Annotated in this window: 38 protein-coding genes and 2 pseudogenes (2 of these 40 running past the window's edge); 11 read left to right on the forward strand and 29 right to left on the reverse strand. The window is 68.4% G+C overall.

What is annotated here, in order from left to right:
• The 5 genes in view from ACTJLD_RS12515 to ACTJLD_RS12535 are tightly spaced (at most 49 nt apart) and all read left to right on the forward strand, a layout consistent with a single transcriptional unit that may run on beyond the window.
• On the forward strand, window positions 1-1012 hold the 3' portion of the coding sequence (locus tag ACTJLD_RS12515; protein WP_440658890.1) for an aromatic ring-hydroxylating dioxygenase subunit alpha. 326 nt of this gene lie to the left of the window's left edge; 1012 of the gene's 1338 nt are visible here — the last part of the coding sequence; its start codon lies off the left edge, out of view; it ends in the stop codon at window positions 1010-1012.
• Window positions 1012-1548 carry an aromatic-ring-hydroxylating dioxygenase subunit beta gene (locus tag ACTJLD_RS12520; RefSeq protein WP_059694795.1) on the forward strand — a complete coding sequence of 179 codons (537 nt, stop codon included), beginning with the start codon at window positions 1012-1014 and terminating at the stop codon, window positions 1546-1548. The genes ACTJLD_RS12515 and ACTJLD_RS12520 overlap by 1 nt, the downstream gene beginning before the upstream one ends.
• Window positions 1545-2183: a cysteine hydrolase family protein gene (locus ACTJLD_RS12525; protein ID WP_440658892.1), complete on the forward strand. Its 639-nt coding sequence runs from the start codon at window positions 1545-1547 to the stop codon at window positions 2181-2183. The genes ACTJLD_RS12520 and ACTJLD_RS12525 overlap by 4 nt, the downstream gene beginning before the upstream one ends.
• Window positions 2180-3028 carry an SDR family oxidoreductase gene (locus ACTJLD_RS12530; protein ID WP_440658893.1) on the forward strand — a complete coding sequence of 283 codons (849 nt, stop codon included), beginning with the start codon at window positions 2180-2182 and terminating at the stop codon, window positions 3026-3028. Before ACTJLD_RS12525 ends, ACTJLD_RS12530 begins: the two co-directional genes overlap by 4 nt.
• A gap of 49 nt (window positions 3029-3077) precedes the next feature.
• Window positions 3078-4343 (forward strand): dienelactone hydrolase family protein, encoded by a 1266-nt coding sequence (locus ACTJLD_RS12535; RefSeq protein WP_060359066.1) that lies wholly within the window; start codon window positions 3078-3080, stop codon window positions 4341-4343.
• Window positions 4344-5092: 749 nt separating this feature from the next.
• Here the strand turns inward: ACTJLD_RS12535 and ACTJLD_RS12540 are convergent.
• Together ACTJLD_RS12540 and ACTJLD_RS12545 are read right to left on the reverse strand one after the other, a co-directional pair.
• The gene (locus tag ACTJLD_RS12540; protein WP_059694787.1) at window positions 5093-5782 is read right to left on the reverse strand and encodes a hypothetical protein; all 690 of its coding nucleotides are present in this window, start codon (window positions 5780-5782) and stop codon (window positions 5093-5095) included.
• On the reverse strand, window positions 5779-6720 hold the full coding sequence (locus tag ACTJLD_RS12545) for a hypothetical protein (RefSeq protein ID WP_060371983.1): 942 nt from the start codon (window positions 6718-6720) through the stop codon (window positions 5779-5781). Before ACTJLD_RS12545 ends, ACTJLD_RS12540 begins: the two co-directional genes overlap by 4 nt.
• A gap of 127 nt (window positions 6721-6847) precedes the next feature.
• On the opposite strand from ACTJLD_RS12545, the pseudogene ACTJLD_RS12550 reads away from it, so the two are divergent.
• Window positions 6848-7036 (forward strand): annotated as a pseudogene (locus ACTJLD_RS12550) (IS5/IS1182 family transposase); the annotation flags it as partial.
• A gap of 30 nt (window positions 7037-7066) precedes the next feature.
• Here ACTJLD_RS12550 and arsN2 read toward each other — a convergent pair.
• From arsN2 to ACTJLD_RS12650, 20 genes are all read right to left on the reverse strand, one after another.
• Window positions 7067-7501, reverse strand: a complete 435-nt coding sequence (gene arsN2 / locus ACTJLD_RS12555) for an arsenic resistance N-acetyltransferase ArsN2 (protein WP_226253392.1) — start codon at window positions 7499-7501, stop codon at window positions 7067-7069.
• 343 nt (window positions 7502-7844) lie between these two features.
• Window positions 7845-8591 (reverse strand): winged helix-turn-helix domain-containing protein, encoded by a 747-nt coding sequence (locus ACTJLD_RS12560; protein ID WP_440658895.1) that lies wholly within the window; start codon window positions 8589-8591, stop codon window positions 7845-7847.
• A 117-nt stretch (window positions 8592-8708) separates the two neighbouring features.
• Window positions 8709-9446 carry a TenA family transcriptional regulator gene (locus tag ACTJLD_RS12565; protein ID WP_059694781.1) on the reverse strand — a complete coding sequence of 246 codons (738 nt, stop codon included), beginning with the start codon at window positions 9444-9446 and terminating at the stop codon, window positions 8709-8711.
• A 20-nt stretch (window positions 9447-9466) separates the two neighbouring features.
• Window positions 9467-11866, reverse strand: coding sequence for a putative bifunctional diguanylate cyclase/phosphodiesterase (locus ACTJLD_RS12570; RefSeq protein ID WP_440658896.1), 2400 nt, complete (start codon window positions 11864-11866; stop codon window positions 9467-9469).
• Between the two features lie 162 nt (window positions 11867-12028).
• Window positions 12029-12805 carry a Crp/Fnr family transcriptional regulator gene (locus ACTJLD_RS12575; RefSeq protein ID WP_059694777.1) on the reverse strand — a complete coding sequence of 259 codons (777 nt, stop codon included), beginning with the start codon at window positions 12803-12805 and terminating at the stop codon, window positions 12029-12031.
• 431 nt (window positions 12806-13236) lie between these two features.
• Complete coding sequence (locus ACTJLD_RS12580; protein ID WP_440658897.1) at window positions 13237-14247, reverse strand: lipase secretion chaperone; 1011 nt, start codon at window positions 14245-14247, stop codon at window positions 13237-13239.
• Window positions 14248-14265: 18 nt separating this feature from the next.
• Window positions 14266-15372, reverse strand: coding sequence for an esterase/lipase family protein (locus tag ACTJLD_RS12585; protein WP_440658898.1), 1107 nt, complete (start codon window positions 15370-15372; stop codon window positions 14266-14268).
• On the reverse strand, window positions 15365-15781 hold the full coding sequence (locus tag ACTJLD_RS12590; protein ID WP_060359071.1) for a DUF4345 domain-containing protein: 417 nt from the start codon (window positions 15779-15781) through the stop codon (window positions 15365-15367). The genes ACTJLD_RS12585 and ACTJLD_RS12590 overlap by 8 nt, the downstream gene beginning before the upstream one ends.
• A 16-nt stretch (window positions 15782-15797) precedes the next feature.
• Window positions 15798-17123: a hypothetical protein gene (locus tag ACTJLD_RS12595; RefSeq protein ID WP_440658899.1), complete on the reverse strand. Its 1326-nt coding sequence runs from the start codon at window positions 17121-17123 to the stop codon at window positions 15798-15800.
• A complete protein-coding gene (locus ACTJLD_RS12600; protein WP_034190065.1) occupies window positions 17120-17899 on the reverse strand; it encodes an outer membrane lipoprotein-sorting protein in 780 nt (259 codons plus the stop codon). Before ACTJLD_RS12600 ends, ACTJLD_RS12595 begins: the two co-directional genes overlap by 4 nt.
• Before the next feature lie 52 nt (window positions 17900-17951).
• Entirely contained in the window at window positions 17952-19358 is a 1407-nt protein-coding gene (locus ACTJLD_RS12605; protein ID WP_124544170.1) for an ABC transporter permease, read from the reverse strand.
• A complete protein-coding gene (locus tag ACTJLD_RS12610) occupies window positions 19358-20074 on the reverse strand; it encodes an ABC transporter ATP-binding protein (RefSeq protein WP_440658900.1) in 717 nt (238 codons plus the stop codon). The genes ACTJLD_RS12605 and ACTJLD_RS12610 overlap by 1 nt, the downstream gene beginning before the upstream one ends.
• A complete protein-coding gene (locus tag ACTJLD_RS12615; protein WP_060319457.1) occupies window positions 20071-21471 on the reverse strand; it encodes a flavin-containing monooxygenase in 1401 nt (466 codons plus the stop codon). Before ACTJLD_RS12615 ends, ACTJLD_RS12610 begins: the two co-directional genes overlap by 4 nt.
• Before the next feature lie 20 nt (window positions 21472-21491).
• Entirely contained in the window at window positions 21492-25511 is a 4020-nt protein-coding gene (locus tag ACTJLD_RS12620; RefSeq protein WP_440658902.1) for a cytochrome P450, read from the reverse strand.
• Entirely contained in the window at window positions 25508-31489 is a 5982-nt protein-coding gene (locus ACTJLD_RS12625) for an SDR family oxidoreductase (RefSeq protein ID WP_440658903.1), read from the reverse strand. Before ACTJLD_RS12625 ends, ACTJLD_RS12620 begins: the two co-directional genes overlap by 4 nt.
• Window positions 31490-31564: 75 nt before the next feature.
• Complete coding sequence (locus ACTJLD_RS12630; RefSeq protein ID WP_440658905.1) at window positions 31565-33178, reverse strand: acyltransferase domain-containing protein; 1614 nt, start codon at window positions 33176-33178, stop codon at window positions 31565-31567.
• A complete protein-coding gene (locus ACTJLD_RS12635) occupies window positions 33160-34584 on the reverse strand; it encodes a TolC family protein (protein ID WP_440658907.1) in 1425 nt (474 codons plus the stop codon). Before ACTJLD_RS12635 ends, ACTJLD_RS12630 begins: the two co-directional genes overlap by 19 nt.
• Window positions 34585-34587: 3 nt before the next feature.
• Window positions 34588-36810 (reverse strand): peptidase domain-containing ABC transporter, encoded by a 2223-nt coding sequence (locus ACTJLD_RS12640; protein ID WP_440658908.1) that lies wholly within the window; start codon window positions 36808-36810, stop codon window positions 34588-34590.
• A gap of 11 nt (window positions 36811-36821) precedes the next feature.
• Window positions 36822-38093 (reverse strand): HlyD family secretion protein, encoded by a 1272-nt coding sequence (locus tag ACTJLD_RS12645; RefSeq protein ID WP_059697765.1) that lies wholly within the window; start codon window positions 38091-38093, stop codon window positions 36822-36824.
• A 179-nt stretch (window positions 38094-38272) separates the two neighbouring features.
• Complete coding sequence (locus ACTJLD_RS12650) at window positions 38273-38515, reverse strand: hypothetical protein (RefSeq protein ID WP_059522764.1); 243 nt, start codon at window positions 38513-38515, stop codon at window positions 38273-38275.
• 698 nt (window positions 38516-39213) lie between these two features.
• Between ACTJLD_RS12650 and ACTJLD_RS12655 the strand changes: the two are divergent.
• Window positions 39214-39447, forward strand: a pseudogene (locus ACTJLD_RS12655) (transposase); the annotation flags it as partial.
• 203 nt (window positions 39448-39650) lie between these two features.
• Here the strand turns inward: ACTJLD_RS12655 and ACTJLD_RS12660 are convergent.
• The 6 genes from ACTJLD_RS12660 to ACTJLD_RS12685 form a co-directional block, all read right to left on the reverse strand.
• Window positions 39651-43916 carry a WGR and DUF4132 domain-containing protein gene (locus ACTJLD_RS12660; RefSeq protein WP_440658910.1) on the reverse strand — a complete coding sequence of 1422 codons (4266 nt, stop codon included), beginning with the start codon at window positions 43914-43916 and terminating at the stop codon, window positions 39651-39653.
• Window positions 43917-44084: 168 nt separating this feature from the next.
• The gene (locus ACTJLD_RS12665; RefSeq protein ID WP_440658912.1) at window positions 44085-46322 is read right to left on the reverse strand and encodes an SWIM zinc finger family protein; all 2238 of its coding nucleotides are present in this window, start codon (window positions 46320-46322) and stop codon (window positions 44085-44087) included.
• A complete protein-coding gene (locus tag ACTJLD_RS12670; protein ID WP_322072372.1) occupies window positions 46319-47443 on the reverse strand; it encodes a vWA domain-containing protein in 1125 nt (374 codons plus the stop codon). The genes ACTJLD_RS12665 and ACTJLD_RS12670 overlap by 4 nt, the downstream gene beginning before the upstream one ends.
• Window positions 47444-47543: 100 nt before the next feature.
• Window positions 47544-50030: a DUF5682 family protein gene (locus ACTJLD_RS12675; protein ID WP_440658913.1), complete on the reverse strand. Its 2487-nt coding sequence runs from the start codon at window positions 50028-50030 to the stop codon at window positions 47544-47546.
• A 150-nt stretch (window positions 50031-50180) separates the two neighbouring features.
• Entirely contained in the window at window positions 50181-51287 is a 1107-nt protein-coding gene (locus ACTJLD_RS12680) for an ATP-binding protein (protein WP_021158777.1), read from the reverse strand.
• 539 nt (window positions 51288-51826) lie between these two features.
• On the reverse strand, window positions 51827-52801 hold the full coding sequence (locus ACTJLD_RS12685; protein ID WP_027791628.1) for an NAD(P)H-dependent flavin oxidoreductase: 975 nt from the start codon (window positions 52799-52801) through the stop codon (window positions 51827-51829).
• 336 nt (window positions 52802-53137) lie between these two features.
• On the opposite strand from ACTJLD_RS12685, the gene ACTJLD_RS12690 reads away from it, so the two are divergent.
• The 4 genes from ACTJLD_RS12690 (at window position 53138) to pal (ending at window position 57253) form a co-directional block, all read left to right on the forward strand.
• Window positions 53138-54130 carry a GlxA family transcriptional regulator gene (locus ACTJLD_RS12690; RefSeq protein ID WP_321840088.1) on the forward strand — a complete coding sequence of 331 codons (993 nt, stop codon included), beginning with the start codon at window positions 53138-53140 and terminating at the stop codon, window positions 54128-54130.
• Window positions 54131-54316: 186 nt separating this feature from the next.
• On the forward strand, window positions 54317-54895 hold the full coding sequence (locus tag ACTJLD_RS12695; protein ID WP_440658914.1) for a hypothetical protein: 579 nt from the start codon (window positions 54317-54319) through the stop codon (window positions 54893-54895).
• Window positions 54896-55174: 279 nt separating this feature from the next.
• The gene (locus tag ACTJLD_RS12700; protein ID WP_124532069.1) at window positions 55175-56371 is read left to right on the forward strand and encodes a porin; all 1197 of its coding nucleotides are present in this window, start codon (window positions 55175-55177) and stop codon (window positions 56369-56371) included.
• 390 nt (window positions 56372-56761) lie between these two features.
• On the forward strand, window positions 56762-57253 hold the full coding sequence (gene pal, locus ACTJLD_RS12705) for a peptidoglycan-associated lipoprotein Pal (protein WP_027791632.1): 492 nt from the start codon (window positions 56762-56764) through the stop codon (window positions 57251-57253).
• A 142-nt stretch (window positions 57254-57395) separates the two neighbouring features.
• Here pal and ACTJLD_RS12710 read toward each other — a convergent pair whose 3' ends face one another.
• Window positions 57396-57671, reverse strand: the 3' portion of a protein-coding gene (locus tag ACTJLD_RS12710) for a hypothetical protein (protein ID WP_060195696.1). 189 nt of this gene lie beyond the right edge of the window; 276 of the gene's 465 nt are visible here — the last part of the coding sequence; its start codon lies beyond the right edge, outside the window — the gene reads right to left on this strand; the stop codon is at window positions 57396-57398.

Below are 57671 nucleotides of genomic sequence, written 5' to 3' on the forward strand. Positions count from 1 at the left end.
GTTCAGGCACGACGGCACGCACCTGTCTGCGCCGCTGCGCAACGGCCTGCAGAACACCTGCTTCGACCCGAAGCATCCGGATTTCTCGATGCGCCGCGTCGCGCGCGTGGACAGCTATCGCGGCTTCGTATTCGCCAGCCAGAGCAACGATGGCCCGGATCTGCGGACCTTCCTGAACGGCGTCGTGTCGTCGATCGACAACCTGTGCGACCGCTCCCCGGTCGGCGAGGTCGAAGTCACGGGGGGTGTGTTCCGCGTTCTGCAGCGCTCGAACTGGAAGGTGTTCTACGAGAACCTGCATGACACGATGCATGCGCCGGTCACCCACGAATCGTCGGTGGTGTCGGCCCGCGCGCAGGCCGCGGAGATGGGCGCGATGCCGTTCGAGCTGCTCATCATGGACGGGAACGGCGAGCCGTACGAATTCTGGGAAAAACTGGAATTGCGCGCGTACGCATACGGCCACGGCTACATGGAAGGTATTTTCGACCCGGCGGCTGCCGAACGCGATTCGGTGTCGAGCGCGCATTTCGCGGTGCTCGCGGAGGTTTACGGCGAAGAACGCGCACGCGGGATTCTCGGCATGAACCGCCACAATACCGTGATCTACGGCAGCGGTTCCCCGCATACGGTGTTTCAGCAGTTCCGCGTGATTCGTCCGATTGCGGTGGACCGGACGCTGGTCGAAATCCAGCTGTTTCGCCTGAAAGGCGCGCCCGATGCCGTGTTCGACCGGGCGTTGACCTACGCGAACGTGATCAATTCGCCGTCGTCGAACGTGATGCCCGACGACGTCGAAGTTTACGCGCGCTGCCAGGAAGGCAACCAGACCCGCGGCGGCGAGTGGGTGAGCATGCATCGCTACGCGGGCACGGATCGCGCGACGGACGACGGCTTCGTGTCGATCAACGGCACCAGCGAATTGCCGATGCGCAACCAGTTCGCCGCGTGGAAACGCTTCATGGTCGACGAGGCCGCCCCAACGGCGCGCACGCGCGAAGGAGACGCCTGATGCTGCACGATCCGGCTTTCGATCTGTCGACCGTCGTGGTCGACGCCCCTGCCCTCGCCTTCGACGCCGCGCTGCACGCGCAGGCGGCACAGTTTCTGTTTCGCGAGGCGCGGCTGCTCGACACGCGCGCATTCGACGCTTGGCTCGACACGTGGACGCCCGACGGGATGTACTGGCTGCCGCACGAGCCGGGCCAAGCCAATCCGCGCGACCATATCTCGCTCTTCTGGGAGGATGCGACGCTGCGCGAAGTGCGCGCGGCCCGCGTGACGAACCGGCGCAACTGGTCGCAGCAGCCGTCGACGCGCACCGCGCGCGTCGTCGGCAACGTGATCGTCGACGGCCGCGATGCGGCCGGCCGGCTGGTGGTCCACTCGACACAGATCGTCAACGAATGGCGGATCGGGCAGCGCACGCTCGCCGGGCTCGTCACGCACAAGCTCGATACGAGCGGCCCGGACTGGAAGATCTATCTGAAGCGCGTCGATCTCATCAACTCGACCGATGCGCTCGCGAACCTGGAGGTATTCGTGTGAACGCCGCATCGCTGCCGATACCGCTTGCGCGCACCGCCGTGATCGCGCTGCATTACCAGAACGACGTGCTCGATCCGCGCGGCAAGATTCGCGTCGGCTTCGACGCGGACCAGCCCGGCCGCGCGGCGGTGCTCGACGCGGCCCGCGCGCTGATCGCCGGCGCGCGCGGGCTCGGCTTGCCGATCGCGCATGTCCGCATCGCCTTCCGCGAGGATTACGCGGACTTGCCGCGCAATGCGCCGATTTTCGTGCGCACGGCCGAGCTTGGTGCGTTGCGCGACGGCAGCTGGGGCGCGCAGTTTTACCCGACGCTCGAACCCGATCCGGCGCGCGCGCTCGACCATGTCATCCATCATCAATGTACGAGCGGCTTCATCGGTACGCCGCTGGAACGGATCCTCGCCGCGCACGACGTGCGTCACCTGATCGTCGCAGGCGTCGCCACGCATTCGACCGTTGAAATGACTGTCCGCCATGCCGCCGATCTCGGCTATCGCGTGACCGTCGCGGCTGATGCCTGCGCGTGCGCGGATCGTCGACAGCACGATGCATCGATAGAGTCGATGCGCTTGATCGCGGGCATTTCCAGTGTGGCCGAGTTGTTCAGCTGCGCGCCGCAAACGGAGGGCGCATGAACGTTTCGCCTTCTCCCGAATCGTCCTCGCAGACGAGTCCGGCCAGCACGCACGCGCGTCTCGCGGGCAAGGTCGCGATCGTCACCGGCGCGACGCAGGGGCTCGGCGCCGACATTGCGCGCGCCCTCGCGAACGAAGGCGTTGGCGTGTTGATCGCCGGGCTCGATGTCGATGCGGGACACGCGCTGGCCGCTTCGATCGGCGCATCGGCGCGCTTCGCACGCACCGACGTCACCGACGACGCACAACTCGACAGCGCGATCGCGACCGCCCTTACCGTCTTCGGCGGCCTCGACATCGTCGTGAACAATGCGTGCAGCTACGACGACGCAGGCCTCGCGTCGACGCGCGAACAATGGTCGCGCCTGCTCGACGTCAATCTCGTGTCGGCGGCGATCCTGGCACAGAAAGCCGCGCCGCATCTGCGGCGACGCGGCGTGATCGTCAACCTCGGCAGCGTGGGCGGCAAGTTCGGCGCGGCCGGGCGCGCACTGTATCCGGCGTCGAAGGCAGCGTTGCTGCAACTGACGCGCAACCTCGCCGTGGATCTGGCGCCGCGCGACCTGCGGGCAATCAGCGTATCGCCGGCCTGGACGTGGTCGCCATCGCTGGAACAGCTCGCGGGCGGGTCGGTCGATGTCGCGGACCGCGTCGGCCGGCCGCTGCACGTCCTGGGCCGCGTCGGTCGCGGTGACGAGATCGGGCGCATCGTCGCGTTTCTCTGCTCGGACGATGCATCGTGGCTCACCGGCATCGACGTACCCGTCGACGGCGGTTTTTCTATCCTGGGGCCGGATCAGGGTCGCTCGCCGCGCGAATGGTTCGAGCGGCACGCAGCGCAGTAGCGAACCGTTCGGCTCGCATTCCTCCCCCCACTCCATCGGGACTTCATCCATGACGAAGCACATCAGAATAGTTCGGGGCGACACGGCGTTCGACGCCTATCTCGCACTGCCGGAAGCCGGCCGTGGCCCGGTCATCGTATTGCTGCAAGAAATATTCGGCGTGAACGCCGAGATCCGCGAAGTGGCGGATCTCTATGCGGCCGAGGGCTATGTCGTCATTGCACCGGACCTGTTCCACCCGTTCGGCTCGAACATCGAACTCGGTTACGGCGAAGCCGACCATGCCAAAGCATTCGACTATTACACGCGCCTCGATGTGGCCGGCGCCGTCGACGATATCCGCGCGACCGTTGCCCATGCGCGCACGTTGCCCGAATCGACCGGCCGGGTCGGCGTGCTCGGCTTCTGTCTCGGCGGCAAGCTCGCCTGGCTCGCCGCGGCCCAGGGCGACGTCGATTGTGCGGTCGGCTATTACGGCGTCGGCATCGAGCAGTCGCTCGAACTGGCCGAGCGCATCGCGTGCCCGCTCGCGCTGCATTTCGGCGCCGACGATCCGCTCAATCCGCCCGAGACCGTGACGGCGATACGCGCGGCGCTGGACGGCAAGCCGAACGCGAAGCTTTACGTCTACGAGGGCGCCGGCCACGCATTCAGCCGTAACGGCCCGACCTTCGTCAAGGCGGCGGCGATGTCCGCGCATACGCGCAGCCTCGCGGTGTTTCGCAAGGTGCTCGGCCCCGACTACGACCTGGGTGCACTCGCCGATCACCACTTCCATCTGGAGTTCGCCGCGCGCGATCCCGAGGAGACGATGCGGACGATGGTGCCCGAGCCGTACGTGAATCACGTGCCGACCATGACGGGCGGCACCGGGTACACGGAACTGAAGCGCTTCTACACGCACCATTTCGTCCACAACAATCCGGCTGACATGGCGATGGCGCCGATCTCTCGCGTGGTCGGCGTCGATCGCATGGTGGACGAATTCATCCTGACGTTTACGCACGACCGGGAGATCGACTGGTTGCTGCCCGGCGTCGCACCGACCGGCAAGCGTGTGGAGATTCCGATGGTTGTCGTCGTCGCATTCCGCGGGCCCAAGCTCTACAACGAACACATCTACTGGGACCAGGCGAGCGTGCTCGTGCAGCTCGGGTTGCTCGATCCACACGGGTTACCGGTCGCCGGCGTCGACGTCGCACGCAAGCTGCGCGACGAGACGTTGCCGTCGAATACGCTGATGGCACGCTGGCGCGAGAGCGAACCGGCCCGATCCGGGTATGACATTGTTATCGGAAAGAAGCACCGCGTCTGAACATCCATGGGCAGGCCCTCGCCAACGCCGAACAAGACCTGACCTGCCCTGGAATTTTCAGCCCGATCGAAGCTCGAGAAAATGGCTCCCGCATACCGCCAAGGACGGCGGTGCACCTGGAAAACGGATTCGGTCATGGCTTCCGTACAACGGAGCGCCCTATGGGAAGCATGCTCACAGGAGCCTTCACGTAAAGCGCAGCAACGCGCCAATGCGCGAAGCATTTTTGTAATTTGCAAGTAATGCAATCGTAATTATCGCGTCACTCGCCATCGGCAAGCTTGCGGGCTTCTTTGTGAGGGAGGCTCAAGCATGTCGAATACCAAGAATCCAATGATCAACCCACTGGCCGAGGCCATGCCCCCGCAGCCTGAGCGCCGCCGCTGCCTGCCGGCAAAAGCGCATGGCTACGCTGGCCGCTCGACCGCACGCCGAACTGCGCAAGTGCGGCGCTTGCCATGCCAATGATCAAACGTCCCGATCCTTCAATGGGACGTCGCTAGCTGCCTTATCGTGAGCAGTGCTCTGCGCAACCTCTCCGAATGCTCAGCATATGGCGCGAGTTGTGCCGAGGGGCGTCGCTGATGGATCGCACACGATGGAGTGGCGTTCGTTGCCCGGCCCTCTTACGGACAGGCTCCGCATGTGGGAATGCAATGCCCTCCGCCGACAAATCCCGCTATCGCTTGCCTGACGGGCAACATGCCCGCTTAAGTGAGTTGGTTGTTCCTTTGCTCCCCGGACCCGAGTTACGGACGCACTTCCCGAAATGCCTGCTTTTGAGGATCCCACGCGAATGCGGCCCCCACACACGCGCCGTTTTCGACCGTTACCCCCGCCACGCTCAACTCCGGCGCAGGTCCGTCCTTTTTCACCTTCACCGTATCGATGCCCCAATCGCACAACGCACCATGAGCGGGGGTCAGCGCCTGGACGAGATCGCCGGTTTTCTTGTCCCGCACCTCGATCACGCGATCGAGCGTGGCGATCGATGGAATGACGAAATACCAGCGATCCGTGGATGCCGCCTGAAGTATCGGAACCGGCTCGGCGCCGTATGCGCTGTAGGCGACGAGGTTCAAATGGATGGGCAGTTTCTGTCCGGTGCGGTAACTGACCCAGGTGCCATCGTACGACTTGGGCGGATTGATATCGCTCGGCAGTGCGAGCCGGGCGGCCGGCAGCCCGTCGGCGTCGAGCTCATCGATGTGGGTGTCCCCCGACGTATGGGAGATCGTGGGCTTGAGCCGGATGGGGGTGCGGTGCCGGTCGTAGAAATAGACCCCCGTGGTCACGGTATTGACGAGGGACAGGTACAACGTAACGGGTTGCTTTCCAATGGTCCCTTGAAACAGGGAAGCGGCTTGGGCGGCCGGTGCGCCGAGTCCCGACAAGGTCAGGCCCGACAATGCCACGACGGCTTTAAGGTGCTTGATCATCGGTTCATTGGCCCCTGGGTGCTGCCGGTAAATGTCAGTGTCCCGGGCGACGTGAACCGGTAGTGGTTCCAGGTCGCGACACGGTTGCGATAGTCGATGTTGGACTCCTGCCGGACGTCGATCCGGCCGTGGGGCAGGAACCAGGGCGTTCCATCCTCTTCCAGCTTGTCGAGCGGCGTGAAGTCGCGAAACTGGCCGTTCAGAAACAGGAAGTAGCTCCGGCTGCCCGTGGAGCGATTGCCGCTGCCGTCGATAGCGAGCCGGGATGCACGGAAGTCCGTATGCCCGTCTCCGTTGTAATCGTCGAACTCCAGCGTGTCGGTGTAGTTGAAGTCCAGCTGCAGGTGATCCAGTGTCTGAATCTTGCTGCCACTGGCGCGATCGTAGACATCGATTCGATCCACCAGGCCGCCAAATTCGCCACGAGCCTTGTGCGCGTGTACGCGGAACAGATACGGACCACTTTTCCCGACCTGCAGCAGATCGCCATCGTAGGCCACGGCGGCATAGCCGCTCCCGAACATGGCCGTCTGCTTGAACTGGAACGCGGTGCGGACCCGGCTTCTCAGGTCCACCCAGTCTCCGGCCAGCTTATGATCCGTCCAGCGGAAAGAACGCAGCATCAACATCGCGAACGGCTGACCCTTCGCATCAGTTACGTCAATCGACAGATCGGGAGCCGCCTCCGGACTATCCGCCAGCGGCGTTTCCTCCAGGGGCAACAGCAGGCCGCCGTTCTGTTCGAATACGTAGCCGCTCAGGCTGGGGCCGTGATTGTCGAGACGCAGGATCAGTTGTACAGCCTGACCGCCAATGATGCCTTCCTGTACCTGGGTGTCTGTCGCCTGAGCGAATGCGGTGGAGGCCAACCACGGAGCAATGGAAAGCGTCAGTCCGGCAGCCCATTCGGTAATTTTTGTCATCGATACGAGGGACATTCAGAAATCATTCTGGTTTGAAGACGTCGTCAAGGTGGCCTGACTCAAACAAATCGGTCTCCCGGAAGCGAGACGCGATTCACACACCGCGCAGGATGCAGCGATTTTTACACAGGGCGTCGTTATTCGATCGCTTCATGGCAGCGGTCCGGGCAAATTCAGCTGGGTAGTGGAACGGACTCACTCGTGGCTCCACAACTTCCGGCGTCTGCGCATTCGGTTCGATCGCCGAGCCGACATTCACGAAGCGTTCTTGAAATGTAGCTGCGCTCTCGTCTGCTGGAACATTTTGAGGCGCACGGCGCAACCTGCTTGATCTAACCTATTACAGCAAAAGCGGCATGTGTCACAGGTGCTTGCACATGCAAACGGCACTAGCTGGACAAAGTTCGGCGAACTCTCTGCTTCCTTTGACCACTGTCGGAACCTCATTCCGGTGAACTGTCGTATATCCCGCACCCTGAAAAAACTCCGTCGCAGAGTTTGTCAGCAGCCACAGCGATGAGACACCCGTCGCTCTCGCCCTCTTCTCCATTTTCTCGACCAGTTCTTGGCCTAGTCCGCGAGAGCGACCGTCACCGGCAACAACGAGCGACCGTAGCAACGCATTGCTCCCAAATCGCTCAAGTCCTACCACTCCCACGAGACCCGGGCCAACCGCTACGAGAAAATCGTCCAGGAGCGGAGCGGTAACGTCAGCGATCGGCAGTTGGTTCTCCTCGAGCAGCTTTCTAATCGAATCGAGGTCGTTTGGTTGCGCTTCACGAATATTCATCTTCATGTCCTTATCGATTCAGGCAACCAAAAGTAACAGCTTGCCGGAAAAGTAAGTGGTTCCCCCGCCGGGTTTTGAACTGGCCTCCAAGAAGAGGGGCTGACCTGGGGCTCCACCCGCCTTGAACACGGAAATCCTGACACCCCCGAGCCGACCTCGCCTATACCGTACTCGATACTGTAGGCCATGTATTCATGCGAAGAGCGCATGCGGTCGGTCAATCTGCACTTGAAACGCGGGAAGCGCATCAAGCCGACCATTCGCCCGTTGGGCTACCCAGCGAAGCATTCTCTCAAGGCGTGGTGTGACGAATTCGAAAAGAATGGCGATCTGCAGGGCCGCACACGGCTCAAGCATGCCGGGACCCATCCACATCGTCCGCCAGCGCGCCGAGCGGCACGAAAATGTAGCCCTTCCCGCGCACGGTACGGATGTAGCGATAATCGCCGACCGCCTGCTCGACCAGGTTGCGCAGCCGGAAGATCAGCACGTCGAGCCCGCGCTCGGAGCGCCCGGCCACGCTCAGCCCCAGGAGCGCGAGAATCTCCGCACGCGACAGGACGCGCATCGGCTGCGAGATGAACAGTGCGAGCAGCGCGAATTCGCTGGCACGCAGCCCGAGGTCCTGTCCCGCGCGGGTGGCGCGCCGCGTGATGAAATTCACCTCGATGTCGCCAAATGCGTACGATTCGGGGTTCACCGGCTCGCGCACCGGCGCGGGACGGTTCGGCGCGTAGCGACGCACCGCGCTGCGCACGCGTGCGATCAGTTCCATCGGGTCGAACGGCTCCACCAGATAGTCATCCGCGCCGATTTCGAGCGCAACGACCTTGTCGACCACCTGCGCGTCGCGGCTGATCACGATCACCGGCATGTCGTGACCGGCGCGCCGCAGCGCACCGAGCGCCATGTAAAACGTCGTGGCCGGCCGTTCGACCCGCATCACGATCAGGGTGGGCGGCGTGGCCGTCACGTGCGCCAGCAGCCGCGACGCATCGTCGAGCGCCGACGTGGCGATCTGGCAGCCGCGCAGGAGCGCGCGGATCCGGTCACGCATGCGCGGATCGGGCTCTACGACGAGAACGTGGGTGGCCATGGAAAATCGTCCAGCACGACGGCCCGCACGGCGAATCGCGACGTCACGCCGGCCCGCCTTCCGGCCGCAACGGCCGGGTGCGGCCTGCACGAACCCGCGAGCGCGCGGCGCAAACGACTACACATGCATGCAGCAATCGAGACTCGTCAGGAAATAGCTCAGGCTCTTGCGGATCGACGTCTCGACGTCCCGCACGTCGCGGGCCGCGGGCGACTGGCCGAGCAGCGTCGCGACGATGTCGAGCGCCTCCCACGGATGCCGGTCGTCGTAGTCGGCATGCAGTTTGAGCCAGCGCATCGCGCGATGCCGCACGGCCGGGTCGAACTGCTGTTCATACGGCGATGCGCACAGCAACGCACTCCACTCGCCGGTCACGCCTTCGATCGCGTAGTTGGTCGCGGCGATGCTCGGCGCGAGCGCGTCGGTGCTGCTGCTTTTCCAGCACCAGTGGCTCAGCGCGAATCCGGCCAGCGGCGCATCGCCGTGCAGCAGCATGTCGGTCGTCACGCCCGATTCCGCAGCCCAGTTGGCCCAGTGATCGACGTGGTTCTGCTCGACGCGGATATTGCGGATCAGATAGCGCCGCGCCTTCTCTTCGCCGCGCGACCGATAGGCAGCGGTCTTCACCAGGTTCATCGCCATGTACTCCGGAAACTGGCTGACCACCGCCCAGCCGGTCACGAAGAACGCGCGCAGTTGCGACGCGCGCAGCGTCCCGCCGCTCATCGCCGCGAACACCGGATGCGCACGGACACGCGCCTTCAGCTCGTCGGTCGCGCCGACCACGTCGCGCAGCCAGGCCGGATAGCTCGCCAGGTCCATCAGGTCGCCGGTCAGTTCAAATGGAGCACTCATGCGTTCGTTCCTCGCTTGGTTCAATGGAATCCCCCTTCCTGCCAGGGCGCGGGGCGGCTGAAGTAATAGCCCTGGCAATAGTCGACGCCCAGCGCGCGAAGCATCTCGGCCGTCGCCGCGTCCTCGACGTGCTCGGCGACGGTGCGGTACTGCATCACGTGTGCGATGTCGTTGATGGCGGACGCGATGCCGCGCTTGATGCTGTCGGACGTCATGGTCGCCACGAGGCCGCCGTCGATCTTCAGGTAGTCGATCGGCAACTGGCGCAGATACGAGAACGACGACATGCCGGCGCCGAAGTCGTCGAGCGCGAAGCGGCAGCCGAGGTCGCGCAGCTCGTACATGAAACGCGACGCGACCTCCAGGTTGCGGACCGCGCTCGTCTCCGTGATTTCGAAGCACAGCAGCGCCGGGTCCAGCCCCGACGCCGACAGCTCGGCGATCGCGAATTCCACGAAGCGCTCGTCGGTGATCGACATCGCCGACAGGTTCACGTTGTATTCGACGTACTGGCGTTGCTCGAGCCGCGCGAGCCGCCGGATCACGTTACGCACGACCCAGCGGTCGATCATCGTCATGTGGCCGTAGCGCTCGGCGGCCGGCAGAAAGACCGGCGAGATCAGCTTGCCGTCGGCGTCCGGGATGCGCAGCAGGATCTCCGCGCGCTCCTGCGCGCCGTGCGCCGGCTGGATCGGCACGATCCGTTGCGCATACAACTGGAACGAATTCGTTTCGAGCGCCGTCTTCACGCGGCGGCTCCACTGCATGTGATATGCCTGGCGTCCCGAGTTCATGTCGCGCGAATCGGCGACATGCACGCGGTTGCGGCCGCGGTCCTTCGCGATGTAACACGCGATGTCGGCCAGCTGCATCGCCTTCTCGACGCTCTCGGGCCGACAGGCGAGATCCAGCACGCCGATGCTCACGCTGATCTTGAACGGCTCGCCTTCCCACAGGAACGTGAAATCCTCGAGACACGCCCGGATGCGCTCCGCCTTGCCGTCGTCCGGCACGCCGTTGCGGCCGGCCGGCAGCAGGATGCCGAATTCGTCGCCGCCCAGCCGGCCGAACACGTCGTCGTCATCGAGACAGCGCGCGAACACCGTGGTCGCGTCGCGCAGCAGCGCATCGCCGGCTGCGTGCCCGCACACGTCGTTGACTTCCTTGAACCCGTCCAGGTCGAGAACCATCAACGTCCCGCCACCACGGTGCGTCAGCGCGTCGCCCAGGCGCTGCTCGAACGCCGTGCGATTGATCAGGCCGGTCAGCGCGTCGTGCGACGCCTGCCAGGTCAGCTTCTCGATCAACTGGTGTTCGCGCGTCATGTCGCGCAGGATCAGCACGTAGCCGACGCAGCGGCCCGCGGCGTTGTCCATTCTCGACAGCGACGCGCGCACCGACACCGCCGAGCCGCACACGCGGATCAGGTCGAGATCGCGGGTGAACGTGTGATCGCCGCTGTTGCTGAGCGACGCGAGCAGCTTGATCGACATGCCGGTCGACGTATCGATCAGGTCGAGCACGTCGTTGATCGGCTTGCCGACGCTGAGGCGCGACGGCGCGCCGAGCAGCTGCTCGGCCGCCGGATTGACGGTCTCGATGCTGCGCGTGAGGCCGATCGTGACGATCGCGTCGGCCACCGAGCGCAGCGCCGCTTCCGCGAACGCCTGGCTACGGTCCAGCTCGGTCTGCATCGACGCCTGCTGGCGCTGCGCGCGGCTCGCCCAACGCACCGACAGCAGGAGGATCAGCAGCGAGGCCACGACGTACGACAGGAACAGCTGGATGACGGCCGAACGGAATTCGGCGCTCAGTTCGTCGGAGAAGCGCTTCGGCAGCGGCTCGATGTGTGAGTTGAAGTCCCAGATCGCGCGGTTCAGGCGACTCGTGCGCCGGACGTCGCCCGCCTGCACGGAATCGCGCAACGCGTTGGCGATCGCGCGCAGGTTGACCAGCTGCCGGTCCGCGTCCTCCCAGTATTGCAACGCTGCGTTCAGGCGCGCGAAGCTGCTCAGGATCGGATAGAACCATACCACCGCCACCGCATCGACAGGATTGATGCCCGCCTCGATCAGCGCCTGGCGCGCCACGCGGTGGTCCGGCGGCACGCTGATCATCGCGCGGCGGGCAACGCCGAGAAACGTGAGGGTGCGGTCAACCGCCAGGTAATCGTCGAACAGTTTTTCGTCGCCGGTCTGTCCGTAGCGGGACAGCAGGATGATCTCGTCCTTCTGCGCCTTCGACCAGCTGCTTTCGCCGCCGACGTACACGCGCAGCGACATGATCACGATCAGGCTGACGGCGACGAACCCGGCCAGCGCGACGATCACGACGACGATCGGCAGGATGCCGAGCGCCGGACTCCATGGCCACACGTGAAACGAGCTGCGCTGACTCTGGAGCTTCGAAATGTTTTCCATACCCGATTGACTGCTTTTCTGATTCTTCTCGATGCCGCCGGCCAGCCGCGTCGCGACGCGTCTTGCGTTCGGACCTCTCCCCTTCCATGCGCGCGACGCGCCGGCGCTCATTCAGCGGCGGCGGCACGCCGGTGCCGGCCGCGCGGCAGGATGCGCCTGCAACTAGGTCGTCCGGACGCGTCGCGACAACCCGACGCCGGCCTCGGTACCGGCATCGATCGCGAGAATGCGGCACGTTTCGTCGCGGATGACCCGATGGCAGTCGCAGCCCTGCCCCGCGAGACGGGCGAGATCCGTCAGCACGATGGCGCCGCGATGCTGATGGATCACGCCAAGCTCATGGAGCTGTCGCGCGGTATCGGTGATGGTCTCGCGGCGCACGCCGAGCATCTGGCCCAGCATGCCGTGCGTGACCGGGATTTCGATGCTGCGCGAGCGCTCGTAGGCAATCAGCAGCCAGCGGCTCACTTGATGCCGCATCACGTGATGGCGGCTGCAGAACATGACCTGCGACGCCTGGGCCAGCACCAGCTGCATCCGCACGAAGACCTGCCGCCTGATCGCCGGCGATGCGTCGCACGCGTCGGCGAAACGGCGCGCATACAGCCGATACGCGAATCCGCCGTGATAGACGACGACGCGGCGCTGCGTCGTGCTGCCGATGACGTCGTCGCACACGATGCCTTCGCGGCCGATTTCCGTCACGCCGAGCGTCGTCTTGCTGCCTGTCGTGTATTGGAGGGAAATACCCGCCGTCACCGGAAAATAAACGGCCTCCAGATTCTCGCCGGCATCGCACAGCACCTGGCCGGTCTTGAGATTCGAAAGCATCAAATGAGGCGCCAATTCCGCACGGCTAATTCCGTCGAGCGCAGCCAGGAATTGATTGGCACCAAGCGCATGCGGCAACTCGATGACATTGTCGGCCTGATGTATCACGGTGCACCTCGTACGTTGTATTCCTGCCCCTCGGCCACCGAATCTTCATGCAGCGTTGAAACGAACCGGTTTTCCGGTTTTGCCGTTTTCCTTACGGTCTAATTGGACAAAAAGATATCACGCAGCCCCGTCGTGCGCGCCACTCCGGCTTTGTTACATGAAGTAATTTGACAGTTTCAGGCGTTACTCCGAGATATTTGCATGGTCAATCAATTATCGGCGATTTAAATATTGCCCTTGCAAAGGTGCCGTCCCGGTGAATCATTGAAAATTACGAATAGCGGCCAATTCGACGGAATTCAGTTAATCCTGAAAATAAAAATCATTCCTCCATCGAAATAATGCGGACTGAGTGACATATCCCACACTTCTCCAATGGCGAACGTGGAATATCCATGACGGCGCTTGCCGGGGATGTCGGCGCCGGGCGGCTATCGCGCGCGCTGGCGAGCGGTGATGTCCGCGCGGTCCCCGCCCAGCGACGCGGCACGCAATGCGTCCGCCGGATCCGGAAAATCGCGCTGCAGCAATTGCGCGAGCTGGGCATCACGCGCATCGGGCGCAAGCTGCTGCGCGACGAGCCGCTCGCGTTCGGCCTCATAGTCGCGATAGCGCGCCTGCCACGCATCGTCGTCCTGCCGCTGCCGCACGACGCGCGCGGCGACGTCGGCGCCGAGCTGCGCACGCAGCGCATCGGGTGTCGCGCGACGCGCGTCGAGCCGTGCAACCGCCGCGACCGCCTCGCGCTGCCGCGCGAGCTGCTCGTGCGCGTCGCGCATGTCCGGCGGCAGCGCCTGGTCGAGCGCCGCAAGGCGTTCACGCTTCTGCGCATCGCTCAATGCCGGATCGCGCGCAATCCGGATCCGGTCGAGGTCGTCATGCTGCTGCCGGAACGCGTCGGCGAAGAACGGTGTGCTCCAATCGCCGAGCCAGCGGCTCGCGAGTGCCGCCCGTCGTTCGAGCTCGCCCGCGATCGCATCCGGATCGATACGCGTGCCGGGCTGCACGGTGCCCGGCTGCGCATCGAGCGCGGCGAGACACGCGCGATAGCGCGGCCACAGGTCGAGCGCTTCGCGCTGGGCCGGCGCGCCGATCGGCTGCGCGGCGACCTCCCGCGCGACCAGCGCGTCGAGCGCGGCCGGCGTCAGGTCGTGCTGCGCGAGCAGGAAGTAATCGAAGAAATCCCGAACCGCCCGTCGTTTCGCGAGACGCCCGTCCGGACCGACCGGCAGGCGCGGCGCGCGCGACCCCGCCAGCGACGCGGGCGGCGCGACGTCGGAGGACGCAGGCACGGGCCGTGGCACCGCCGCGTCGGGCACCACGGCGCGCGCGGCAGGCAGCGCGACGGCCTGCGTCGACGCCGCCGGCCGCTCGAGCGCATGCCATACCGCCGCGGCCGCGAGCGTGCCGACGGCGCCATGGAGCGCGACGCGAGACAGCATCGTCCGGACCGTCATCGCTCAAACACCCTGCAGCTTCAGCCGGTTCGCATGCACGCGCAGCGCGGCGACCGGATCTTCCGCGTACGCGCCGCGGATGCCGAGCAACTGATTGATCGCGTCGAAGTGATTCCAGTGGTAACGCGTCGAGATCACCGTGCCGAACATCGAACTGCAGGTCGACGTGAAGCCATCGTTCGGCCCCGCACCGGCCAGCGCCATCACGTTGCCGGCGGTCAGGAACACGAGCGTCGACGGATCCAGCAGGTTCGCCGGATCGATGACCGGAATCACGCTGGTGTCGGCAGCGCCCGTCACGATGCCGAGCAGCGACACCGGCTGGTATGCGGCGCCGCTCCACGAATACAGCAGATGCACGTTGCCGCCGATCGTCTCGACGGGCGCGCCGGTGCGACAGGCACCGGCGCCGAGGCCCGGGCTCGGGAACAACTGGTTGAACCGCGTGGTTCGCGCCGTGCCGAGCGCATCGAGCGCGGCGATCGCATCCTGGTTCGTGTTGTGCGTGTCGCTGGTCAAGACGCCGAACAGGTTCAGGAGCGCGCCGAACACCGGCGTCGAGATGCCCGTCGGGTCGAGCTTCAGCGCGGCGAGCACGAAGTCGGCGAACTGCGAGCCGCGGTGCGGCGTCGCGATCGTCGTGACCGACGCGACGAGCGCGGGCGCGACCGATGCGACGTAGCGCGACGTCAGCCCGCCCTGGCTGTGCCCGATCAGGTTCACCTTGGCCGCGCCCGTGACCGCCAGCACCTGCTTCACGTAGGCGAGCAGTTGCTCGCCGCGCCCGTTCGGGCCGAGGTCGCTCTGGAACCCCGACAGGTCGGCGACGTAAACCGTCGCGCCATGCCGCTGCAGGTCGGCCTGCATCCCGTACCAGTACGGCACCACGCCGAAATAGTCGTCGGTGCCGGTCAGGCCGTGCACGAGGATGATCGGGTAGCGGGTCGCCGCGTAGTCGTCGAGCGCGGCGCCGGCCGCCGTCTGCGCGCCGGCCGCGGGTGCGGCCAGGCCGACGCAGGCGAGCAGCGCGGCACCGGCCAGGAGGCGCGCGCACGCGCGCCAAAGGCGTCGCACCGGCGCGGCGCGTCTCGCGATATCGATGTCATGCATGCGCGTTCCCCAAGGTTGCGTGCGCGGCCACGCGCCGCTGCCACGCGATGAACAACGGCGCGCCGACGACTTCGAGCACCGTGAAGCCGACGAACGGCGGCCACGGCAGCCCGAGCGTCGCGAGCGAAATCAGCCGTCCGATGCCGCCGAGAAAGATCATCGTCCACAGCGTCGCGAACAGCCGTCCCTGGCGCTCGATCCCCGGGATCACCGAGAACGCCGCGAGGCCGAGCCCGAGCCAGACGCCCGCGTAGAAGCGCAGGTTGCCGTCCAGCGTCGCGTCGGCCGGCAGCGCGATGCCGAGCGACGCGTACAACGGATCGTGGATGCCCATCATGCCGAGTACCCCGGTGATCGACGGGACCAGCGCAAGCACGGCGGTCGCCGCCTGAAGCGCGCGTTTGCTCATTCGAACTCTCCTTGCTTCATCGATAGAAAATGCCCAGCACCTGCACGCTGGCCGACTCCGGCATCGCACCGAAGCGGCTCCACGACGGGCCGCCCTGATGCAGCCACTGCAGCGCAATGTCGAACCGGTCGAAGCGCCGCCGCAGCTCGAGCCAGTATTGCCGGCCGCCGCCGAGATCGGCCTGCACGAAACCCGACAGATCCAGACGGCGCACACCGATATTGCGCCATGTCGCCATCAGGAACACGCCGTGACGGGTTTGGAGCTCCTGCGCGGCGATCGACGTCTGCACCGCGCTGCCCCAGGCCGCCGGGTTCGCGCGCTGCAGCGCGCGCCATTGCGACGCGTCCGCGCCGCCGCCGTTGCTCTGGAGTTCGGCACTCAGCGACAGGTCGATCGGCAGCGTCCAGGTCGCGCCCACCGACGAACTCGTGCGAAACGCGCTGTCGCCGGCCGCGCCGGTCGCGCGTGCGATCAGCGAGCGCCGGTAGCCGCCCGCCCATTCGACGTAGGCGACCACCGAGTTGCCGAGCAGCACGCTCAGGTTCTGGCCGAACTGCGGCGCCTGCCCGCTTTCGCCGTAGACGATCCATTGCGGCTGGATCGTCGCGGCGAGCCGCTGGCTCGCGACGAGCATCCAGCGATCGACGCCGTTGGTGCGCTGCAGGTCGGACGATGCGGCCGGATCGCCCGGCAGGCTGCGGCGCTCGAGCCGCGGCGACAGCAGCGCCGCGAGCGAGCCCGTGTCCCACACCTGCTGCGCGCGCAGCGCGACCGTACCGAGCCGGTTCGTGTGGCGGCTGTCCGGATCGGGCGGCACGTCGAGGCTCACCGCGCCCGCGCGAAAGAAGTCGGTCGGGTTGTAGCCGATCGCCGCGCCGAGCCGCTCGTTGACGCGCCCCGCGTCGACGACGAACGTCGGCGCCGCGCGCCAGCTCGCGTACGCCTCCTTCACGAGCGTCACGTCGCGCGACGACGTACGCGACGTCCCGAGCGGATCGAAGCGGTCGAAGCGCATCGAGAAGTGCGCGGCGAACGTCGGCGTCAGCCACTGCCCGTACTCGAATTCGACCGATAGCTGGTTGCGCCCGGCGTGCGCGCCGTCGCGATAGCGGCTCGCGCGCAACGCGTCCTGCACGTCGAGCTTCCACGGCTTCGCGGTATCGGCCGGCGCCGCGGCGGACCGGTCGGCGAGATCGAGCGCCGCGGCATCGGCCGCATCCACGCCGCCCGCACCGCCTGCACCGCCCGTCGCCTCCGCGCCGGCCGCCGCCGCACGCGCGAGCGCCGGCAGCAGCATGAACGCGAGCGCCGCGACCCGGCATCGACGCCGCACCGTCATTGCGCCTGGAAGCGGGACAGGTAGTCGCGCTGCAGCCATGCATCGGGAATGTCGCGCCACGCGTAGTCGGAGAAACGCATGACCGTGACCCAGTTGCTGTCGAGCCCGTCGATGATGACCGTTTCCGTCGGCCGCTCGACGCCGAGCTGCATCGTGTAGCGCCGGTAGAACGCGGTCTTCAGCAGCCGGTCGCTCTCCGAATAGAAGCGCGCCTTCAGCGGCCGGTTGTTCGCCGCGTCGATCCAGATCTCGATGCGGCGGTACGTCAGCCCGTCGCCGTGGCCGGTGAGCGCGAGCCGGTATGCGCGGCGGGTCTGCCGGTCGCCGTCGGCGATGTCCTCGACGCCCTTCAGCTCGGCCGTGTAGTCGTGCGCGAGATTGACCGTCACGACGTCGCCGTTCGCGGCCTGCCCGAGCAGCCGCTGGTCGGGCGAGATCCGCACGCTCGCCTGGTTCGCGGGATCGTAGAACCACAGGTCGTTGCCGTTCTTCAGCATCAGCTTGCCCGTGTCGCGCGCCGGCGCGACGAAGCGCACCAGCGTGCGGAACGCGCCGCCCGGCGCGTCGGGCTTCGAATAGATCGACAGCGTATTGCCGTCCACCTGCTTGCCCGACCGATACTCGATCAGCGTCGCGGTCAGCACGAACGATTTCGCCGGCGCGCGGATCGCGTCGCTCGCCGCGAGCACCTTCTGCGGATCGGGCGCCGGCTGCGCGTGCGCGGCACCGGCCAGGAATGAAAGACTCAGACAGCATGAAACGAACAGGCGACGCACGTGCGCTCTCCCCGAAAGTGAAATGAACGAAAAAGACCGCATCCGCGCGGCGTCATACATGCCGCAGCGCATCGACGATCGACAGCCGCGCCGCGTGCCGCGACGGCAGCCACGCGGACAGCCCGGCCACGCATGCGAGCCCCGCGAACGTGACGGCGATGGTTCGCCACTCGCCCCACACGCGCACCGTCAGCGCGACCGCGTCGATGCGCGCGGGCGGCGTCCAGGCCAGCCCGCTGTGATTGACGGCCGCGGCGATCGCGAGCGCCGCCAGCACGCCGAGCGATGCGCCGGCCACGCCGAGCAGCGCGCCCTCGCAGACGAACAGCGCCTGAATGCCGCCGCGCCGCATGCCCATCGCGCGCAGCGTGCCGATCTCGACCGTGCGTTCGATGATCGCGGTGCTCATCGTGTTGCTGATCACGAACAGCACGATCGCGCTGATCAGCACGAACACGAAACCGAAGATCACCGAGAACATCCGGTTGGTCTGGTCGTAGAACGGGTTCAGCGTCGCGAAATCGACGACGTCGAGCGGCTGGCCGTCGAAGCCGCCGCGCAGCAGCTGCTCGATGCGCGCGCGCGCCGCCGGCAGATCGGCCGTGCGCGCGAGCTGGATCTCGAGGGCGGTCGCGCGCGGCTCGGCGCCGCCGTACACGAGCCGCTGCGCCTGCGGCAGACGCACCGCGAGATACACGTCGTCGAGCTCCTTCACGCCCTGCTGCTCGGCCTTCACGACCGAGAAGCGGCCGACGTTCGGCGCGCCGCCCGCGCTCGCGGTCAGCACCTCGATGTGGGTCGCGCCGTCGCCGGCCGGCTGCGAGCCGGCCTCGCCCTGCGCGAGCGCGAGCACGTCGGCCGGCGCACTCGCGTCCGGGCCGGTGGCGGCCGGCGCGGCCGGCCCCGGCGGCGCATCGCGGCAATCCGCCACGTGCAGCGGCCCGCACAGGTGCAGCACGCGTGCGACGCCGAGACCGACCACCGCCGCATCGTCGGCGCTGCCGCGCAGCGCGAACGCGCGCGGGCGCAGCGGAAAACCGTATGCGTTCCACTGCTGCATCCGGTATTGGTCGTCGGGAATCGCGCCGAATCCCATCACGGTGCGCGACACGCCGGCCGCGAAATTGCCGGCGATGCCGCCGAACTGCAGCGTCGGCGTGACGACCTGCAGCATCGGCGCGAGCTGCGGGTCGCGCCGCAGGAGGTCGATCAGCGCCGCATAGCGGCGGATCCCGTACGCGGCCGGATCGCCCGTGCCGTACAGGTAATAGCCCTGCCGCTGGATCTGCAGGTGACCGCTGCGCTGCACGAAGTCGGTTTGCAGCCCGAGCGTGATGTCGCGGCTGAAGCCGCCGAACAGCAGGATCGCGCTCACGCCGACGATCATCGCAAGCAGCGTGGTCAGCGAGCGCCGGCGGTTGCGCTGCAGGTTGCGCAGCGCGAGCATCAGCGTATGGATCATCGGCCCACCTCCTGCGCCGCCGTGCCGTCGCCGGCCCGTTCCCGGCCGACGATGCGGCCGTCGAGAATCCGGATCACCTCGTCGGCGACGCCCACCACCTGCGGGTCGTGCGACGACACGATGAACGACACGTCGCGCTCGCGCTGGATCGTGCGCATCAGCGCGATGATCGCGTGGCCGGTGGCGCTGTCGAGGTTCGCGGTGGGTTCGTCCGCCAGCACCATCGCGGGCTCGGCCGCCAGCGCCCGCGCGATCGCGACCCGCTGCCGCTGGCCGCCCGACAGCTGGCTCGGCCGGTGCCGCGCCTTGTCGGCCAGCCCGACCGCGTCGAGCAGGTCGCGCACCCGCGCCGCGCGCCGCGCCGGCGGCCAGCCCGCCATCAGCAGCGGATACTCGACGTTCTCGTACGCGGACAGCACCGGCAGCAGGTTGAAGGTCTGGAACACGTGGCCGACATGGCGCGCGCGGAAATCGGACAACTCATCGTCGGACAGCGACGCGGTGTCGTGGCCAGCGATCGTCACGCGCCCGCTGTCGGGGCGGTCGATGCAGCCGATCATGTTCAGCAGCGTCGTCTTGCCGCTGCCCGACGGCCCGCTCAACACGGTGAAGCGCCCGGCCTCGAGCGTCGCCGACACGTCGGCGAGCCCGGTCACGCGCACGCTGTCGAGCAGGTAGGTCTTCGACAGGTGTTCGACGCTCACGAGGCTCATGACGCACCTCCCGCGCGCACGGGCGCCGCCGGCGCTTCCTGCGCTGCCTGCGCGGCGCGCGCATCCGCGCCTGCCGCGCCGGGCACGGCCGGCAGGCCGCGTATCAGCCGCTGCAACTGCAGCCGGTAGGCAAAATGCTCGACCTCGATCACGTGCCGCGGCGTGCGATGGAACGCGATGCCGCCGCTCCAGTCGGACTTTCCGCGCCGGATCAGCCGGTCGATGTGCGCGGCCTTGCGCGGCGCCGCGTCGCGGGCATGCAGATAGCGCGCGAGCAACTGCGCCTGGTAGTCCATCAGCGGCCAGTTGCCGGTCGACGTCTGGAACAGCCCGATGAAGAACAGGTCGCGATGCTGTGCATCGAACATGTTGAGGTACAGCGACGGCTGCTGCTTGCGCCATTGCAGATGCGCCTGGTCGATGAACGGAAAGCTCGGTCGATAGCCGGTCGCGTAGACGATCACGTCGACCGGCTCCTCGCGGCCGTCGGCGAACACGACGCGATCGCCCTTCAGTTCCCGCACGTCGGGCCGCGCATCGAGATCGCCGTGGCCGAGGTGGTAGAACAGCGTCGAGTTGATGATGAAATGCGACTCGAACAGCTTGTGGTCCGGCTTGCGCAGCCCGTAGTCCTCCGGCTGCCCGGCCGTCGTCAGCCGCAGCAGCCGCTCGCCGAAGAAGCGGCGCGCCCACAGCGGCATGCGCAGCCGCAGCGGCCATTCGGCCCACTGGTCGGCCGGTATCCCGAACAGGAATTTCGGCCAGTAGTAGTAGCCGCGCCGCGTGCTGTGGAACACCGCGCGCGCATGGTGGGACGCTTCGACCGCGATGTCGCAGCCCGAATTGCCCGCGCCGACCACGAGCACGCGCCGGTCGCGAAAGATCTCCGGCGTGCGGTATTGCGACGAATGCAGCTGCAGCCCGTCGAAGCGGCCCGGATAGTCCGGCAGTTGCGGATGCGACAGATGCCCGTTGCAGACGATCACGCCGCGATAGGTGCGCACTTCGCCGCGGTCCAGCTCGACGCGCCACCCCGAGCCGCCGGCAAGCGGCGCGATCTCGAGCACCGAGCGGCCGAACTCGATCCGGTCGTACACGCCGAAGCGCCGCGCGTACGCCCGCAGGTACGCGAGCGCCTGGTCGCCGCGCGCATACGTCGGGTAGTCGTCTGGAATCGGAAAGTCGGTGTACTCCGAAAACCGCTTCGAGCTGATCATGTGAATCGAGCGATACACCGCGCCGCTCGGCCGGCCGTAGTACCAGTTGCCGCCGACGTCGTCCTCGCGCTCGATCACGTCGAAGCCGATTCCGGCCGCGAGCAGGTTCTTCGCGGCGGTGATCCCCGCCGCGCCCGCGCCGATGATGCAGTACCGCGCGCCGTCGTTGCGCTCCGTCATGGTGGATCTCCCCTTTCCGTTCAAAGAACCGGCCCGGCCTGCGGGCCGGTCGCGCCGGCCAGCCGCGCATCGCGCAGATCGGCGATCGATGCGCCGCCGCGATCGGCGATCGCGAAGCGGCCGTCCGGGTAGCACAGCAGCAATTCGGCGTCGGCGGCACGCGCGGCGCCGAATGCGATGCCGCCGATGCGCCACGTGCGCGGCGGTTCGCCGTCTTCGGGCCACGCGCCGAGCAGCACGCGCAACACGTTCTCCAGATGATTGACCGGCAGCCAGATCTGCGGGCACGGCGCCGCGCCGCGCGCGTCGCCCTCGCCCGGCGCGCGCCACAACGCGTCGGCGTCGGCGGCCCTGACCTGCGCGATGCCGCCGCGCCAGTCCGCGTCGGGCAGCAGGTCGCCGCGCCAGATCGCGCACGTGGCCGGCCGGACCGCATCGTCCTGCCCGTCGTGCGGCAGCGGCACGGTCGCACCCGCGGGCGGATGACTGCGGTACACGAACGTCGCATCGAGCAGCACGCGGCCGGCGAGCGAGGCGCACCGCACCGTCACGTGCCAGCCGTCGCCGGCCGTGCGGCCGGTCACGTCGGTGTCGAGCGCGAGATCGCCGTGGGCGTCGAGCGCGTCGGCGAGCGCATCGAGCGCGATCGTCACGTCGACGGCTTCATGCAGGTACGCGCGCTCGCCGTCGGGCGGCGCCACCCAGTCGGCCACGACGCGCGCGTGCTCGAGCAGCAGCGACACGGGCACCGCCGCGCGGCCGCCGAAGCGGAATGCGCGCGTATAGGGCGCGTTGGCCGCACGAAAGCGCGTCGAGAAAAACGCGAACGGCCGGAATCGCCGCGGCTCGCCCGCGTGGTGCCGGCGTGTCGCGAGTTCGCCGAGATTCGGCAAGCCGTCGACCGCATCGAAGCCGCGCAGCTGGATCGGCGTCAGCGCACGGCCGACGGCGCCCATGTACATCGGTTCGCCGCCGCCGGACGCCGCGAGCGTGGCCGGCTGCGCGAGTTCCGCAAGCCAGTGCCTGACGCCGTCGGCGATGCGCATCGGCGTCACATAACGCCGCGTGACGGCGAGGTTCGTGATCATGCCGACGCCGTCCCACGTCGGCCACACGAGCGTCTTCACGTTGCGCCCGGGCGCATCGCGGCGCGCCCACCAGCCGAGCCGCGCGAGCGCCTCGTTCGCGGCCGCGTAGTCGGTCTCGCCCGTCATGCCGCCCCAGCGGCCGGTCAGCGAGCCGACGTTGACGAAGCAGTCGACACGCGGCCGCTCGCGCACCGCCGCGTACAGGTTCATGAAGCCGAGCACCTTCACGCGCGCGGTGCCGACGAATTCGTCCGCGGACTTGCGCGGCAACCGCACCGGCTGGTCGATGCCGGCGTTATGGATCACGCCGCGCAACCGCGCGCCGAATGCGTCGCACAGCGCGCGCACGGCGTTCGCATCGGTCACGTCGCATATCCGGTAGCGCACCGGCAGGCCGAGCGCGGCCGCGGCGTCGAGCGACGCCTTCAGCTCGCGGCGCCGTTCGAGTTGCTGCAGCGTGTGCCGGATCGCCTTGGGCGGCCGCTCCGGCGTCGCCTGGCGCAGCAGGTCGAGCCCGTAGCGCCTGAAGCCCGCATCGTCGAGCGCGAGCCACGGCTCGTCGCCGGCCGGCGGCGCGTCGCGCCCGGTGACGATCACCGTGCAGCGATACCGCTTCGCGATCTCGCAGGCGGCCAGGAACCCGATGCCGCGTGCGCCGCCCGAGAACAGCACGACGTCGTCGGGCCCCCAGTCGGGCGCCGCTTGCGCCGGCAGGTCGTCGCGGGTCGCGACGAGCGTGTGGCGGCGCCCGCCGCGATGGCCGACCTCGAAGCGCCCCCAGCGATACAGCTCGCGTGCGATCAACCCGTCGACGCGACCGGTTTCGTCCGGCGCGATGTCGAGCACGCGCACGTTGCAGTTCGGCAGTTCCTGCGGCAGCGTCTTCGCGAGCCCCGCCCACAATCCGCCGAGCGGCTGCACGAGCGCATCGTCGCCGTATCCCATCAGCCCGTCCTGCCAGGTGAGCGCGAGATAGAACAGCCGCGACGTCGCTTCCTCCTGCACCCAGTCGCCGTAGCACGCCTGCAGCAACGCGACCGTGCGGCGCAGCGGCGCTTCCCACTGATCGCGCACGTCGAGCAAAAACGGCGCCTCGACGCCGAGATCGACGATCCCGTCGAACGGGCCCGACTGTGCAACGAACGTGTTCGCGGCCGCCGCCGGATCGACGCCGTCGGCCGGGGCGAACACCGCCGGCTTCGCGCAGGCGCGCACAAGCGCCGCCACCACGCGCTCGACCGTGCGGCCGAGGCCGTTGACGATCGCGATCCGCTTGCCGCTCAGTTCGGCCGCCGGCCGTTCCGGCAGCGGTTCGATCTCGACCGGCCGCCACGTGAAGCGGTGGGTCGGTGCGTCGTTCATGTCGACGCCGGCGTCACGCCGTGCTTCGGACGCCGTCGCGTCACGTTGCAGAAACGCCAGCACGTCGGGCGCCAGCGTCGGCCCGACGGCAGGCCCGGGCGCGGCCGCCGTCGCCACGCTTGCCGCCCGTTCGCCGCCGGCCGTCGCTGCCGTCGCGGCCGGCGCACCCGTGAACGGACACGCCGCACCGCGCGAAGCCGGCACGCGCGCATCGCGCCCGGCAGGCGCGGCGCTCGTGCGCTCGCGCGATCTCGGCCGGGCGACCAGCTGGATGCCGTCGCGCGGGCGCAGCGAAATCGTCGCGCCGGTGTCGAGCGAACGACCGGGCACCGCGCTCAGATCGACGTGCTGCGCGACCACCGCGATCAGCACGCGGATCTGCAGCAGCGCGGTCTGATAGCCGATGCACTTGCGCATCCCGCCGCCGAACGGAAAGTACGCGTACTTGTGCCGCGTCGGCGCGTGCGATCCGAAGTTTTCCGGATCGAATGCGTCCGGGTTGGCCCACAGCGCCGGATGACGATGCGTGACGTACGGCGACATGAATACCGACGAGCCGGCCGGCACGTGATAACCGCCGATCTCGTCGTCGTCGACAAGGTCGCGCGTGAAGCCCCAGATCGGCGGATAGAGCCGCAGGATCTCGTCGACGGTCTGCACCAGATACGGCAGGCGCGCGATGTCGTCGGCCGCGGGCGCGCGACCGCCCAGCACCGCATCGAGTTCCTCGCGCAGCCGCCGCAGCACGTCCGGATGCTGCGCGAGCGCATAGAGCCCCCACGCCATCCCGCTGCCGGTCGTTTCGTGGCCGGCCAGGAACACCGTCATCACCTCGTCGTGCACCTCGCGCTCGGTCAGCGGCGCGCCCGTGTCGGGGTCGCGCGCGGCGAGCAGCAGCGCGATCACGTCGCTCGTCTCGCAGCGTCCCGCGCGATGCTCGGCGACGATCGCATCGACGATCGTGTCGATCCCGCGGCGCGCGCGTGCGATCCGGCGGTTGAACGGCGTCGGCATCCAGCGCGGCACGAAGTCGTTCATGTTGCCCTGCGGCATCATCGCCTCGATACCGAAGCGCACCGCCGGCCCGACCTCGTCCGCATGCCGCGAGATGTCCGCGTTGAACAGCATCAGCCCGAGCATGCGCAGGCTCACGCGCATCATCTCCTCCACCGCGTCGAACGGCGCATGCGCGGGCCGCTTCAGCCAGCGCTCGACGAGCGCGAGCGCCGCGTCGCCGACGGCCGCCGTATGCGATTCCACCTGCTTGCGGTGAAAAAGCGGCTGCACGACCCGCCGGTGACGCCGCCAGAACTCGCCGTCCGTCGTCAGCAGTCCGTCGCCGAAGAACATCTTGAAGTTGTCGTAGAAGCGGCCGCGCACGTAGTTGCGGTGATTGTCCTGCAGCACGTGCTGGACACCGTCCGGATGCGCGAGCGCATGCGTGAGGAACGGGCCCAGCCGGTTGCGGGCGATGTCGCCGTACTGCTGCTGAAGCTTCAGCAGCATCGTGACGGGATTGCGCTTGTATTCCGCGAGGTTGCCCATCACGACGCTGCCGCGCGGGCCGGGCGCGAGACGCTTCGTGCTCATGCCGACACCTGCTCGGAAGCCGCGTGCGCGGCGAGCCGCGCGTCGATCTCGCCGCGCGTGGCGAACGCGCCGGTCACGCGGTGCACGTAGCCGGTCACGATGCCCGTCACGTCGCGCATCTGCATCAGGATGCGGCCGTCCGGGCGCACCGCGACGAACCGGTTGCCGCTGCTCGCCGGCCCTTCGAGCGCGAAGGCGCGCGGCGTCACGCGCAGCGCGATCGACGCGTGGCGGGCGGCCAGCTCGCAGTCGTTGCCGGCTTCGTACAGGTCGATGCGGCCGATCGACATCGGCGCCGCGAGCGGGATGTAGTCGCCGGCGACATGATCGAGCGCCGCCACGCGCGCAAGCCCGTCGAGCAGGATGCTCGGCACCACGAAGCGCGAGAACACCGGAGCGCCGTCCGGCACGTTCAGCCGGAAGCGCGCCTGCTTGCCCGTTTCGCTCATGCCGGTGTCGGTCGTCGACACGAACATGCCGGTCAGTCTCACGGGCGCCGCGTCGAAGTGATACGGATCGGCGACGGGCACAAACGTCCCGCCCGGCGGTTCGCTCCATACCGGTGCCGGCGCGTAGGCCGCGGCCAGGCGCACGGTGATCTCGAAGTGCGGCTTGTCGCGCACGAGAACCTGGCCGCCGGGCGCCAGCACGTCGCCGGAGATCCGCACGTGCACGAGCACGGCGTCGCCGTCGCGCGCGGCGATCCTCGCGTGGATGCGCTTCACGCTCGGCCGCTTCGCGTCGTAGACGCGCAGGAAGTGCAGGAACGCCGCGTCCGCGAATCCGACGACCTTGAGCCCCGGCACGAGCCGCAGCGCGGCCTCGGCGGCCACCTCGGGCACGAACGTGCCCGGCAGCGTCGGAAAGCCGTTGACGACGTGATGCTGCAGGTACGCGTCGCGCTCGAGATCGAACACCCGCTCGAAGGTCACGCTGTCGTCCGTGCGCGCCAGCTCGCGGCCGAGATAGAAATCCGGATCGCGCGGCGTGGCGACGCGGGGCACCGCTTCAGCTTCGTCGAGATCGAAGTAGCCGGGCAGGTGCGTCTCGATCGCCCGTCGCTCGGCCTCGCCCAGATGCACGGACATCGCCGCGCGCTCGCCGAGACCGAGCTCGCGCATGAAATGATGCTGCCCTTCCGCGGTGCGCATGCTCGTGAACAGGCCGCTCTTCTCGAGAAACGCGCGCGTGACCGGATTCGAGCCGAGCCCCACCGAGCGCCACAGCGTCCAGCCGATCGTGAATTCGTCGTGGCCGAGCGCCGCGCGGTGATACGACGCCTGCGTGTTCAGGAAGTCGTTGCCGGACGCGTAGTCGGTTTCGCCGGCCTGGCCCGTCAGGCCGATGAACGACCCGAAGTTGCACCACAGGCGCGGCTGCCGGGCGCCGAACGCGTCGCGCAGGTTCCAGTAGCCGCGCACCTTGATGTCGCGCACCGCGACGAAGTCGTCCAGCGACTTCACGAGCACCGACGCGGAACGGTTCAATCCGGCCGCGTTGACCAGCAGGTCGACGCGCGGCTCGCGCGCGAGAATCGTGTCGATGGCCGTGCGCAGGCTGTCGGGGTCCAGCACGTCGGCGCGCAGGTACGTCACGCGATGCGCGCCGCTGAATGCGCGCATCGCCTCGATGTTCATGCACGCCGTGCGTGCGTCCGCGCGCCGCTCGAACGCGCGGATGATCGCCGGCAGCGGCTGCTCCGGATGCCGTGCCTTCTGCTGGCGGATGTAATCGGGGCGGCTCTTCGCGAACGCCTCGTCGTCCATCGCGAGCAGGTCCGCATCGACCTCGTCGAGCGCGCTGCTGCCGATCAGGTACAGCGTCGGGCGCACATGCGCGGCCAGCGTCTTCATCAGTTCACCGGTGATCCCGCGGGCGCCGCCGACCGCGACGACGACCGCGTCGGGCCCGAGCGCCAGGCGCTCGTCCGCGCGCAGCTCGCCCGCGTCGTCGATCACGCGCGGCGTGCGGCGACGCCCGCCGCCCAGCGCGACGACCGGCAGCCAGTGTTGTGCGCCGCTTTCGCGCTCGGCATCGCGCAGCGCGTCGGGCAGCGAGCGGGCGTCGGTCAACACGGCCACCGGGCGCGCTTCCGGCATCTCGATCGCAAGCGCCTTCACGAGACCGGTGTAGAGCCCGGCATCCGGATGCGGCACCTCGCCCGCGAGCGCATCGAGCAGCAGCACGACGAAGCTGCCGTCGCGCTTGAGCGCCGCATGGCAACGCTTGATCGCGAGGAACGCGAGATCGTGCAGCGCGAGCCGCGCGGGCGCGGCCGGCGCCGCGGCGCCCGGCGCGAGCGTGCCGGCATCGAGCGACGTCAGCACGCGTACGTGGCCGATGTCGTCGGGCAGCCCGTCGAGCACCGTTTCGTCGATTCGCTCGATCCAGTGCCAGCCCGGCCGGCTCGCGGCGAACGGACGCGTCGACAGCACCACGCAGCCGGGGCCCGGATCGGCCTGCGCGGCGAGCGCTTCCGGCATGTCGGTGACGATCACGCAACGCGGCGCGATGAACGGCGTCGACCGCCCCGCGGGCCGCCACGGCGCATCGCGCCATTCGATCCGGTATCGTGCGACGCCGAGCGGCTCGCCGTCGGCCGCGACGCCGGTCCGGCGCAACGCGCCGGGCAGCAACGTACCGGGTCCGACGGGCGCGGCAACCGGCGCAGGCACCGGCTGCACGGCCTGCACCGGCACGGCCCCGGCTCCGGCTTGCGGTTCGCGCGGGGCAGCCGCCTGCGCGGCGGCCGGCTCGCAGGCGACGTGCAGCGCATAGCGCAGCCGGTCGCCGCCGCTGTCGCGCGCCAGCGTCACGTCGGGGGTACGCGCAACGATCGCGCGCAGCACGTCGATCGCCGCATCGGCGCCCGCATACGTGACCGCGCGGCCCGTCGCATCGCACGGCGCGGCCGGCTCGACCGCGGCCCGCGCGTCGCCGCCGCCGACCACCGCGAGCACCGGCAGCCCTTCGGCCTGCGCGTGCCGTACGGTCGTCACCGCGAACAGCACGATGCCCTCCGCGAGCGGCAGCCCGAATGCCGGACCCACCTCCTCCGCGGCGTTGCCGTTGATCCCGCCGACGATCGCCATGTCGAGCTCGCCGCTGCACAGGAAACGCTCGGCGGCCTCGAATGCGGCGAGCGTCGACGCGTGGCCTGCGTCCACCGTCATGTTCATCCCGTGCAGATCGTGATAATTCGCGACGCGCGCCGGGATCACGTTCGGCATCATCCCGGGAAACGAGTTTTCGGTGGTCGGCGCGACGAGCCGCTGCGTCGCCTCGCGCAGGCCGTCCAGCAGGCGTTCGGTCGTCGCACGCTCGTCCGGCCGCGTCGCGTCGAGCACCGCCGCCGCGATGTCGTCGAGATAGCAGCGGCTCGCATACAGCGCCGCGTTGCGCGTGGGCCCCATGTGCCCCATCACGAGCCCGATCGTGTCCGCATGCTCGCGCCAGAACGTGCCGAGACGTTCGCGCAGGTCGTGCGCGGCATCGAGCGCCATCAACTGGCAGCGATCGAGCGCGCGCAACACGGCCGGCGGCATCTTCACGCGCGCGAAGCTCGGCAGCGGATAGCCGATCCCGAAGCTCGCGTCCGGCGCGCGGCCTTCGCCGCGCAGCCAGGCCTCGACCTCGGCGTCGCCGTCGAGACCGGGAAACTTCGCCGACCACCCGACGATCGCCAGCGGTTCGCGCTGGAAGCGGCCGCTCGCGCCGCCGGCCGGCAGATCGGCGCGGTACTCCGACACGATCAGGTGGCCGTTCGTGCCGCCGAAGCCGAACCCGGACACCGCCGCGACGCGTGCCGAATCGCGCCGGGCCGGCCATTCGACCGGCGCCACCGGGATCCGCAGGTTCGTGCCGTCGAGATCGAATTCCGGCGGCGGTTCGCTGAAGCGATGCTGGGGCGGAATCACCTGATGGCGCAAACCGAGCAGCACCTGGATCACCGATACGACGCCGGCCGCCCAGCCGGTATGCCCGACCAGCGACTTGTTGGAGGTCACCTGCACCGGGCGATCGCGCCGGATCGCATCGCGCAGGCTCTGGAATTCGGCGAGATCGCCGGCCGGCGTGCCGGTGGCATGCGCCACGACCCAGTCGACGTCGGCGGGCACCGTCGCGGTGCGCGCATACGCGCGGTCGATCGCGATGCGCTGGCCGGCCGAATTCGGCGCGTAGATCGCCTTGCCCTTCCCGTCCGACGACGAGCCGAACGACTTCAGCACGCCGAGAATGCGGTCGCCGTCCGCCCGCGCGCGCGTCAGGCGCTTCAGGATCACGACGCCCGCGCCGTCCGCGAACAGCACGCCGTCGCAGTTGCGATCGAGCGGCCGCACCTCGCCGCTGCGCGACAGCCCGTGCAGCTTCGAAAACAGGATCGAGCCGCGCGGTGCGAGCGCGAACGCGCCGCCGCACGCGACCACGTCCTGCTTGCCGAGCAGCAGTGCCTTGATCCCGAGATCGATCGAATACAGCGACGACGAACACGCGGTGTCGACCATCATGTACTCCGCGTCGTCCGGCAGCACGCCTTTCATCGCATTCAGGCCGACCCGATGCGGGAAGAACGACGCAAGATCGCCCGCGCCGCGCGCATAACGCGCGCTCAGCACCGCATCGATCGCGGCCACGCGGCGCGCGCGCTCGGCCGCGTCGACGCCCGCGTCGGCCAGCACCGCGTTCAGGCGCTCGCGCGCGGCGGCCAGCACCATGCCTTCCTCGAGATGCTGGCTGCCGTCCGCCGTGTAGCCGACCAGGAACGCGACGCGGTCGGCATCGCGCAGCGTCACGCCGTCGAGCGCCTGGCACAGTGCGTGGCGCAGCCACAGCGTCGTGAGCTCGCGCGGCGCGGTGCCGGCGTCGAGTTCGGCGCGCACCGTCGAGCACGGCTCGAACTGTTCGATGAAGACCGAGCGCGACTGGTAGCTCTTGTCTTCCGCCGACGTATCCGGCGAGTAGAACGACCGGTAGTCCCAACGATCCGGCGGCACGTTGCCGAACAGCTCGGGGCCGTCCAGCAGCGCGCGCCAGAATGCGTCCGGATCGCTCGCACCGGGCAATGCGAGACCCATGCCGACCACGGCGATGTCGTCGCTGTCCGGCGCGTCGCGCTCCGATGCGTCGTCGGCCGGCGCGGCCGGTTGCGCGACGGCCGCGGCGGCGCCCGCATCCTGCCCGGCGTTCGCCCATTCGGCGCGCGGCGACAATCCCTCGCTGCACAGCGACAACCCGCCATCCGCGACGACCACCTGTCCGGTGATCCAGCGTGCGGCATCCGACGCGAGAAACACGACGAGATCGGCGAGATCCTCCGCGCGCGCAAGCCGCTTCAGCGGCGTCGCCGCGATGCTCGAGCGCTTCGTGTTCTCCGGGTCCGGAAACTGCGCGGCGACGTCGCCGTCGATCAGCGTCGACGATGCGCCGTTCACCCGGATCTGGCGCCCCGCATACTCGACCGCGAGATAGCGCGTCAACGATTCGAGCGCCGCCTTCGCGGTGCCGACGACCAGATAGTTCGCGGGCACGAGCGTCGCGCCCACCGACGACACATTGACGATCGCGCCGCCGCCCGAACGCGCCATCAGCGCCGCGGCGCGGCGGGCGCACCAGAACGCGCCTTTCAGGTTGGTGTCGAGCGCGCGATCGAAATGCTCGGCGCCGATCTCGTCGACGCCGAGCAGCGCGCCGGACGCCGCATTGTTGACGAGCACGTCGAGGCGGCCGTAGCGCCGTTCGATCTCGTCGAACATCCGGTCGACCTGCGTCTGCTGCGCGACCGACGCACGGATCACGTCGACGGTCGCGCCGAGCGCGCGCAGTTCCTCGGCCGTCTCCTTCGACGCGTCGAGCGAATGGAAGAAATTCAGGATCACGTGCGCGCCCTGCTCGGCGAAACGCCTGCAGATTGCCTTGCCCACGTTTTTCGCACCGCCCGTCACGAGAACGAGCTTGCCGCGCATGCTGGTATTCGACATGGATCGCCTGCCTATCGAGAACTTGTCATTACGGGCAGGGCCCCCCCTGCCGACCAACGTTTCGGCCCACGGCCGTCAGGCGTGCGCCTTTCCCTGGTTCTCGTAGACGAAATCGACGATCTGCCCCATCGCCTTGAAGTCGCCGCTGCGGAAATTCGCGGGCAGCGGCGGCAACGCATAACGTGCGGTGATGCGCTGGATGATCTCGGTTTGCTTGACCGAGTCGATACCGAGTTCGGCTTCGAGCTCGATCGATTCGGAGAACACCTCGGCCGGATATTCCATCGCCTGCGCGTAGATATCGACGAGCTCCGAGAACAGCCGCTCGCGCGGCACGTGCGCGGGCCGCGCCGCTGCAACCGCCGCGGGCGCCGTCACCGGCTCACCCGGAGCATGCAGCACCGCCGGCGCCGGAGCAGGCGCCAGCGCGGCCCCGCCCACTGCCGCGAGGCGCGGCGCGGGCGCGAGGATCGGTTCCGGCTGCGGCACGAATGGCGTCGCCGTCGGTGCGGCCCCTGCCGGCACCGCGCCCGCCGCGTCGAACGCGTGACGCAGTTCGCCCTTGAGCCAGTCGACGATGTGCGGTCCGCGCGCGTGCCAGAACGCGTCGAAGCCGGAGCCGGCGTTGCCGATGCGAATATCGTCTTTCATGATGGTGTCCTCCTGGAAATAACGGGTGATCGTCGTGACGACGCTCGATTCCTCTGCCACGTTCGACGGGCCGCCGAACGTCCTGACCGCGCCCGGCCCCACGATGCGCACGACGATGCGCGCCAGCGCATTGAGCCCGCCGCACTCGACGTAGCGGTCGATGCCGTCCGCGCGCGCGGCGCGAATCGCGTCCGCGAAGCGCACCGGCATCACGAAATGCGACGCGAGCCGCATCCCGGGATCGTCGGCGCCGCTATAGCGGCGGCCGAGGATCGGCGAATACACCGGAATCGCGAGCGCGCCGGGTCGATATGCGGCAAGCCGCGCGGCGAACTGCGCGCGCGCGCCGGCCAGGTCGGGATGATGAAAGCCATACGGAGACCGGAGCGTCTGCGCGGTCACGCCTTGCGCCGCGCAGGCCGAGACGAAATCTTCCAGCGCGTCGCGCGGGCCGGACACGACGGTCTGCGACGCATGGTTCTCGACCGCGATGCAGACGTTGCGCACCCCGTGCGTAAGCGCGCTCGCGTCGATCAGCGCGAGTGTCGCGTCGGCGCCGGCCGAAATCGCGGCCATCATGCCGTCGGCCGGTGCCGCGGCCTGCAACGATGCAATCCTGTCGCACACGATCCGCGCGCCCTGCTCGATCGAATACATGCCGCCGCACACCAGCGCCGCGATTTCGCCGAAGCTGTGTCCGATCAGCAGGTCGGGGACGATGCCGCGTTCACGCAGCACGCCGAACATCCCGACCGATGCGCCGAAGATCCCGAGCTGCAACAGGTCGGGCGCGTCGCGCAGCCACGTATCGAGCCCCGCGTCGTCGCGCCACAGCGCGCCGGTCAGCGGCTGGCCGAGCCGCTCGCTCGCGACCGCGTCGATCGTGTCGAGCGTCTGCCGCACGCTGCGGTGTTCGTGCCCGAGTTGCCGCAACGCGCCCGCGTAGAACGCCCCTTGTCCCGGGAACAGGAACGCGCAGCCGTGCGCTTGCGCGTCGCCCGCGTTCGGCCCGGTGCCGTTCAACCTGCGTCGTTCCATAATCCCAATCTCCCAAGGCTCTCGGCCAGCTTCAGTCTCGCGGTCCGCCACCTCGACACCGCTAGCACGCGCTGCCGGCGCGCATCCGCGAGCGCCGACTGCGCATTCAGCAGTTCCGTGAACGTGCCGACCCCGGCCTTGTAGCGGCCGCGGGCGATGTCGAGCGAATGCAGCGCGGTGTCGAGCAGATGCTGCGAGTTGTCGAGGTTCGTCGTGTCGGTCTGCAGGCTCTGGTAGCTCTTCCACACGTCGAGCGACACCTTGAGTTCGGTATTGCGCACGTCGGCTTCCTGCGCATCGGCCTGCGCCTTCGCCTCCGCGATGCGATACCCGGATGCGAAGCCCTCGAACAGCGGAATCGAAATCTGGATGCCGATCGAGTTGCTGTGACTGCTCTGCAACTGGAACAGCGACGGCTGCTGCTGGTATGACGGGTTGTTGCGCGTGAGGCTGCCCATCAGCGAAATCGTCGGCAGCGACTGGGCGCGCACCGCACGGATCTGGTCGCGCGCCGCTTCGAGCCGCTCGCGCGCGGCGATCAGCTTCGGATGATCGCGCTTCGCTTCGGCGATCAGGTTCGCGACGCCGCGCGTGAAATCGTCGCGATCGGGCGACGGTTCCGCATCGGCGATGCGCAGCGGCGTGTCGGCGGCGGCGCCGAGCGTCGTCGCGAGCGTGCCGATCGCGTTCTGCAGGTCGCCCTCCGCGCTCACGCGATCGAGCAGTGCCTTGCGATAGGTCGTCTGCGCCTGCAACGCGTCGCCGAGCGTGCCTGCGCCGCCGTCGTGTCGCGCGCTCGCTTCGGCCAGGCTCTCCTGCGCGGCACGTTCGACCGCCTGGGCCGCCTCGAGCGCCGCCTGCGCGTCGCGCAGCGCATAGAACGCCTGCGCCGCGTCGTAGAAGACGCTCTGCAACGCGTCGTCGTGTGCCGCATTGGCCGCGCGCAGCAACGCACGCGCGCGGTCGAGGTTCGCGCCGCGCTTGCCGAAATCGAACAGCACCCAGCTCAGGTTGAGCATGCCGTAGCGGCTGGTGCTGCGCTGATCGCCGGAAAAGCCGCCCGTATAGGTCGTGTTCACGTTGTCGCGCTGGATCCCGGCCGTCGCGTTCAGCGTCGGCAGGTATGCGGCCTTCGACACGCCGACCTCGGCCGTCGCCGCGCGCGCGTCCGCCCACGTGCGGCTCAGTTGCGGATGGGAGCAGATCGCCAGCAGGATCGCGTCCTCGAGCGCGATCGGCCGGTCGTCGAGGCGCCGTGCGCCGCACGCGGTGGCCGATGCCATCGACCCGGCCTGCGTCGCCGCGACGTCGTCGCGCGTGCGATAGACGTCGAGCATCTGCGCGCCCGCGGGCAGCGCGGCGGCCAGCGCAACGGCGGTCAGCACGACGGCGAAGGGTCGCTTCATCATCTAGCGCCCCGCCACCGGCTGCACCGGACCGGCATCGTGCGGCGCCGGCCGGGTCGCGGCCGGCTCGCCGCCACGCGACTTCGCCGCGACCGCCGCGCGCATCGCCGCGGTCGACTGATCGAGCACGACCTTCCCGCCCTGCAGCATGATGACGCGCTGCGCGGACGCGATCGTCTCCGGCCGGTGCGCGACGATGAGCCGCGTCATCGCGAGCTGCGTGACAGCCGCATTGACCTGCATCTCGCGCTGAATGTCGAGATGGCTCGTCGCTTCGTCGAGCACCAGGATGCGCGGCCGCTTGTACAGCGCGCGCGCCAGCAGCACGCGCTGCTTCTGGCCGCCGGACAGCACGGTGCCCATGTCGCCGACGAGCGTGTTGTAGCCCATCGGCATCGCGGCGATGTCGTCGTGCACGGCCGCGATGCGCGCGCATTCGGCGACCCAGTCCGGGTCCGCTTCCGGGTCGAAGAAGCTGATGTTCTCCGCGATCGACCCCGCGAACAGCACGTCGTCCTGCAGCACCGTGCCGACCAGCGCGCGCAGCCGCTCGATGCCGAGCCTGGCCACGTCGAGCCCGCCGATGCGCACGGCGCCGCCCGTCGGCTCGTGAATCCCGAGCAGCACGCTGATCAGCGTCGTCTTCCCGCAACCGGACTGCCCGACGATCGCGACCGATTCGCCGGCCGCGATCGTCGCATTGACGCCGTCCAGCACCAGCGGCTCGCCGTCCGCGTAGCGGAACGACAGCCCGTCGATCTCGATGCTCGGGTCGAGCGAGTCCGCTTCGCCCGGCACGCTGCGCAGGCTCGCGTCGGGTTCCGCTTCCGCGAACACGATGTCGGCCAGCCGCTCGCCCTGCAACTGCAGCATCCTGACCTCGAAATACTTGTCGATCAGGCTGCCGACCCGGCTGTCGAACTGACTCTTGTATGCGTTGAACGCCATCAGCACGCCGACCGTGAACTGGCCGTCCATCACCATCCGCGCGCCGAGCCAGATGACCAGCACGTTCTCGATGCCGAACAGCAGCCCGTTGAGCTGCTGATAGAAAATCTGCAGCTTCTGCACGTGCAGGCTCGCATTGACCTGCTCGACCAGCAGCGTGATCCAGCTCGCGCGCCGCTCCGTCTGGCGGTTGAACAGCTTGATCGTCTTCACGCCGCGCACCGTCTCGAGGAAATGGCTTTGCTGCTTGGCGGCGTGCACGATCTGATCCTCCGTCGCGCGCCGCAACGGGCCGTACCACATCCATCGGATGAGCGCGTACAACGCCATCGTCGCCAGCGCGACGAGGCCGAGCGTGCGGCTGTACACGAACATCATCGCCAGCGTGACGAGCGTCATCAGTCCGTCGATCACCGCACCGAGAAACGACGTGGTCAGCGTCTGCTGGATCGTGTCGATCGAGCCGAAGCGCGACACGACGTCACCGAGATGGCGGCGTTCGTAATAGCGCACCGGCAGGCTCAGCAGATGCGTGAACACGTTCGCGCGCCACTGGATGTTGAGCGTGACGCCGACATACATCAGCGCCCACGCGCGAATCGCGCCGGTCGCCTGCTGCATCAGCAGCAGCAGGCCGAAGCCGAGCGCGAGCACCGTCAGCAGGTCGCGATCGGCGCTGACGATCACTTCGTCGATCACCCATTGCAGGAAGAACGGCTGCACGAGCATGAAGACCTCGAGCGCGATCGCCAGCACCAGGATCTGCGCGAGCGAGCGCGACAACCCCGACACCGGGCCCAGCAGTTCACGCAGCCTGACCGCCGGCCGCGCCGCGCGCGGCGCGAAGCCGGCGTTCGGCCACAGCTCCAGCGCGACGCCGGTGAACCCGCGCGAGACGTCGGCGAGCGACACCTTGCGAATGCCGTGCGACGGATCGTGGATCGTCGCGGTCTTGCCGTTCACTGCCTCCAGCACGACGAAGTGGTTGAAATTCCAGTGCAGCAGGCACGGCAGGCGCAACTGGCCGAGCTGCGCCATGTCGAGCTTCAACGCACGCGTGCCGAGCGACAGGCGCTGCGCGATCTCGATCACGCGCCCGAGGCCAGCGCCCTTCAGCGAGACCGGAAACTGTGTGCGCAGCGTCGCGAGATCCACGTGATGGCCGTGATAGCCGGCAATCATCGCGAGACACGCGATGCCGCATTCGGCCGCTTCGGTCTGCAGGACCATCGGCAGCTTGCGGCCGAGGCCGAACGAGAGTCGATCGAGTAATCGCATGCGTGCGCCCGTCAGAGTTTGCCGGTCAGGCTGTAAAGCGGCTCGAGCACCCATTCGTACAAGCGCCGGCGTTCCTGCAGGATGTCCGCCTGCAACGTCATGCCGGCCTGCAACGGTTGCTGCGCGCCGTACGCGGTGACGTGCTGCGCGTCGAGCGCGACGATCACGCGGTAGAAGGTCGCGTCGCGCCCCTCTCCCGGCGTCGCCGCCGGGCCACCGTCGTTCGCGAGTTCGGCCGCCGACAGCGCCGTGCGCGCGATCGACACGACCGTAGCCCCGTACTGGCCGAATTTCTGATAGGGAAACGCCTGATAGCGGACCAGCACCGGCTCGCCGACCCGCACGAAGCCGATCGCCGTGCTCGGCACGAACAGGTGCGCCTGCCAGCGCGCGCCGCCCGGCACGACACTCGCGAGCGGCCGCGACGTATCGACCGACTGGCCGACGTCGGCGATCGCGGCCGTGACGATGCCCGCCTCCGGCGCGGTGACGACGATCCGGCGCTTCGCCTCGCTTTCGATCAGGTTCTGGTCGACGTCGATCACGTTTCGGTCGATCTGCGCGAGCTGGTTCTGCTGCTTGAAGCCGAGCCCCGACAGTTCGTTGCTCGCCTCGGTAAGCGACTGGAGCGTCGATGCACGGTCGCGCAGCAACCCGTTCAGCTTCGACTGCTGGTCGAGCAGGTCGGCCTCGCGCTGCTGCGCCTGGTCCTTCGAGATGTAATCCTGCGCGAGCAGGCCGCGATAGCGCGTTGCGCCGTCGGCCGCGATCGAGGTACGCAGCCGCTGGGCCGCGAGCTGGTCGTCGATTTGCGCGAGCGTGCCCTTCAGGTTCCCGATCTTCGCGCGCAGCGTGTCGCGCTCGTCCTGCTGCAGGCTGCGGGTCTTGTCCATTTCCGCGAGCAGTGACGCCTTGCGCTGCCGCGCCTGCGCGATCAATGCGGCCTGCGTCGCGCCTTGCGCGGCGCTTTGCAAGTCGGTCGATACCGTATAGAGCGTCTGTCCGCGCGTCACGCGCTGCCCTTCCTTCACGTCGCGCTCGACGACGATGCCCGGCTGCAATGCATAGACCTTGACCAGCCCCGCATCCGGCATCACCACGCCGGAGACCGTCGTGCGCCGCGTATACGTACCGAACGCGAAGAACAGCACCACGCAGGTGGCCATGACCATCGCGACGACCGTCAGCAGCGTCATGGACAGCGGGTGCACCAGCACGATGTCGCCCAGCACCCGCATGCGCCGAGCCTGTGCCGCTTCAGAACGAAAGAGACCGAACTCCATTTTCACCAACGTGTCGCCAAACAACATGTCGCCCAATATCGGTATCGGCGTCCATTCCGCTTCCACGCGTCGGAACAGGCAAAAGCGATCCGGTATACAAAGAAGACCCGTGCATACCGGATCGTCAGTTCCATCATCGGGAGACGCGGCGGCTACCGCGTCGCCTCAATGCAGGCAACTCAGTACTGCGGGCCGCCGAAAAGGCCGTCCAGCAGGTTCACCGCGGCGGTGGTGATCGTCTCGCCGATGTTGTATGCCTGCTTGACCGGTGCGGCGAAGATGCCGAACGTCAGCGCATTGCCGATGCTCTCCGCGGTGCTGCCGCCCCATTCGATGATGTTGCCCAACGCGGACGGGATGCCCGGGCCGCTGTAGTAGCCGCCGGAAACTTGTGCGATTTGCTGTTGATTCAGTTCTTGCATTGCATTTCTCCAGTTTCAAAATGCTAGATAATCCATCTAGCGGGGCATCGAACAACGCCGCAATTGCGGCGCAGATCAACACGTTAAATACATTTAAACTTTTAACGACTCGGCGCATCCATCGCTCAAGCAAAATCAAACCAATGCATTCAATCCTGCTCAAAAAACGCATAAAACCCCGTCGACCGAGATGAATCGATCGGCCTTTCACCGTCCGCCATTCAGCGGCAATATGCGAGCAGTCATCGCCTCGGCGGACGCCCCACTGAAAGACGCTGGGCATTGGACGTGCAAGTGCTTCCGCGCATGGATGTCGCGGTGCCCGCATGCCACGGAGTACGAAATTTCAACGAGAACGACTGCCCGATCGAGCCCGCGCCCGATAATAATTGCGTGCTAAATGCCGTTCATCTAATCAGCTAAACGTCGTTGATTGGATGATCGACATCAGATTTCACCTCTGAGATTTTTACAGCGCCGAATCCGACGAACCAATGATCGGTCACTTTTCGGACTCCCTTTGTACGATACCGCACCATCGGGCAAACCCGATATTTTGAGGATATTTACTTATTTTTATTATCGATTCCAGGCTTGCGTGCCGCGATTGAATGCCCCCAGTTGATTCTGGAAAGGTCATGTCTTCACGGTAGATCCGGTCCCCTTGACTGGTCGGAGGTCGCCGTCGCCCGACTCGGATGGATGCGCCGTCAGATGCCAAACGACGTCGTACGTTTTCACCGGAATTCAAACAGCAAGCCGCGTGGCTGGTGCTCGACCAAGGCTATAGCCATATGGAAACGAGTCGCTCGGGGGGCGTCGGCGAGACGGTACTGCGCCGCTGGGTGCGCCAGCTTCAAATGGAGCGTCAGGGCGTCACGCCGCAGGGCAAGGCAATCACACCGGATCGGCAACGCATTCCGGAATTCGAGATCTGGACGCTATTGCGTGCGCGGGAGATGCCTTCCTCCGCTTACGCATTCGCCACGTCCCTGCTCTGGTTTCCGCATTTGATCTCCGGAGAACGAGAATCTGCACCACACCCGATCAGTTTGATTTGCGAGAAACCGGGCGCTGTCGACACCCGCGATCGCCACACCCGTTCGCCCCGACGCATCAACCCAGATGTCACGTGTTACTCCCGCATCCCCTCCAGATCGCGGATCAACTCGCTCGCCGAGATTTCGTCGAGCGTCGACAGCGCATCGGGCTCGCGAATGCTGCCCCAGTTCGACGGCGAACCGGCCTGCAACGCGCCGAGTTGCTGATCCGGATTCATGTCGACCGCGCCGACGAAGATCCCCGGGTCCAGCGACAGTTCGATCACCTTGCCCGCGCCGAGCGGCTTCGTGAAATACCAGATGCAGCCGGCATCCTCGACCTGGCCGCGCCGCCAGCCCTTGTTGACGAGCCCGAGCACGCGGCCGGTCGGCACCTTGACGCCCTTCCAGCGCTCGAGCTGCCGCCCGTTGCGCTCGTCGTCGGTCAGCCGGTACACGTCGCGACCGAGCTGCGCGAACGGCTGCAGCAGCTCGTAGTCGGCGAACACCTGCCCGAATGCGGCGGCATCGGCCGGCGCGATCTCCAGCGCATGCGGCACCCCGATGCGGATCGTCGCGCCCTCCGGCAACGTAAATGCATCGTCGTCGGCAGTCGCCGCCGTGCCGTCTTCCGCCACGCGGAAGCAGGCCTTCAGCGTGCCGCCGAAGTTGCCGCCGTCGTCGACTTCGTACACACCCCAGACAAGGCGCTGGACAAGATGGCGTACGAGCGGATGCTCGGCGAGAAACGCGCGAAACACCTCGGGCGTCCAGCGGCGGCGCCCGCACATCGCCACCTCGAGCCGCGCGACCTGCTGGCTCGCGATGGTGCGCGCATCCTTCTTCAGCACCTTGAAGCGCTCGACCGCTTCCTTGCCCTTCACGGGATCGTCGGTCTTCTTCGGCTTCGGCAGATCCGCGAGCCGCGCGCCGGCCACGCCGTCGGCGCCGGTCTCGCGCACATACGGCTTGAGCGTCTCGTCGAAGCCGACCCGGAATGCACGCGGACCGAAGTCGAGCAGCATCGTCCCCTGTTCGTCGAGCCCGAGATCCGGCGCGAGACGGTCCTCCAGTTCCTCGGACGACAGCCCGCGCGCTTCCGCGATCGCATCGATCTTCTCGCGCGCGCGGTCCTGCAGCGCGCGGAACTTGACCTTCTGCGCGATGCCGTTGAGCAGCATCAGCGCGACGTCGCTGCCGATCGACGCCAGCACGTCGAGGCCGGTCGCCGCGCGTGCATGCGCCGATTCGCCGGGCCACGTGCGGATCAGCGGCGTCAGCTTGCGCGCGGTGTCGTCGTTGCCAAACAGGCCCAGCGCGGTGAGCGCCCAACCCTCCTTGCCCGGCGCGCCGGCATCGAGCCATGCGTTGAAGCAGTCCCACGCGAAATCGGCCAGCGACTCCGCCGTGCACGCGTCCTTCACGACGTCGATGCCGCCGTAGACGCCTTCACCGGTCGGGAACGTCAGCATCTGGCCGAGATGGTCGAGCGCGTCGTCCGGCAGCGCCTTGCCGTTCTTCAGCACCGGCCGGCGCCAGCCGCGCGGCTGCCAGAATTCGGGCAGCTTGCTGCGCTTGGTCGGGAAACGGTCGAGCGGGCTCTCGTCGAGCACGGCGCGCACCGCTTGCGGCACCGTGTCGTCGGCATAACGCGAGGCGACGTCGATCAGCAACGCCTCGTGGCCGTTCGCCTGCAGCAAACGCAGCGCAGCGCCGGCGCAGTCGCGCGCTTCGCCCGGCTTGCCGAGCGACGGCGCGATCAGGCCGCAGGCTGCATGCTCCGGAAACTTCAGCAGCCACGCACGGCCGTCGTCGCGCAAGGTCTTCAGCTTCGCGAACGCACGGGCCGCGATCGGCGCGCATTCGACGGCGCCGTAATTCAGCGCGTAGCCGAAATTCTCGGTCGGCTTGTTGCGCACGGTTGCGATGAGGCCGGGCAACGCGGGCAGGCCGAAGGTCGCCATCAGCAGGTTCACGCCCGCCGTGCTGTGTTCGCCCGCCACCGCGTTCCAGATGTCGACGGCCACCGCGGCCGGCAACAGCGTCAGGTATTCGGCGCGCAGCCAGTACCAGAAGTAACGCTCGCGCTTGCGCGCGTCGATCATCGCGCGCCACGCGGCGACGAACGCCGGCGCGTCGCCTTGCCGGATCGCCTTCGCCGCCGCCTCGCCGAGCGGCCCGTAGTATTTTTTGCTCGCGTCGAAACCGAGGCCGTCGATCAGCATCATCGTGTCCTTCGACGCCGCGGCGAGCCGCTTCGCTTCCCACTGGTCGGGCGTTTTCGCCTGGTTGCGCTTCGCTTCGTCCCAGCATTCGACCGCCGCCAGTTCGAGCGGCTCCAGCGTCAGCGCCGCCGCCCGCTTCTGCCGCGCGGCAAGCCAGGGCGGCGCGGCCAGCACACCCGGCAATTCCTCGGCCGAGGCGACCTCGGCCGGGCCGGCCAGCAGCGCGAGAAGTTTGTCGATCACGGCTTGGGCCGGTGCGTCGAGCCACGGCCGCAGCCCGTCGACGTGCGCCGTATGCGCACGCAACAGGCGCGTGAGGCTCGGCGTCAGCAGCCCGGCATCCTTGCCGCCGGCGGCCACAAGCCGCGACAGCGCAACCATGCCCGCCAGCGGCCAGCGATCGAGCGACAGCGACAGGCGCGCGAGCGCGCCCTTCGAACCGCTGGCGACCCTCGCCAGCGCAGCCACCGCGTCGGGCGTGCCGATCGCGGCGAGCGCGTCGCCCGCCTCGTCGGCGGCGGCGCCGCGTTCGAGCACGTCGAACGCGGCCGTGCCGCGCTCGCGCAGCACGGTCGCGACCATCCGCGACATTCCCCAGAACTCGCGGCCATAACTGTTCGGCCGGATTCTCCCGACCACCGCGATCGCGTCGGGATCGGTCGCGGTCAGCAGCATCCAGTGCAGCGTATCGGGCACGTCGCGTTCGGCGCTCAGCCTGCGCACCAGCGCATTCGACAACTGCGGCGCATCGGGCAACAACAGTGCGGGTATCGGCTGGCGGGTCGGGTGCAGCGCCGGCAACGCGGCCTCGATCCTGTCGACGCAGGCCTGCCATTCCGCCTCGCTCGCCGCGGCAAGATGCTCGCGCAGCGCCGCCTCGCCGCCGACGATCGGCCCGCGCCAGCTCTCGCGCACCGGGCCTTCGACATTCGTCGAGAAACGATGGAGGCGGCGCTGCGCCTGACGGTCGTAATCGGCGTGCACGTGGATTTTCAACGCGTCGAGCAGCACGTCGACCGCGCCCGTCAATCCGTATTGCGCAACCAGGTAGTCGGCGACCGGGCGGCCGATCGCGGTTTCACCGTGATAGTCGCCCACGGTCATCGCCAGCGCGAACAGCGCGGCGTCGGCTTGCGCGTCCGCCACCGGCCCGGCGATCGGCGTACGCGCGGCCAGCCGGTCGAGCATCCGCTGGACGGCCGGGCGCAGCGCCGCGTCGGTCGCGCCGATGTCGATCGAGTACCCGTCCTTGCCTTCGATCTTCAGCCACGCAGCGCGCACGTCGAGCACGGTCACCTCGACGGGAAAACGGCGGGACGCATAGGCTTCGCGCAGGATCTGCGGCGACAGCCGCACGGGATCGCCGTGCATCAGCCACGGCGGTGCGCCGGCGTCGGCGACAGCGGGTGCGGCAGGCGCCGGCACGGCGGCCGCCTGGGACGCCAACCACTCGCCGAGCGCCACGGCAGTCGCCTGCCCGTGCTCGTGCACGCTCGCCGACGCTCCCCAGCCATGCAGCAGGCGGCGCGACTTGAGCAGGTCGAGCGCCATCGCGGCGCCCTGGTCGCCGACGTCGTAGCGGCGCTTGATCACGGCAACCGTCAACGTCTCGCCGGGCTTCAGGTCGCCGTTCGCGATCTGCGCGCGCACGGTCTCGAAGACACGCTCGCACTGCGCATCGAAACCTTCGGCGGCGACGGGCGGCAAGGGCGCGGCGGCGGTGGCGCCGGAAACCGTTGAAGGCGGCGTCGATGCCGCCGGCTGGACCGACGGTGTGGCCGGCGCACCCTTCGCGGCCTTTGCCGCTGCGGGTTGCGCGTTCGCGGCCGGTTCCGCGTCTGTCGACGCCTGCGGCACCGCGGCCGGGGTTGCCGACGACGCGGCGGCCGGCGGCTTGGCGGCAGTCGCGCCGATGCCGGCGCCGGCCGCTACCGCGACTTCGGCATAGCCCTTGCCGGTCTTCTCCTTGACGAGCTTGTCGAGAGCGGCGCGCGCCTTCGCGTCGTCCGCGAACGACTTCGTCTGGCTCTGGCCCGCGGTGCCGATGCGGCCCCAGCGGATATTGAGCCCGGAGCCTTCCTGCTCCACTTCCCAGAACTTGCTGGAGTTGCCTTCGATCAGTTCAAAACGACGCATCCGTTCCCTCTCACTCGGATCGACGACGCGGCACGATGCCGCGCCCGCATGCCATGGCCGCAACGCAGCCATGACGCCCTCTCGTTCATTCATCCCGCGAGCCGTGCAGCCTGCCCGACGGCTCGCGGTGTCGGGCGCCGCCTGCTCGCCCGTTCGACGGTCATGCCGTCATTGCTCGACGATGCCCAGCAGCAGCAACGTCAGCGAACCCAGTTGCGCCAGGATCGACGCCGATTGCGCACCGCGCAGGCCGTCGGCCAGCGCGCGCAGCAGCCGCCCCGCGTGCGCGAGGCCGGCCCGCTCCAGTCGCGTGGCCTGCGCCAGCGCACGCTCGATCGCGCCGCCGCCCTGATGGCGCATGCCCTGGCGCAGCCACTCGGCCAGCAGCGCCAGCGTGTCCTCCGCGAGCGCGACCAGCGCGGGCAACGACTCGCGCCCGCCGGCCAGCGGCAGCGGTTGCGGCGCCGTCGCCTCGGTCTGCAGCACGACGGCGCGCTGCGCGGTCAACACGGCCAGCGGCCGCATCACGGCCGTGCCCGCATGCAGCCGGACGGTGCCCGCCAGCGCGCGCAACGCGCCCCATTCGCCGGACAGTGCGCGCGCCAGCGCATCGACCGCGCCGGGTGCCACGGCGCGATGCGGCAGCGCGAGGTGCAGCACATCGTCGCCTTCCACATCGGCCGTCCCGCCTTCGCCCTGCGCGAGCCGTGCGTGCAGCACCTGGGCGGCCGCATCCCAATGGACCGACCGCACGACCATCGGCTCGAACGCGACCACGTGCAGCGACCCGGCCGCGCCGGCCGCCGCACCGTTCGCCGCCTGTCTCGGCCGCACGAAGTCGGGCAGCGCGTCACGCAGGTGCGCGACGAGCGCCGCGATGCCCGGCTGGCGGATCGGCGCGACGAGATCGTCCCAGGAGGTCGGCGACAGCGGCAGCACGCCTGTCTGCCGTATGCCGGCCGCGATGTCGACCGCACCGTTCGCGCGCCGCTTCGCGGTCTTCGTGACGACCTGCCCGGCAGCGATCTGCCGCAACGGAAAACCCGCGACGCGGCGGCCGGCCAGATCCGGCGCACGGCCGCCGGCCGCGACGTCGGCGGCACGCGGCCAGTTGCGCGTCAGCACCATCACGGTCTGCGTATCGGGATCGGCGAACAGCACGCTCGCCCCCTCCTCCGCGTCGTCGGCCCACAGCTCGACACCGAGCGACACCAGCCGCAGATGATCGAGTTCCACCTCGCCCTTCACGCCGATGCCGAGCATCTGGCGGGCCGGCACGGCGGCCCCCTCGCGCTGCGTCGCGGCGGACAGCGCCGCGCGCAGGCGCGCCCACAGTTCGGCCAGCACGCGTACGAGCCGCAGCGGCTCGAAGCGGCTGCTGCGTGCATGCTGCGCGTGCACGAGCTGCCAGGCTTCGTCGAGCGCATCGTCGACCCACTGCCAGCCGCGCTCGCGCAGGCGGCCGCGCAGCGACTCCACGCGCGCGGCCAGCGCGATCGGCGGCTGGCTCGAACCGTCCAGCCACAGCGCGTGTACCAGCCTGTCGAGGTCGGCGATCAGCGCGTGCGCCGCGTCGTCGCGCAACGGCGACCGGTCGTCGCCACAATCGTCTGCTTCGCCGGCCGGCGGGCGCACCTCGACGATCGTCTCCGATAAACCATCGGCCGATGCCCCGGCCTGTCGGAATGCCCAGACGGCCAGCACGACGTGCGCGCAGCCGCTGCCTTGCCGGCAGTCGCAACGCGCATGCGCGAGCGAACGTCGCGAGAAGAACCGCACGGTGCACATCGGCAGGCGTGCAACCGGCGACGACTGTGCGCCGGACCACGGCTGCACGGTCACGGCGGGCCGCGCGGCCGCCATGCGCGCGGCCTGTTCGAGCACCGACGGCGCAAAACTCGCCGCCAGAGCGGCATCGTCGAAATCGGCGGGGCTCCATGCGCGATCCGCGGACGACGTGCCGTTCGTGTCGTCGCCCGGCGGCGCATCGTCCGAACCAGCGCCTCTTGCGCCGCTCGCGACATCGTCCGGATTGCGGATCGATTCATCGCGCGTATCGGCGTGCCCCGTCCTGTCGTCTCCGCCTGCTCGCGCCTCGCCCGGGGCAGCCGCTTCGTTCCCCCGCATGCTCGCCTGATAGGCGAACACCAGCATCACGCGATGCCGGCACATTCCGCTCGCGGTGCAGTTGCACGCCGCGTCGCGCAAGGTCCGGCCCGGCGGCAGGCTGGTACGCACGCCGTCGGCGAACGACGCGTGCACCGTACCGTCGCCGTCGACGGCCAGCGCCGGCACCGCGCCGGCGGCGACATCCTTCTGTGCGCGCTTGACGAACCCGGCGTTGGCGAGCGCCGTCAGCGCTTCGGGCGTCAGTTCGAGGAGGTCGTCGCGGATCGGCGCGCTCATCCCTGCACCTTCTCGGCGAGCCACGCGGCCAGTTGGCCGGGCGTCATCGCGCCGATTTGCGCGCCGGCGTTCACGAGCCGCGCGGCCATTTCGCGGTCGTAGGCGGGCTCGGCAGCCGAATCGAGCGCGGCCAGCCCGAGCACGCGCGCGCCGCTCTCGGCCAGCGCCTTCACGCGGCGCACGAGTTCATAGCCGCTGCCGCCTTCATAGAAATCGCTGACCAGCACGACGATCGTGCGGGCGGGATTCGCGACGCACGATTGCGCGTACGCGACGGCCTTCGCGATGTCCGTGCCGCCGCCGAGCTGGACCTTCATCAACAGCTCGACCGGGTCGGACACGTCGGCGGTCAGGTCGACCACCGCCGTGTCGAAGGCCACGAGCCGCGTGCGCATGCCCGGCAATTGCCACAGGCACGCGGCCATCACCGCGCTGTGAATCACCGAGTTGACCATCGACCCGCTCTGGTCGACGAGCAGCACGATGTCCCACGGCTCGGCGTGGCGACGCGTGCGACTGTTGAAGACCGGCGTGTCGAGATACAGCTTGCGCCGCTCGGGATGCCAGTGACGCAGGTTCGCGGCCAGCGTGCGCGTGTAGTCGAAATTGCGCGCGATCTTCATCCGCGAGCGCCGGCGCCGGTCGCGCGTGCCGCTGAAGGCCTGCCGCACGTCGGTCGCCAGCCGCTCCATGATTCGCCGGACCACCTCGGCAACCAGCCGCCGCGCGGCTGCCAGCACCTCGGGATTCATCAGGTGCTTCGTGTGCAGCACGGCGCGCAGCAACGATTCGGACGGCTCGATCCGCTCCAGCACCTCGAGGTTCGTGACGACTTCGTCGATGCCGAAACGCTCGACCGCGTCGCGCTCGAGCCGGTCGATCACCTCCTTCGGAAACAGCGTGTGGATCGTGTTGATCCAGTCCGGCGTGCTCAGCGCGGACGGCCCGAGGCCGGCCCCGCGCTCGCCGCGCTGTGCCCGGTCGTCGTCGCGACCGTACAGCCAGTCGAGTGCCGCATCGGCGGCTCGCGCGTCCGCACCCGGCGTGCCGCATGCGGCTTCGGCCGGTTCGCCGAGCAGCAGGCGCCAGCGTTCGAGCGGACCGGGAATGTTCAGCGGCATGGCAGGACTCGCGGAAAACGCGCCGCACCGTGCCGTGACGGCGCGACATCGTGGTGAGGGAAGCAGAAGCCGGACGCGCGGCGGCCTGTCGGGCGGCACTTCATGACGCCTCCGGATCGGGCGTGAGCCCCCAGCGGCGCAGACGGCCGAGCACCTGCGCCTCGATGCGCGCGGCGTGCGCGGCCTCCTCGGGCGAGGCATCGTCCGCGTGCCGCTCCGTCAGCACGCGGCGTGACAGGTGCGTCGCGTCGTGCAGCGCGAGCACCTGGTCCGCGAGCTGCCCGCGCTCCCGCGGCGGCAACCACGCGAATGCGCTGCGCAAGCCCGGCAACGCGAGCACGAAATCGGCGTCGTCGAGCGCGCGTACGGTCGCATCCATGCCCGCGACGAAAGCCGGTGCGCTCGCCAGTGTCTCGCGCGCCAGCGCAAGCAAACCGCCGAGCGCATCGCCGAGCGCGGCGGCCGGCATCGCCCGCAGCAGCGCCATCGCGTCGTCGATGCCGGCGACGGGTTGATCGTCGTCGACGCCGGCCTGCCCCGCCAGGCCGAGCAGCGCCCCGAGCGCCGCGCCGCGACTCGCGGGCGCCGCCGCCGTATCGGCCGCCTTGCGCCGCCAGACGGCCAGCGCGCGCAACGGCTCGAGCGCGAGCGGCGTGTGGGTGACACCGTCGGCACCGGCCAGTACGTCGGCCACGATCCGGCGCAGCGCGACGTGCCCCTGCACGTGGGCGTCGAGATCGGCCGGCGGCAGCGCGGCGGCCGGCTCCAGCAACCAGAGCGCGCGATCGAACCCGGCCTCGACGACGATCCGCAGCACCGGTGCATCGTTCATGCCGAGCAGATGGCCGTGACGCAGCAGCGTATGCAGGTTGCCGAGCGCCGGGGCGAGCGACTCGAAGCGCTGCTCGCGCGCGACCGCATCGTGCAGCGTGTCCAGCAGCGCGGTGCTCAGCGCTGCCAGCCCGGCCCACGCGGCGCGGTTCAGGCCATCCGCGAGCGGCGCGATGCGGCCGCCCGCCTCACGCAATTCATCCTCGAGCCGCGCGCGTGCCGCGTCGGACAGCGTCGCGCCCCACGCGCCGGCTTCGATCAGCGCCGCCTGCTGCTCGAGCGGCTCGCCGAGCTGCCAGACTTCGTCGCGTTCGCCCGACATCGCAAACCGCGCGCCCTGGCGGCGCACGATGCCCGGTACGCGCAGCAGCGCCAGCCGGTGCAGCACGCGGCTGCGCGCGCGCCCCTGGTCGGTCAGCAGGTCGAGCGTCAGCGTGCCGTGCAGCACGATGCCGAGCGCGGCCAGCTCGTCGCGCACCGCGGCGACGAGCGGCGGTTGCGGCGTGCCGGGCGCGAGCTCGCCGGCGGCGTCGCCCGCCAGCGCATCCATCGCCTCGACCAGCACCGGATCGGTGCCGGCCCGCAGCGGCCCGCGATAGGTCCACGGCAGCGGCGCGTCGAGCGCCTCCTTCACCAGCGCGCCGGCCAGCGCGTCGAGCCAGTCGCAACGCAACGGCCGCGCGTGGCCGCGCAGGCGTGCCAGCCCTTCGGCCCGCACGTGCACGGCAATCAGGTCGGCCGTCGATACCGGCAGCTTGCGTGCGCGCAGCCGCTGCATCACGTTCTCGAGCACGCGCCGCGCCGCCGCTTCCGCGCCGTCAGCCCAGACCCACTGGTAATAGGCCGGCGAAGGCATCCCCGATGCGTAGCCCGCGAACGCGTCGAGACGCTTGAACGTGTAAGGCACGAGATAGGAACCGTAGCGGACGCTGCGCGCGGCCGCGTCGGCGGTCGTCGAATCCGTCTCGCACGCGCCGGCGTCAGCGTCCCGTTCGTCGGGCACGGCACCGGCATCGCCGTCGATCGCGCCGGGTTCGGGCGTATCGGGCAACGCAACCGGCTGCGTGCGCCAGAGTGTCGCCAGCGCCGGCGCGTGATAGCCGCCGCAGACGACCAGCACGTCGTCCGCCTGCCCGTCGGCTTCGGCGACGGCCCACGCGATCCAGCGCGCCATCATCCGTTCGCGTGCCTGGTTGCCGAGCGAGCCCGGATCGTCGGCGCGCAGATGCGAGAAGTAGGTCGACAGGCGCGCCGCGAGTTCGTCCAGCGCGTCCGGCGTATCGCCGACGTCCTCGAACAGGTGATCCCACAGCGCATCGCGGCCTTGCACCGCGAGCGTGTCCGCCAGCGCGCGCTCGTATGCGTCGGCGCGGGCCTCGTGTTCGGCGTCCGCGACATCGGCATAGCGGTTCTCCAGCCGCGAGAACGCCGCGTGCCACGCGGGCAGGTCGATGAACCGAACCGTCGCGCCGACTTCGCGCCCCGCCTGCAATGCCTGCCATTCCGGCGAATGCTCGGCGAACGGGGTCCACGAGCCGTAATGCGCGGTATCGCCGGACAGATAGCTGTAGATCGCGATCGGCAGGCGGTGCGGACGATACAGTTCGTCGAGCCGGCCGTTGAAATCGGCCGGCCCTTCGATCAGCACGTAGCGCGGCCGCCGGGTGCGGATGCGCTCGGCCACCAGCCGCGCGCACGCGGGGCTGTGATGGCGGATGCCGACGATGTGCGGCTGGCCGGGCGTCACGGTCTGCATGCGGCGCCTGTCAGTCGAAGACGATGCGTGCGGGGGCGCCGGACGAGACGCCGCCCGACCTACCCTTTTCGCCGTGCACGCGATGCGCATCGGGCGCACGACGTCCCGGCCCGCGCATGCCGCCGCGATCGGTCGTACTCATGTCGCGCGTCACGGCAGACGGTGGCGTGCCGCGTAGTACGCGCGCCAGTGCGCCCCTTCGCGCCGGGCGGCCTTCTGTTCGAAATAGCGGCGCAGCTTCGCGCGGTCGTCGGCGTTGTCCTTGACCACGGTGCCGGCGATGCAGTCGACGAGATCCTGCGGCGACCCTTCGCGCTGCTCGAGAAACCATGCGCGCACGCCGACCGCATGCGCGACGTTCACCGCTTCGGCCGTCGACATCACCGCCGTCAGCCGGTCCATCGCGCCGTCGCTGCCCGCCGCATCGCCGGCCCCGCCGCGCAAATCGCGAAACGTGGTGACCAGCAGTTCCAGCACCGGCTGCGGCACGGCCGCCGGAATGCCGCTGCCGGCCAGCAGGCGCGCGCTGGCTTCGCGCACGAGCGCGAGTTCGCTGTCGAAGTCGAGAATCGGAAACACGGTTTCGAAATCGAAGCGCCGCTTGAGCGCCGCGCTCATCTCGTTCACGCCGCGGTCGCGCGTATTCGCGGTCGCGATGATGTTGAAGCCCTCGCGCGCGTACAGCATCCCGTGTTCGCCGTGCAGTTCGGGCACGGCCATCACGCGATCCGACAGCATGCCCAGCAGGCAGTCCTGCACTTCCAGCGGCGCGCGCGTGATTTCCTCGAAGCGCACGATCCGGCCGTCGTGCATGCCCTGGTACAGCGGCGCAGGCACGAGCGCGCGCGGGCTCGGCCCTTCGTTGATCAGCAACGCATAGTTCCAGCCGTACTTGATCTGGTCTTCGGTGATCGATGCGCCGCCCTGGATCGTCAAAGTCGACGTGCCGCTGATCGCGGCCGCCAGCAGCTCGGACAGCATCGATTTCGCGGTGCCCGGCTCGCCGACCAGCATCAGCCCGCGCCCGGTGGCGAGCGTGACGAGCATGCGCTCGATGCTCGCGATCGGCGCGACCACCTTCGGCGCGATGCCGAGCGAGCGATCGCCGGCAATGAATGCGCGGGCGGCCGTCAGACTCAGTTGCCAGCCCGGCGGGCGTGGTTGGGCGCCATCCTGCGCCTTCAGCTGCGCGAGCTGATCGGCATACAGGACTTCAGCGGGCGGTCGCTGCAATGCATGCGGTTGAGACGGAGCCATGTCTGCTTCTTCTTGTCTTGTATTCGCGGTCGGGCTCGAAGGCCCTCGGAGCGCGAATTATATCGCCGCACGCAAGATCGCGATCCGTCGATGACGGTATTTGTCATCTCATGGGCCGATCGCCGGAGCGGGCGCCGGCTTGCGATGCGCCGAGCCCGGGAGAAACCGCATCGGGCTCGCGTGGCGCAACGCGGTGGCGTCGGCCAGGCTGGAATCCGGATGATGTCCGGGGGGCGCTGCCCGAGGAGAAAGCGGAATCAGCCAACCCGGGTTACCCGATTCGACAACGGGAAGTCATTGAACACACGAGCACCCGGCCGTCGTGAAGTGATTCAGGTCATGACGGACAGGGTGCTCGAGTCCGGTCGCGCCGCGAGGCGACCGGAACCGACGACGCGACGGACTCTACATCGACACAGCGGCCACCAACCGCAGGCTTTCGGTCATCGCCGCGGTCCCCCGGTTGGCCCTCGTCGACCACATCCCGCACGAATCCTCGCCGGCATCGCGCCGGCGGCATCCCGTGTCGCCGATCCGGATCAAACCGCGATACGTGCCAGGCGGCTGCGGATGATCTCCGTCGCCTCGCTCACGATGCGCTCGACGAGTTCCTTCACGGTCGGGATATCGCGGATCAGGCCGACGACCAGCCCGCACGACCACGCGCCCGCATCGAGCGCGCCCTCCTTCATGATGCGCGGATACACGCCGGCGACCTCTTCGGCGATATCGTCGAACCGGATGCCGGCGCCGAGCCTGCTTTCCTTTTCGAGAATGCGATCGACCGCGGCATTGCGCAGCACGCGCTCGGTATTGCGCAACGGGCGCATGACCAGGCGTGTATCCAGTTCGGAGGCCGCGACCAGCGCCTGCTTCACGTTCTCGTGCACCGGCGCCTCGCGGGTGGCGACGAAGCGCGTTCCCATGTTGACGCCGTCCGCGCCGAGCGAAAGTGCCGCAACCAGCGACCGGCCGTCCGCCATGCCGCCGGAGGCCACGAACGGAATCCTGAGTTCCTCGGCGGCGCGTGGCAGCAGAATGAAGTTCGGAATGTCGTCCTCGCCCGGATGGCCGCCGCACTCGAATCCGTCGACGCTGACCGCATCGCAGCCGATGGACTCGGCCTTCAGCGCGTGGCGAATCGACGTGCACTTGTGGATCACCTTGATATCCGCTTCCTTGAGCGCGGCCAGGTAGGGCTGCGGGTTGTTGCCGGCCGTTTCGACCACCTTGACCCCGCCTTCGACGATGGCCCGGATATAGCCGGGATAGTCGGGGGACGTGACGGTCGGCAGGAACGTGAGGTTTACGCCGAACGGCTTGTCGGTCATTTCGCGGCAACGCCGGATTTCAGCGGCCAGATCGGCCGGCGATCGCTGGGTCAGGCCGGTGATGATGCCGAGTCCGCCGGCGTTGGAGACTGCTGCGGCCAGCTCCGCGTACCCGACATGGTGCATGCCGCCCTGGATGATCGGATAGTCGATGCCGAAGAGTTCGGTGATCCTGGTTTTCATGATGTTTGCGGTTCAGGTTGAGACGAAAGCGCCTTCGCATGCAGGGCACGCGTTGCGGCCCCGACGCGCGTCACTGCGCGGCTGAATCGGCGATGCGAAGCCGACGGAAATCCACGCTGCCGGGCAACGAATGCGCCTGGCGGTACCCGCGGGCGGCCCCATTTGCCTTCTCGCGGCCCGGACGGCACACGATGCCGCCTCCCCCTCGCTGCCGGCCGCATGGCGATTCTGTCGCTGCCCGCCAACCGGCGCCAGGTTGACACGACCAGTTTCCTCGCGGGCCGAACTGCCGTACATTGGCGAAACTGACACATCGAATGCGATATCCGACACATCATGCCCCGCGCCGCCATTCTTGCGTATGACGATTGCTACGCGTCCAGCCTGGGCGGGTTCGCCGACATCCTGCAGATCGCGAACGCGCACTGGCGGCGGCAAAGGGGCGACGGCAATGCGCAGTTCGAATGGCGGTTCGTTTCTCCGACGGGGAAGCCGGTCATGGCGAGCAACGGCTTGCAACTGAACACGGAGCCGATCCGGCCGCGCGAGAAGTTCGACCTGGTTTTCATTCCCAGTGCGCATTACGCAAGCGGCAAGGCCTTCGACCGGTTGCTGGCACGACAGTCGGCCGCATGCGACTGGCTGGTTTCGCAATGGAACGCGGGGGCCTACCTTGCGGCGAACTGCACCGGCACGTTCGTCCTGGCCAGAACCGGCCTCCTGGACGAACGGCCCGCGACGACCACATGGTGGCTGGCCGATCAGTTCCGCAGCCGGTTTCCCCGCGTCGACCTTCAGCTGGAACCCGTCGTCACCGAAGCCGACCGCCTGATCTGTGCCGGGGCATCGGCGTCCTACCTGCTGCAGACCATCCATGTCATCGAGCGCTTCTGCGGCGCGGCCATCGCCGCGCAGTGCGCGAAGACGATGCTGATCGACGTCAGCCAGACGAAGCAGTTGCCGTATCTCCCGTTGCTGGCGGACAAGGAACACGCCGACTCGTTGGTTCACCGCGCGCAGTATTGGCTGCAGAAGCACATGACGAAGGACGTGAAGATGTCGGAAATGGCGCATGAGCTCGGCGTGAGCGAGCGCACGATCATCCGCCGATTCCGCGCGGCGCTGAATCAGCCGCCATTGCGGTATTTGCAGAACCTGCGCATCGAAGCCGCGCGCGGCTTGCTGGAGGCCGGCGATCTCAGCCTCGAGCGGATTACGGCCCAGGTGGGATACAGCGATACCAGCTCGTTCTGCCGACTGTTCAAGGACAAAGTCGGCCTCAGCCCCGGCGCATACCGCGATCGCTTTCGCCCCTCGGGGGAATCGTAGACAACGCGACGTGAGCGCCCCGGCAAGATTCGCGACCCGTTCGGTTACGATTGGCCGATCGGGCCCACGATCGAAGCGGTCGAGCCCGATGAAATGCAGCGGCGTCATACGGCGCTGCTGCCCGGCGATCAGCAGACAACCTGAACGGTGCGCCGCGCGCGCCGGTCGATCACCCCGACATTCGCGATGCACTATCACCCCGACGACATCTACCGGCTCTACCGGAGCGTGCCGACGCTGCAGCTGAACCGCCCGGCTCCGGCCGAACGGTTCCTGGCTGCTGCTGTCGAGACCGGCGCCGAACTCGGCCATGTGCTGCGCGACTACCCGCAGGTCCGCTACCAGCCGCTCGACTTCCACTACCTGTGCCAGCAAAGCCTGTCCGTGCTGGACGACACGCTGCTGGCCGACCTCACGGACGACATGAACGCTGGATGGCGCGGCGCGCACTGGGCCGCGCTGTTGATCGCGTTATCGGGCGATGCGCGCCATCTGCCGCACCTCGACGAAGTCAGGCGCCACCGCGGCGTCGAGTGGGCGGCCGAGCTTGCGGAAGCCGCGTGCGGCTCCGACGCCGGGTCGTCGGCATTCCGTGGCTGCCGGTCGATCGTGCGCCTGCGCGATCAGCTTGCCGCGTTGCCGCGCGTCGCGGTCCGCTTGCGGCCCTGGCTCTCACCGGAAGCGCTCGAAGCCAGGGCGGTCGCCGTTCGTGCCGCGTATCGCGGCGGTGGCATCGAAGCCGCGCTGCCGGTTGCCCGCCGCTAGGCTCCCCGTCGGCCATCGCCCGACGGACGATCACGCGATGGTCAACTGAATCACCTGACTTCCCGCCGAACCCTCGAACGCATCGCAAACCCGGCGACGGGTTTCCCGCCGAACCGCCCCCTCCCCGCCTTCGTCCCGCCGCGATTCCACGCGATTTCGCAGAGGACCTTTCCTGTGCAACGCCTTAATCGACCGCCGCGCGATCTCCAATAATGGCCGCTCGATCCGCCGGCCACCGCGCCGGTAAAGTGATAAAAAACTCCTTTGCATTCCTACAAGATGAATAAACACGCCAGCACGCGACTCGCGGGGACCGCCATTGCCACTTGCCTGACCGCCTTCGCGTCGGACGGCGCACACGCGCAGAGCAGCGTGACGCTGTACGGCCTGATCGACACGTCGATCACCTACGCGACCAACCAGCGCACGCACGGCGCCGGCTCGCCGGGCAGCGGCACCGTCGCGATGACGAGCGGCGCCCTGAACGCATCGCGCTGGGGTTTGCGCGGCCGCGAGGATCTCGGCGGCGGGATGGCCGCGATCTTCGGGCTCGAGAACGGTTTCTCGGGCACCACCGGCGCGCTGTCGCAGAAAGGCGTCGACATGTTCGGCCGCCAGGCATGGGTCGGCGTGAGCTCGAAGACGGCCGGCGAGCTCACGTTCGGCCGCCAGTACGACCTGATCCTCGATTTCGTGACGCCGCTCGGCGCGTCCGGCCCCGGCTGGGGCGGCAACCTCGCGGTTCATCCGTACGACAACGACGATTCGAACCGCAACCTCCGCATCAACCAGGCGGTGAAGTACACGAGCCCGACGTATCGCGGGCTGAGGTTCGGCGCGATGTACGGCTTCTCGAACACGGCCGGCCAGTTCGCCAACAACGCGGCATGGAGCGCGGGCGTGTCGTACGCGAACGGGCCGCTGAAGCTCGGCGCCGGCTACCTGAAGATCAGCCGCGACCGCAATGCGCCGAACCCGAACGGTGCGCTCAGCACGGTCGACGGCTCGGCGACGATCACGGGCGGCAACCAGCAGATCTGGGCCGCGGCCGGCCGTTATGCGTTCGGGCCGCATTCGGTCGGCGCCGCGTGGTCGCACTCGACCACCGACGGCGTGGCGGGCGTGCTCCAGGGCAGCGGCATCACGCCGTTGAAGGGGGAATCGCTGGTGTTCGACAACTTCTCGGTCGACGGGCGCTTCGCCGTCACGCGTGCGTTGAGCCTCTCGGCCGCGTACACGTACACGATGGGCCGCTTCGACACGCGCACCGGCCAGACGCGGCCGAAATGGAACCAGGTCGTCGCGCAAGCCGACTATGCGCTGTCGAAGCGCACGGACGCGTATCTCGAGGGGGTCTACCAGAGCGTGAGCGGCGGCAACGGCAACCCCGCGTTCAACGCGACCGTCTGGACGCTCACGCCGTCGGCGAACAGCAACCAGGTCGTCGTCGCACTGGGGCTGCGGCACAAGTTCTGAAGACGAAGCACGGCGTCGCTACGCCATCCGCGCAAGGCATGCGTTTCGGCACCGCTCGAGCGTCATGCCCCGAGCAGCAAAGGCCGTGCCCGTGCGCGGCCTTTGCACAAATGGCATCGCGCCGCGTGACGGCACGAATGCCGCCCGGTCTGTCGCGCCGACGCAAAAAAATGCGGAGAAACTGGTCACGCTGTGACATTTTTCCTAATCTGTTTGCAGCGACGCCGAAATTTGGCGTTCCGGCCGCAACACTCTTTCATATGGCGCACCACCGGCTTACGAACGGGATTCACGTCGTAGATGCCGGATCTTTCGCGCCGTTCGGCCGGATACGGGCGTGCCGATCGCACGCCCCACGCGTTCAATGCAGTCAACCGCTGGAGACGAACGATGAGCAAAACGAACCGATTTGCGGTCCTGACAACCGTCGTACTGCTGGCCGGTTGCCACCATGCGGCCAAGACACCCGAGAATGCCGGCATGGAGCCCGCGCCCTCGAGCGAAGCCGTCGCAACGGTGACGGCCGACGAGCTCAACAATCCGAACAGCCCGCTCGCGAAGCGCAGCATCTACTTCGATTTCGACCAGTACTCCGTCAAGCCCGAATACCAGTCGCTGCTGCAGGCACACGCCGACTACCTGCGCAGCCATCCGGCGCGGCACGTGCTGATCCAGGGCAACACCGACGAACGCGGCACGTCCGAATACAACCTCGCGCTCGGCCAACGCCGTTCGCAGGCCGTGCTGAGCGCGCTCGAAACGCTCGGTGTGCAAGCCACGCAACTCGAGGCGGTCAGCCTCGGCAAGGAAAAGCCGGTCGCGCTCGGCCACGACGAGGATTCGTGGGCACAGAACCGCCGCGCGGATCTCGTCTATCGTTGATCCCGGGCCGCCGTGACGGCGGCATTCGCTTCAGGAACGGCATGGCAGCCCGCTGGTCGCGCAAGCGGCCGCGCGGTGCCGCCCCTGCCCGCCGCATGCACGCGATCGACGCGAAGGCGACCGATCGCGCAACGCTTCGTGCTCAACGCCGGCGATCGAGCCGGCGATGCAGCCAGTGCGACATCACGGCCGACGTCACGATCGCATCGAGCGTGGCGATCGCGTCGATGTCGCTGAACTGGTCGATTTTCATCAGGTAATCCTCGAGTTCGACGAAACCGATCATCGCGCCGGCGCCGACGACCATCCCCAGCAGCACGAACCAGCGCCGCCGCAGCCGCGTGCCGATTGCGCCCATGATGCCGCCGGTCACGGCCGCCGGCAGGAAATAGCCGAACAGGAACGACGCAAAGAAGAT

Source organism: Burkholderia sp. 22088, from assembly GCF_052045915.1.
GTDB classification, from domain to species: domain Bacteria; phylum Pseudomonadota; class Gammaproteobacteria; order Burkholderiales; family Burkholderiaceae; genus Burkholderia; species Burkholderia cepacia.

Coding starts and splice junctions, on each gene's coding strand:
- ACTJLD_RS12520 (WP_059694795.1), top strand. CDS start 1,012: ATGCTGCACGATCCGGCTTTCGATCTGTCGACCGTCGTGGTCGACGCC.
- ACTJLD_RS12530 (WP_440658893.1), top strand. CDS start 2,180: ATGAACGTTTCGCCTTCTCCCGAATCGTCCTCGCAGACGAGTCCGGCC.
- ACTJLD_RS12535 (WP_060359066.1), top strand. CDS start 3,078: ATGACGAAGCACATCAGAATAGTTCGGGGCGACACGGCGTTCGACGCC.
- ACTJLD_RS12540 (WP_059694787.1), bottom strand. CDS start 5,782: ATGATCAAGCACCTTAAAGCCGTCGTGGCATTGTCGGGCCTGACCTTG.
- ACTJLD_RS12545 (WP_060371983.1), bottom strand. CDS start 6,720: ATGTCCCTCGTATCGATGACAAAAATTACCGAATGGGCTGCCGGACTG.
- arsN2 (WP_226253392.1), bottom strand. CDS start 7,501: ATGAAGATGAATATTCGTGAAGCGCAACCAAACGACCTCGATTCGATT.
- ACTJLD_RS12560 (WP_440658895.1), bottom strand. CDS start 8,591: ATGGCCACCCACGTTCTCGTCGTAGAGCCCGATCCGCGCATGCGTGAC.
- ACTJLD_RS12565 (WP_059694781.1), bottom strand. CDS start 9,446: ATGAGTGCTCCATTTGAACTGACCGGCGACCTGATGGACCTGGCGAGC.
- ACTJLD_RS12570 (WP_440658896.1), bottom strand. CDS start 11,866: ATGGAAAACATTTCGAAGCTCCAGAGTCAGCGCAGCTCGTTTCACGTG.
- ACTJLD_RS12580 (WP_440658897.1), bottom strand. CDS start 14,247: ATGCTGTCTCGCGTCGCGCTCCATGGCGCCGTCGGCACGCTCGCGGCC.
- ACTJLD_RS12585 (WP_440658898.1), bottom strand. CDS start 15,372: ATGCATGACATCGATATCGCGAGACGCGCCGCGCCGGTGCGACGCCTT.
- ACTJLD_RS12590 (WP_060359071.1), bottom strand. CDS start 15,781: ATGAGCAAACGCGCGCTTCAGGCGGCGACCGCCGTGCTTGCGCTGGTC.
- ACTJLD_RS12595 (WP_440658899.1), bottom strand. CDS start 17,123: ATGACGGTGCGGCGTCGATGCCGGGTCGCGGCGCTCGCGTTCATGCTG.
- ACTJLD_RS12610 (WP_440658900.1), bottom strand. CDS start 20,074: ATGAGCCTCGTGAGCGTCGAACACCTGTCGAAGACCTACCTGCTCGAC.
- ACTJLD_RS12615 (WP_060319457.1), bottom strand. CDS start 21,471: ATGACGGAGCGCAACGACGGCGCGCGGTACTGCATCATCGGCGCGGGC.
- ACTJLD_RS12620 (WP_440658902.1), bottom strand. CDS start 25,511: ATGAGCACGAAGCGTCTCGCGCCCGGCCCGCGCGGCAGCGTCGTGATG.
- ACTJLD_RS12625 (WP_440658903.1), bottom strand. CDS start 31,489: ATGTCGAATACCAGCATGCGCGGCAAGCTCGTTCTCGTGACGGGCGGT.
- ACTJLD_RS12630 (WP_440658905.1), bottom strand. CDS start 33,178: ATGGAACGACGCAGGTTGAACGGCACCGGGCCGAACGCGGGCGACGCG.
- ACTJLD_RS12635 (WP_440658907.1), bottom strand. CDS start 34,584: ATGAAGCGACCCTTCGCCGTCGTGCTGACCGCCGTTGCGCTGGCCGCC.
- ACTJLD_RS12640 (WP_440658908.1), bottom strand. CDS start 36,810: ATGCGATTACTCGATCGACTCTCGTTCGGCCTCGGCCGCAAGCTGCCG.
- ACTJLD_RS12645 (WP_059697765.1), bottom strand. CDS start 38,093: ATGGAGTTCGGTCTCTTTCGTTCTGAAGCGGCACAGGCTCGGCGCATG.
- ACTJLD_RS12650 (WP_059522764.1), bottom strand. CDS start 38,515: ATGCAAGAACTGAATCAACAGCAAATCGCACAAGTTTCCGGCGGCTAC.
- ACTJLD_RS12660 (WP_440658910.1), bottom strand. CDS start 43,916: ATGCGTCGTTTTGAACTGATCGAAGGCAACTCCAGCAAGTTCTGGGAA.
- ACTJLD_RS12665 (WP_440658912.1), bottom strand. CDS start 46,322: ATGAGCGCGCCGATCCGCGACGACCTCCTCGAACTGACGCCCGAAGCG.
- ACTJLD_RS12670 (WP_322072372.1), bottom strand. CDS start 47,443: ATGCCGCTGAACATTCCCGGTCCGCTCGAACGCTGGCGCCTGCTGCTC.
- ACTJLD_RS12675 (WP_440658913.1), bottom strand. CDS start 50,030: ATGCAGACCGTGACGCCCGGCCAGCCGCACATCGTCGGCATCCGCCAT.
- ACTJLD_RS12680 (WP_021158777.1), bottom strand. CDS start 51,287: ATGGCTCCGTCTCAACCGCATGCATTGCAGCGACCGCCCGCTGAAGTC.
- ACTJLD_RS12685 (WP_027791628.1), bottom strand. CDS start 52,801: ATGAAAACCAGGATCACCGAACTCTTCGGCATCGACTATCCGATCATC.
- ACTJLD_RS12690 (WP_321840088.1), top strand. CDS start 53,138: ATGCCCCGCGCCGCCATTCTTGCGTATGACGATTGCTACGCGTCCAGC.
- ACTJLD_RS12695 (WP_440658914.1), top strand. CDS start 54,317: ATGCACTATCACCCCGACGACATCTACCGGCTCTACCGGAGCGTGCCG.
- ACTJLD_RS12700 (WP_124532069.1), top strand. CDS start 55,175: ATGAATAAACACGCCAGCACGCGACTCGCGGGGACCGCCATTGCCACT.
- pal (WP_027791632.1), top strand. CDS start 56,762: ATGAGCAAAACGAACCGATTTGCGGTCCTGACAACCGTCGTACTGCTG.